The sequence below is a fragment of the Streptosporangium sp. NPDC000396 genome, assembly GCF_042898655.1.
In the GTDB taxonomy this organism is placed as follows: domain Bacteria; phylum Actinomycetota; class Actinomycetes; order Streptosporangiales; family Streptosporangiaceae; genus Streptosporangium.
Genome location: NZ_JBIAZA010000002.1, coordinates 57,672 through 112,029, shown reverse-complemented (window position 1 = coordinate 112,029; position 54,358 = coordinate 57,672). Strand labels below are relative to the sequence as shown.

Below are 54,358 nucleotides of genomic sequence, written 5' to 3'. Positions count from 1 at the left end.
TGTGCCACCAGGTGGCGATCGGCTCCCATCCGGACCTGGAGATCGTCCGCCCGCAGGGCCTTTCCTACGGAATCAAGGACACCCGCCAGCTCATCCTCCGCGCGGCCGGTGCCCCCACCCTGGGCCGCTGGCGCGTGGTGCTGTTCGAAGACGCCGACCGTGCCACGGAGGGCGCCTCCAACGCGCTGCTCAAGGCGATCGAGGAGCCGCCGCCAAGGACGGTCTGGCTGCTCTGCGCGCCCTCCCCGGACGACATGATGATCACCATCAGGTCCCGCTGCCGGCTGGTCACGCTCGTCACACCGCCTACCGCCGCGGTCGCCCACGTGCTGGCGACGCGTGAGAGCGTGCCGCCGGCGATGGCGGAGTTCGCCGCCCGGGCCGCCCAGGGGCACATCGAGCGGGCCCGCAGGCTGGCGCTGGACGAGGAGGCGCGCAGGCGTCGCGACGCGGTGCTGTCCATCCCCCGGTCGCTCACCGGCGTGGGAGAGTGCGTGGTGGCCGCCGAGCGGCTGGTGAAGACCGCCGAGGAGGAGGCCGCCGCGGTCACCTCGGTGCTGAACGAGTCCGAGATCACCGAGCTGCGGAAGATCTACGGCGAGGGGTCCTCGGGCAAGGGGCTGAACAGGGGCCTGATCCGGGGTGGAGCCGGCGCGCTCAAGGAGCTGGAAGACCGGCAGAAGTCCCGGCTGACCCGGACCAAGCGCGACGTCATCGACGGGGCGCTGCTCGACCTGGTGGCGTTCTATCGCGATGTGCTGGCCGTGCAGTTCGGTGCGTCCGTGGAGCTGGCCAATGAGGACCGCCGCGCCGACCTCGACGACGTGGCCCGCTCCTCCACCCCGGAAGACACCCTCCTCAGGATTGACGCGATCATGCTCTGCCGTGAACGGCTGGCCGCCAACGTCAATCCGCAGATGGCCGTCGAGGCGATGGCCATCTCGTTGCAGCAGCCGCGACTCTGATCCGGTTGTGTGATCTGGTTTGTGATCTGAAGCAACCCGGAGGCGGTTTCCGCGTCTCTGGGTCATGCAGGCCGAGATATTGGATCTAGGCAGACCGGGGTCCGCTGAGACGATCAGCGGGCTTTACGCCGAGCACGCGCTCGGACTGACCCGGCTGGCCCTGGTCATGATCGGGGATCGAGAGTCCGCCGAAGACGTGGTGCAGGAGGCCTTCCTCGGCCTCCACCGCCGCTTCGGCAGGCTGAGGGACCCGGACAAGGCGCTCGTCTATCTGCGCAGTGCGGTGCTGAACAACGCGCGCAGCGTGCTGAGGCGCAGACGGCTGCCTTCCTGGTTCGCCGGGACTTACGAGCCGCCCGTCTGGTCCGCCGAATCCGCGGCGATGCTCGGCGACGAACGCCGGGCCGTGATGGAGGCCCTTCAGCGGCTGCCGCGACGTCAGCGCGAGGTGCTGCTGCTGCGCTTCTACGCCGACCTGTCCGAGGAGGAGAGCGCCCAGGCGATGGGAGTCAGCCGCGGCACCGTCAAATCCACCACCCACCGGGCGCTGAACGCGCTCGGCCGTCTGCTGGGGGAGCACCAGTGAGCGAGATCGTCGACAGATTGCGGGACGCGGCCAGAGCCGTGGGGGAGACCATCCATGAGGTGCCCCCGTTCGAGGCGTCGGCCGGCCGTACGAGAAGTGCGAGAAGCGCGAGGAGATCGTGGGGGGCGCCGCTGGTGGCCGCGGTGGCGGTGACCGGGGTGATCGCCGGAGGGGTCGTGGTGACCCAGGCGGGACGTGGCGATGACGTCGCCGGGCCGTCGGCCGCGGGGGCCGGACCGGAGTACTTCGCCATGACCGGTGACGACGGGATCACCTTCTACCGGGCGGACACGGGCGCCAAGCTTCCCTCGCGGGCCTCGGGGCGGCGCTTCGCGCTGGTGGACGCCGCGCGTGGTGCCTTCTACACCACGGTGGAAGCGGGCGACTGCAAGACGCTGTTCATGCGAGTGACACCCGGCCGGGGAGAGGAGGCCGCGCGAGTCGACACGCTGCCGATCACCCTGCCCGACGGAACCGCGCCCGCCTCGCTCGCGGTCAGCGCGGACGGCACCAAGCTGGCGTACGGCCTGCGATCGTGCGAACCGGGGGTCATTCTCCCCGGGCAGCTCGGAGTGGCCGATCTGAACACCGGGAAGAGCCGGATGTTCGTCTCGTCGTCCGGCAGCCGTGTCACGAACGTGTCGATCACCGCGGACGGCCGGTCGGTCGCCTTCCAGTTCGGACCCGTGTTCTATACGGGTGCGACGCCTCCGCCCGTGGCCGATCCCACGACCCTTCCGACGATGTCGGTTCCCTCGGTGATACCTACGGGGTCGGCGAGCGAGGGAGCTGAATCGGCGGTGGCGACGGCGACCTCGTCCGTTTCGCCGACCGTTCCGGCGGTGCCCCCGTCCGGCTCGCCGGCGGTTCCGGCGGACGCCGCGCCGGACCCGACGGTGACGGTATCGATCATGCCGACGCCGATCCTGGCGGCGACCTTGGAGGCCAAGCAGGCACCGACCGCGATGGCGACTTTGGAAGCCACGCCGGTGCCGACCCTGGAGGCCAAGCCGATCCCGACCGTGACGGCGACCTTGACGGCCACGCCGGTGCCGGCGCGGCCGACGAGCGCGCCGGAGCCGCCGGCGCGTGCGGAGGCCACCACGTCTCTGCCGCCGGGGAAGTACGTCGAGCCGACTCCGGCGGAGACCGTGACGGCCATGCCGGTTTCTCCGCCGACCGAGTTCGCGGTCAATCCGGCCACGGGGTTCTTCGAGCTCGGCTCGGAGTCGCCGGAGGTGCGGCTGCTCGACACCGAGGCGGAGGGTGAGGATCTGGACCGGGCGAGGAAAGTCGAGCTCAAGGCCGACCCCGCCATGTCCATCGGGCTGCGCGGTGTGCGGATCAGCCCCGACGGCCGGTCATTCGTCGCGATGTTCGGCAAAGCCATCGAGGACGAGGACGTCAAGGAGCTCCGGGTCGTGCCCGGGCCCGTCGAGATCGCGCTGTTCGACACCGAGAACGGCAAGCAGACCGATGTGCTCTACCGCGATGACCAGGGCGGTTCCCGGCTGATCGACGCGGACGCCTCGGGCGAGCACTTCCTGGTCCGGCGAGACCAGGAGCTCGGGGTGGTCAGCTCGGGCCAGTATCGGACGCTGCCCGGTTTCCACGCGTTCAGCGACCCGCTGAACTCGAATATCGGCTGGTGAAAGGGGTGGGGTCGCGGTAAGTAAGCGGCCCCACCCTCCTGATTTCAAATTTAAGGGAACCATTCCCGGTCAAAGCCCCTCAAAGGATGAGTGTGGATCGTTAGGATTCACAGCGAATTCAGACTCATTCGTTATAAATCGGCAACAATGTCCTGTTCTACGGGGATGAACAGGGTGAGACCGGGGGACTCTTGGTGAGTACGGGAGTGCGTCGCGGGGTGATGGCGCCGGGGGTCAGGCGGGCCGTCACCAGCAGGGTGGACGACGACGACACGCTGCGGATCGAGTGGCCGGAGCCGGACGACGGCGGGCAGGTGGCCTGGCGGCACGTGGAGACCGGGCAGGAGCACACCGGCGCCGGCCTGGCCGGGCTGCGGCCGGGGATCTGGATGGCGTCGTGCCGGGGAGAGCCGGTGGCCACCGACGATCCGGGGTTCTCGCTGGACGGGCTGGTGGCCTATGCCGGGCGGCCGCGGACGCGGGAGGTGCGGGCGTTTCGGACCACGGTCGGAACTCTCGGCCTGACGGTCCGGGAGGTCGCGCCGTACGTCGAGGTGACCGCCGTCGTCTCCGACGACGGCATGATCGAGGTCGAGGGGGTGCTGGCCTACGGGGCGCCGGTGGAGGGACCGGCCAGGCTCGTGACCGTGGCCAGAAAAGGACCGAAGCCGGTGAGCGGTCCGGCGGCCTTTCAGGGCAGGAGCTTCAAAGGGACCGTCCAGATCGGGCCGATGGCCGAGGTGCAGATGCGGCGGCGGGTCTTCTGGGATCTGTTCGCGGAGGTCGCCGGAGAAAGGCTGCCGCTGGCCGCCCGGCTCGACGACATCACCGACAAGAAGACAAAGGTGCGTTTCCCTGCCCAATATGTGGGACAGGTAAGGGTGCGGCCGTATTACACCGACACCGACAGCCTGGCCGTCGCGCTCACGGCCGAGGAGGAGAGCGCGTGAAGATCTCCTTCCTGATCCTCAACGCCTACGGCATGGGCGGCACCATCCGGGCCACCTTCGACCTCGCCTCCGAGATGGCCGAGCGGCACGACGTCGAGGTGATCAGTGTCTTCCAGCACGAAGACCGGCCCTTTCTGCCGGTGAGCCCCAAGGTCCGGCTGCGCTCGCTGGTCGACCTCCGGGAGGGGGCCAGGGTCCGCTGGCCGTACACGAAGAAGGCGGAGCGGCTGAGCAAGCAGGAGAGCGCGCTCATCCATCCCGAGGAACGCGCCTATGCCTCCTTCACCGCCTGGAGTGACGAGGTGCTCCGGCGCGAGCTGCAGCGGCTCCGCACCGACGTGCTGATCACCACGCGGGCCGGGCTGAACATCATGGCCGCCAGGTTCGCCCGCAAACGGGTCGTCCGGATCGCCCAGGAACACCTGCACTTCGAGGCCCACCAACCCGGCATCTTCGAGGAGATCCGGCAGTGGTACCCGAAGCTGGACGCGGTCGTCACCCTCACCGAGGCCGACCAGCACGACTACCGGACCATGCTCGACCGGGCGCCGACCCGGGTGTTCACCATCGGCAACGGGCTGGCCGGAGGGCCGCGCCCCCGCTCCCGGCAGGACAACCGGATCGTGCTGGCCGCCGGACGGCTGGTGCCGGTCAAGGGATACGACCGGCTGCTGAAGGCATTCGCCGAGGTGATCAAGAAGCGGCCGGACTGGAAGCTGCGAATCTACGGCGAGGGCCGGATCGGCGAAAAACTGATCAAGCTTGCCGTCAAGCTGCGCCTGCACAACAACGTCACGTTCATGGGCCCGACCGGTGACATCGAGGGTGAGCTGGCCAAGGCCTCGATCCACGCGGTCAGCTCCCGGTTCGAGGGCTTCGGGATGACCATCATCGAGGCGTTCGCGTGCGGGGTGCCGGTGGTCAGCTTCGACTGTCCCCGGGGCCCTCGCGAGATCATCACCTCCGGTCATGACGGATTGCTGGTTCCGCCCGACGACGTGGACGCCCTGGCGGCGGGGCTGCTCAAGATGATCGACGACGAGGAGGGCCGCCTCCGGATGGCCGAGAACGCGCTGGAGACGGCCCGGCGCTACGACATCTCCATGATCGTGGACCGCTGGGAGAAGGCCTTCGCCGAACTCGGCCGCTGAGGCGAGTCGTCCTGAGGCGAGTCGTCCTGAGGCGAGTCGTCCTGAGGCAAGTCGTCCTGAGGTGAACCGTCCTGAGCCGAAGCGGCGCGCCGGGCCGAGCAGCAAACCGCTCGGCCCGGCGTCTCTGTGATGTGACCGTGTCATTTCCGGGGACGACCCCGAACCCGAAAGCCGAGCTGCTCTCCCACGGGGAGCCTTTGGCGAGGGACCGCATCGACGTCGCGGCGCTGTTCGCCGAACATCACCTCGGGCTGGTACGGCTGGCGCTGCTCATGGTGGGCGACCAGGCCACGGCCGAGGACATCGTGCAGGAGGCGTTCGCCCGCACCCATGCGGGGCGGCGCCGGATGCGCGATCCCGAGCGCGCACTGGCCTACATCCGCTCGGCGGTCCTCAACGGCTCCCGTTCCGTGCTGCGTCGCCGGGCGGTGGCGTTCCGGCGGGCCGTGCCGTACGAACCGCCCGTCTGGTCCGCCGAGCACGCGGCGCTGCTCGGCGAGGAGCGCCGCGAGGTGCTGGTGGCCCTGCGCGCGCTGCCGAGACGGCAGCGGGAGGCGCTGACGCTGCGCTACTACCTGGATCTACCCGACCTTGAGATCGCCGAGACCATGGGAATCGGTGCCAGCACCGCCAGGTCCACCATCGCGCGCGGGCTGGCCGCCCTCGCCCGAGTGCTTGGGGAGCAGTCATGACCGCCGTTGAGAACCGCCTGCGCGACGCCCTGTCCGCCGCCGCCACCACCGCCGTGGATGTCCGCCCGCTGGCCGTTCCGGCCCGCCGCCGCTTCCGAATCCCGATGATGCTGGCCGCCGTCGCCACGGTGATCGCCGTCGGGACGGGGTTCCTGTGGGTACGGCAGGCGGATCCCGAGACGTCCACCACGGCCCAGGCGACCTCGGTGCCCGGGCGGGAGGAGATCTCGGTCTTCCTGTGCGCGAGGAACAGTCCCTTCCCACAATGCAAAGGCCAGAAAGCCGACAAGGCCAAGATCGCCGAGGCGTTGCGGAGCCGGCCGGATGTGGAGCGGATCCGTTTCGAGAGCAAGGCGGAGGCTTACAAGAACTTCCGGGCGAACTTCAAGAACGACAGCGTGTTGCTCGCCGCAGTCCGGCTGGAGGACATGCCCGAGTCGTTCCGGGTGGTGCCCCGTTCCGGCGCCGACCGGGCGGCGATCATCGCGGCTGCCGAGAAAGTGCCCGGCGTCATCACCGTGATCGACGACATGAGATGCCGTACGCGCGAGGAGAAATGCTGAAGCAGCGGATCGGCGGGGGCGCGCGTTCATAGGGTATGGACGGTGAGATCTTGCGGCTGGCGGAGCGGCCAACACGGGCATCCGCTCCGCCGGCCTTTTCCCCCGATGCCGAGCTTGTCGCGTTCTACCGCGACCACCGGCTGGACCTGGTCCGGCTCGCGGTGCTGCTCGTCGGCGACCGGGAGACTGCCGAGGACGTCGTGCAGGACGTGTTCGCGCGGCTGCACAGGAGCTGGCGGCCGGGCGTCACAACGCTCGCCTACGTCAGGACGTGCGTGCTCAACGGGTCCCGATCCGTGCTGCGCCGCCGGGCGGTGGCACTGCGGCGGGCCGAGCGGGTCACGGACCTGGTCGACTCGGCGGAGACCGCCGCGCTGATCGGAGAGTCGCGGCGCGAGGTGCTGGTCGCGCTGGGGCGGCTGCCACGGCGTCAGCGGGAGGCGCTCGTGCTCCGCTACTACCTGGATCTACCCGACGCGGAGATCGCCGAGGCGATGGGCGTCAGGGAGAGCACTGTCAGGTCCACGACCGCCCGAGCCCTGGCCAAGCTTCTTCGCGAACTGGGAGACAGCATATGAGCACCATCGAGGACCGGCTCCGCGACGCCATGACGGCCCGCGCGCAGGCCGTACAGGACGACCATCGGCCCCTGCCCGCGCCACGGACCCGCCGTGCCGTGAAGATGGCCCCGATCATGGTCGCCGCCGCGGTCGTGATCGTCGCCGTCGTGGGGTTCGGGCTGGTCAGGTCCTCACCCTCGCAGCCCGGATCGGGAGAGGGAACCGTCGCCATGGCCATGGGCGGCGTGAATCCGTCAGGGAGACCCGGGGTCTCGGTCTTCCTTTGCCAGAAGGACAGTTCCTTTCCAGCCTGTAAGGGCGGGGAGGCGACCGAAAGGGAGAAGGATGATCTTCTGCGGACGCTGCGAGCCCGGCCCGAGGTCGAGGACGTCACTTTCCAGAGTCAGCGGCAAGCCTGGGAGAACTTCCGGGCGCAGAACAAGGACGACGCCGTGCTCCTGCGGGCGGTAGCCGTCGAGGACATGCCGGAGTCCTTCCAGGTCCGGATCAGGCCGGGCGCGGACTACGCCGCCGTGGCTCGGGCCGCGAGCGAGCTGCCCGACGTGGCCACCGCCGTCGATCAAGCCTGCTTCCTCGAGAGGAGCACCCTGTGGTCGATCATCAAGAACGTGCTCCCGTGGTCAGGTGACGATGACAGGAGGGAGTGCTCATTCATGGGCCGTGGCAGGTGATCCGCTCCGGCTGAGGTGATGAGGGGGCGGCTCGCGCAGGCCGGTTGAACCAAGATCCCACAGGGGCGGTTCCGGCGCGTAGGGTGGCCTGGTGGGCGCTAGCCGTACCCCCAGCAGCTTTGGAGCCACATGAGCATGATCATGGCCGTGAGCTTCACCCGCTACGGCAGGCTGTACTACCTGGATCCGGGAGAGCACAGTCCTAAGGTCGGAGACAAGGTGCTCGTGCCCACCGACGCCGGGCCGGAGGTGGCCGAGTGCGTGTGGGCGCCGCAGTGGACGAGCGAGGAGATCGGCGGGCTGCCGGTGTGCGCGGGCATCGCCGGTGAGGAGCACCTGGCGCGTGACGAGGGCAACAGGCGGCGGCGCGCGGAGGCCCGGAGCGTCTCCAAGCGCCTGATCAAGCGGCACACGCTGCCCATGAAGGTCGTGGGCGTCGACTATCTCGACTCCGACAACACCTACACCGTCTACTTCTCGGCCCCCCACCGCGTCGACTTCCGCGCCCTGGTCCGCGACCTGGCCCGCAACCTGCGCGCCCGGGTGGAACTGCGCCAGATAGGCCCCCGTGACGAGGCCCGCCTCCAGGGCGGGATCGGCCCGTGCGGCCGCGACCTGTGCTGCGCGACCTTCCTGAAGGACTTCGAGCCGGTCTCGGTGCGCATGGCCAAGGACCAGGACCTGCCGGTCAACCCGCTGCGCATCGCGGGCGCGTGCGGGCGGCTGATGTGCTGCCTCAAATACGAGCACCCCCTCTACGTCAACGCGCACAGCAAGATGCCCCGCGTCGGGTCGAAGGTGGACATCCCCGAGGGCTCGGGCACCGTGGTCGGGCGCAACGTTCCCTCCGACTCGGTCGTGGTCCGCCTGGACGACGGCGGGCGGCGCTGCGCGTGCCCTTCGGCCTCGGTCTGCTCGCCCCGCAAGCAGCACGACACGATGTACGGCGAGGCCGAGACGGTCGCCGAAAGCGGCCCCGGCGACTAGGGCGGCGGTCCCTCTGCCGCACATGTCCTGAGAGGTTTGCCGCAGAGGCCAGGCCCTTTTGGGCAGGCTCATGCCGTGAGCCCGCCCAAAAGGGTCAGTTCAGGGGTCCCGCCAGGTCGGCGTGTGGGTGCGCGCCGTTGCGCCGCTCTTCCCTGGGGACGGCCCTGGTGTTCTGGCGGTGCATCTCCTCTGCTCGCTGACGGATCATCTCTTCCACGGCGGCCCGCGCCTCGGCGTCGGCGGCCTTGCTCGCGATGTCTATCAGCTGGCGCTGCTTGCGGCGTTCCTCCGCATCGCGGTAGGCGTGGAGTTCGAGTTCGCCTATCTGCGCCTCCGTGCTGAGCTGGAGACGCTTCTCATGGATCTTCTCCTGCGTACGGTTCGCGTGATCCACCATGCGGTCGTACGTGGTCGTGCCCCCCATGAGCTTGACGAGGATGGGAAGGCAGTCGATGAGGATCAGGAAAAGCCGGAACAGCCAGCTGGCCCCGAACAGGTAGACGTTCTCTGCTGTGATCTCGTGCAGGGCCCGCATGCGCTCCAGGAGACCGACGGGATCGTCCCTGCCGGGCAGCGCGGCCAGCCGGTCCTCGACGCTTCTCTCGATCTGCCGTCCGAAATCAGTCTGTTTGTCGGCGAGAGGTCCACGCAGCCCGGATATCTGCCTTCCCCATTCCTGGAGCTGCCTGTGGTTCGCGTCCAGATTGTGGCTGGCCCTGAATTCCCTCAGCTCGGCGTCGAGGCGCCTGCAGAGCGGGCCGATGCCCCTCTTGCCGCTCACCCCTTCGCCCTTGTTGCCCGCGCACTCGTCGTTCGCCTGCTTGCGCAGCCTGCCGTACTCCTTCTCGTCGGCGTTGACCTGCGCCCGCAACTTCTCGGCGTCGCGCTCCAGCCTGTCCAGCGCGTCCGCGTCCGCCTCGGAGTTCGAGGCCAGGAGTTTGGCGTTCCGGCAGTCCTGGCGAGCCGGCGTCCCGGTGGGCACGCCTAGGTTGCACTCCAGCAGCCGGTCCCGTTCCGCGTTCCGGACGGCTTCGCGCTCGTCGACGACATGCTGTACCACGGCGGTCTCGAACACCCGCAGAACCAGGGGCTCGGCGATGATGAATCCCAGCACCACGGCGACAAGCAGACGCGGGATCAGCATCAGCAGCCTGCGTTGCCAGATACCGGTCACCGTCGAGACGAGCCACCGGTCGAGGTTGAGCACGATGAGCATCCAGATCACCGTGGGGATGAGCATCGCGATGTGGGCGCCGCCCAGAACCTGGCTCAACGCGAACCACATCGAGACCCCGGCGACGACCGCCGTGCCCAGCACCACGCCGCCGAGGCCGACATAGCGGGTTCGCTCCAGCGGCACCTGGTCCAGGACACCCTCGTCGACCCCCGACAGGACCCGCAGCCGTCTTCCCAGGTCGAATCGCCTGGCGGAGCCGGAAGGTGCGGTCCCGGGGTGCCCTCCCTCAGTCATCGAGATCTTCCAGCCTGATCCTGCGCGGACCGTCGTCTTCGTCCTTGGACGGCCTTCCCCCGCCGAGTTCGGGCCGCGCCGCGTTCTTCGGTGCCTCGATGAAGGGGTCGTCTCCGATGACCGAGGTCATGACCCTGTTGATGAGTATCTGCGTGTCGATGGGGAGGAAGTCCAGCGCTCCGTCGGGCATGCGGTTGATCAGTTCGGACAGGGACTTCATCCGAAGCTCCTGCGCCTCCCGCGTGATGCCCACGGCGTCCGTCATCAGCAACTGCTCGCGGCTGACGCCGAACGCCGTGCTGGCCTCGGCCCCGCGCTTGAAGATCTCCTCGATCCGGGCCACGTCCCGGTTCTCGATCGCCCACTGGAGTTCCTTGCTTTCCCGGTCCCACTTGAGCTGCTTGAGCCGTTGGCCGTGGACGAGGATGTCGTTGGGCGGGAGGAGCCCGACATTGACCAGGGCCACGTCGATCCCGTCGATCCGCGGCGGATAGAACTCCAGGTAGGCCCGGATCCGATTGGTGACCTCCACGGACAGGAGGTGCACCTCCTCGATCGGCCGTGTCGTGCCGAGCTGCATCAGCTGTGCGTCGTTGCGGAGGTGGTCGGCCAGGATTTCCGCGGCGTCCTCGACTCCGGCGGCCACGACGGCCTCCGGGTCGGTCACCTTGCACCTGAAGGTCACCTTCACGAGGAAGTGGTAGCCCATGTCCTGTGAGGGGATCTCGATGGTGAGGGTGAACTGACGGCCGCGCATGTAGACGACGCTGACGGATCTCGCCGCCACGACGGCGTCCTCAGACCCCCTGAGATGGTGGCCTTCCGTGTAGGCCTTGTAGCCGCCGTTCACCGCGAACACGAGGACGGTGCCCACGGGAGTCTCAGGCAACTCGTCGGGATTCCGGCGGGCGAAGAGTCCCAGCCGCCGCTGGGGAGGCCGGAGAGCACGTTCCTCGACGATTGGATAACCGCTGGACGCGGGCATCGCTGTCTCCTTGATGTCATGAACGGTTTCGCCTGGCGCCCGCATTGAGCAGGGCGAGGACGATCTCTTTGGCGGGCGGGGAATGCCGCCGCGCGTGGCTGTCGGTGCAGGCGTGGTCGATCGCACGCCTGACCAGCACCGCCGCGGCGTCGGGCAGGGCGGACCACACCGCCTGGCCCAGCGCGTCCGCGGCGGTTACGGCGTCGTCTCGCTCTCCGAGAGCGCGGAGCGTACGGCAGAGCGCGCGGACCGCGTCAGCACGGTGGTAGGCGTTGTGCAGCGTCCAGGCCCACAGCACGCCGATCGGCCTGGCGCTGGACGGCTGGGAGAGGAGCAGCCAGGCCATGAGGGGCGTGTCGTTCTCCAGCCGATCGGACTCGAGCACGCTCAACACTGCACTGAGAGCTCGCCGGGCCAGGTGGGGCTCCATGCCCTCACCGAGGTCGCGGTCGAGGTGCTTGGCGAGTAACCGCAGGCCGGTCAGTGCTTCGCCGGTTCTCTCGGCGGCGGCCTGGAACAGGAGTGTCAAGGCTCTCTGCGCGACGTTGCTCACCCGAATGCCGCGCAGGGACAGATACCAGAGCCAGTCCACCGCGTCGGCCGGATAGCGGATCGAGAGGCCGCCGCCCAGGGCGAGCGCCGCGGTCATGGCCTGCGGCTGGCCGGCGTTCTCCACCCAGCTCAGGGCGGTGACGAAGGCGATGGCCGCGGTGGTGTCGTCGGTGCACATCATGGACAGCGTGTTGGCCGCCGCGAGCCGCTCCTGAGCCAGGCCTCCGGCCCAGGGCTTGAGGAACGACTCCTTGACCTCCTCCGGTCGTTCCCGGGCGAGGAGGGCGAGCCCGGCCGCCACCTGGACCTGGACCTCGGGCAGATCGTTCGCCGACTCGCGAATCCACTCGCGCAGGGGTTCCCACACCCTGTACCCGTAGTGAAGGTAGAGCTGCCTGATCACGTGCTCGCGATGGTGCGGGTCGCAGAAGACGACCTTCGGCTCGCCCGCGTCGGCCGATATTCCGACCAGAGGGTGCCCGCTGTTCCACAGCTTCCGGCTCTGCGGGAGGTCCTCCTCGATCGGGCGCCGTTCGCGCTCGGCTCCCTGGCGCTCGATCTCGTCGGCGATGCTCGTGAGGCGCACCACGAGGCGCTCGAAGACGCGCTCGGGCATGCCGTACGCGAAGGCCAGAGCCGCGACGGACAGCACTTCGGAGCGTTTCGGCGTGCTGTCGAACCATCTGGTCACCGTGCTGCCGCTCAGGTCGGCCAGAACCTCCCGCGGTGACCGCGCGCCGCTGAGCATATGCTCGGCCAGCTCGACGACCTGACGCGGCGAACGCAGTTCGGCGATGTTCCCCCGAAGCTGGTCTTCTCCGGGAACGGGATGAGCCGCGCCGAGGTAGGAGTCGAGCAGCTCCAGCGGGTCCGGTGGCTCCAACCGGACCTCGAACGCCTCCAGTCCGGAGCCCGCCTCCGCGCGGTTGAGCGTGATCACCAAATAGGTCTGCGCCTGCATGAGCTTGGCGCTCAGCGTTTCGAAGGTGAAGCGCCGCATGCTCGTTTCGAACAGGCCCTCGATCCAGTCGTGGATGAAGTAGACACGGTTCTTCTTGAACGAGGTGGAGAGCAGATCGTCCAGGTCCCGATTGGGGGAGAGGACCGTGACCTCGTCGGTGGAACGTTTGGCCTCGGCGAGGAGGGCGAGCCCGCTCGTCCACTTGCCGATGCCCTCGGATCCGACGAGGACGACCACGTGCCGGTCGCGCAGGGTCGCCGTGGCTCTGTCGAAATCTCGGGGCTCGACGAAGTGCTCAAGGGCACGCTCGATGTCCTTCTGAGCGAGGCGCCCCGAGATCGATCGCGTTGTCCGGCCACCGGCCATGCCGAACGTCGCCTTCTGCGCCTGGACCTCGGCGAAGAAGTTGTTGATCACAGTGGCCGTCTGGCCGAGAGCGTTCTCGTCGAAATCGTCTTCCGTCGTCTCGACGGCCGGCTCGTCCGGGGTGGCCTGCTGCTCGCCCTGCTGGGGGTCGTCCGGGACCTTGGGGGGCGGGTCGTCGTGCTGGGGGTTTTCCGCCGCTGTCATTTCCGGCTGATCCCGAAAACAGCTCGACGTGCGTCGACGGGCCCGCTCATATTGTTGATCACTTCCGCCTGCTGGGAAGTGATGGTGCTGCCGCTGCCCGTCCGCTCCTTGGCTTCCGCCGGTTCGGACAGGAAGCTCAGACTTTTGAGGTCGATCTCCGGAGCCCAGATCCACGCGGAACCGGAGAACTCCTTCTCCTGGACGGAGACCTTGCGGAAGTCGCTTTCCCGATGGGAAGTGTGGCCCTGGCGCACCACGTCTTCGAAAACCCTTTGGGAGAGGATGAGAACGATGTTCGCTCCCTCTCTCTCGTCGAAGATCCGCTTGAGCGGCTGCCAGCTGACCAGTCGGCTTGCTTCGACGACTGCCTGGCCGGCATACCCGTTCACCGACGGATAGGCGGTGCCGAAGGCCAGGGCCACCCTGAGCCGGAGCCGGTCTTCCGCCGGCAGGGTGTCGTTGTGGTGAACGAGTCCCTGGTGGAGTGCTCTCAGGTACTGGTCGACGACAAGAGGGTCCGGCTCGCTCGCGGGTAGAACCGCGAGCTCGCCGTCGCCTCCCGGCTGGATCGCCCAGTCGCTCCGGTTGAGCCCCGCGTGGGCGGCGGCAGCCGTGTGGAGGTCGACGAAGCCGCGCTGCATGACCTCGTGTCGTTTGTCGTCGCCCCGTCCATAGCCCTTGAGGTCGCTCGCCATGACGAGGGCGCGTCCGAAATCGCCGCTTTTCATGAGTTCTTTCTGCTTTCTCGCTCTGCTGGAAGTCGCCAGTATGGAGCAACCGGAAGGGCCACATCCCCTACTGGTAGGGGATGTGGCCCTATCAAATATGGATATTAGTGCCAATGTGTACTAATACATACTCGTATCACGTGCCGCTCTCTTCTATGGGCTTAATTCCAAAGGAGAGGGTGAAGATGTCGCGCTGGTTCGGGCAAAAGTCTCATAAGTTGACGAATCAGGACCTGAATGACGCACTGATGATGGTGGTTTCGTTCCAGAACTACGTTCAGCACGCCGACGGAAAGGTGAGCGTCCTGGTCGTTCTTCACGCGGGAGGCGCCGCGATCGTCGCGGCCCAGGCCGGGGCGGGTGCCAGGCTCGGCCAGGTAGGCGCCGTCATCGGGTTCGGCCTGCTGGGCCTGTTCTTTCTGGGGTCCCTCGTGTCCGGATACCACGTGCTCCAGGCCATCCGGCCTGTTCTGCGAACGCCGGATGCCCACAGTCGGTACAGCATCACCGGGATCGGGCGTCACGCGACGCCGACCGCGGCCGAGGACGTCCAGGTCAGGGTCGCTGAGGCGTGGGCGATGCTTCGGCTTCTCGCCCAGATCGCCCAGCGTAAGTATCAGCATGTGTCCAGGGCTCTGCCATGGACCGGGTTGATGCTCGCCTCCGCGGTCTCATGGACGGTGCTCGTCGCGGCATGGCGATGAGTTCGGCTCCGTGCCCGGTGCGGCGATGTGTTCGGCTTCGGGCCCGGTGCGGCGATGTGTTCGGCTTCGGGCTCAGCTCCCGAAGCCGAACAGGCGCAGCCTTTCCGGGTCTTTGATGATCACCTGCCTGTAGTTGACGAGCAGCAGCCCGGCCTCCCTGAGGAGCCGGACCGCCTTGCCCACCGCGGCCTCCTTCGCCCCGATCAGCCGTCCCAGCTCGAGCTGTGACAGCCTGACGCCGAGATCCGTCCCGTCCTTGACCTCGAACCCGTGGCGTGACGCCAGATCGCTGAGCACCCGTGCCAGCCGTACTGGAACGTCGAAGGCGGCGAAGTCGAGCCTCCGCTGATTGGCCCATTCCAGCCGCTCCGCGATCATGGAGGCCAGTGCCGACCACAGCTGTGGATGTTTGTCGAGATAGGTGAAGAACGCCGTCGTCGAGATTCGAAAGGCCAGCGTGGGCGTGCAGGTCGTTACCGTTGCCGAACGCCCCACACCTCTGAGCGCCGCCATCTCGCCCACGAGGTCGCCGCTGACCCTCACGCCCAGCAATGCTTCGACTCCGTTGTCGAGGATCGCCGTGACCTTGGCACAGGCGGGCAGGCTCGACCGGGTCGAACGCAGCAGCAGGACATGATCGCGACGAAGGTCGCCTTGCTGGATCAGGATCGCCCCGGGGGGATAGGACTGGGGCTCACCCAGGGAGAGGAACTCCCCGCGCATGCTCTCGTCAAGGGTGGACATGAGGGTTCCCGTCGGCCAGGAAGGGCTGGAACTGCGGTGGGATGCTCTACCAGACATGAGATCTCTCCCATTGCTTGACGGCGCATGGTCCATCCGGCACTGATCGTCATACTCGTGTGGGAGGCCGGTGAAGGACAACCTCCCGGAAGATCGGCTATTCCGGACGGAGCGCCGTCAGACGCTGGAGCGTAGCTCGTCGACGACCTTCGTGGCCTGGGACAGCAATTCCGCCGGGCAACTCCAGTAGTCGAAGACGCCGCCGCGGGCGGTGTCGCTCCTTGCCCGGCCTGATCTCACCTTGTCTGGCCTGATCTCACCGAACCGCCGCAGCCTGGTTACGGCAGCATCTGGCAGGCTCATTCCCGAACGGCGCAGGCCGTCCTTCGCTGGGGCGGCTGCCCTTCGCCGGGAGAAGCCGATGGCGCGGGCGTAGGATGCCACCGTTATGCGACCTGCCAATTCCCCCTCCGCAGGAAATCTCGCTTTTTTGCTCAGGAGGCCGGGTCTGGTGTGGTTCGCCGGCGGACCAGGCATTCCAAGCTCCGGAGGATGAAGCGAGTGCGTGCACCTCAGGGACCCCAGAGACACGGCGAGCGCCCGTCACATGAGGTGACCCGCGTCCCGGTTCCCGTTTCCGCGCCGGCGTGTGTCCCGGCTTCCTGGACGGACGAGGCGTGAGGTTCCGCCGTACGGCTGCCGCCCTCGCGGCGATGACCCTGCTGGCGACGGCCTGCACCGAAGCCGGGAAACCGAGGACCGGGCTCGACTGGACGAACTGCGGCGACGGTTTCGAGTGCGCGAAGCTCGCGGTACCCCTCGACCATGACAAGCCGAGCGGCGAGCGGATCGAGATCGGCGTGATCCGGCTTCCGGCCAAGGGCGACCGGATCGGCTCGGTCCTCATCAATCCCGGCGGGCCCGGTGCCTCCGGGATCGAATACGCGCGCAGCGCGCGTTCGGTGGTGAGCGAGGCCGTGCGCGCCCGTTTCGACGTGGTCGGGTTCGACCCGCGTGGTGTCGGTGAGTCCTCGCCCGTCCGATGCCTGCCGTCGAGCGCCCTGGACGCCTACGTCGGCCTTGACAGCTCGCCCGACTCACCGGGCGAGGTCGCCGCGCTGGAGGAGAGCTCACGGCGGTTCGCGGCCGGGTGCCAGGCCCGCTCGGGCAAGCTTCTCCCGCACGTCGGCACGGCCGACGCGGCACGGGACATGGACCTGCTACGTGCAGCCCTCGGGGACGAGAAGCTCACCTATCTCGGCAAGTCGTACGGCACGCAGCTCGGCGCGGTCTACGCCGACCTGTTCCCCGGCCGTGTCCGCGCCCTCGTCCTGGACGGCGCCGTGGACCCCTCACTGCCTCCTCTGGAACTGAACGCCACCCAGGCTCACGGTTTCGAGATCGCCCTTGACGCATTTCTCGAAGACTGCTTCACGGCCGGTGACTGTCCCTTCGCCGGGACGGTGAAGTCCGCCCGCGAGAAGATCACCGCCCTGCTCCGCAAGGCGGATCAGGAGCCCCTCGCCAACCAGACCGGAGACGGCCGTCAGGTCGGCGAGGCCTGGACCTCCCTCGGCCTGCTCACCCCGCTCTACGACCGGAAGGCGTGGCCGGTCCTCCGCCAGGCGCTCGGCGAGGCGCTGAAGGGAGACGGAACCACGCTCCTGCGCATGGCCGACCTGCTGATCGGCCGCAACGAGGGCGGCACGTATTCCAACCAGACCGAGGCCAACATGGCCGTCAACTGCATCGACGGCCGCTTTCCACGCACCTCCTCGGCCTTCGCCACGGCGGCCCGCGAATCCGCCGCCGACGCGCCACTGTTCGGCTCGTACGTGATGTGGGGATCGCTGCCTTGCGCGTACTGGCCGGTCAAGGGAGAGTCCCAGGGGAAGATCGACGCGCCTGGCGCCGCTCCCATCATGGTGGTCGGCACCGAGCGCGACCCCGCCACGCCGTACGAATGGGCCAAGGCGCTGGCCGACCAGCTCTCCTCAGGCGTGCTGGTGGGATTCGACGGCGACGGCCACACCGCCTACCTGACCGGCTCCGCATGCGTGGACCGTCTGGTCGACGACTATCTGATCAACCTGGCCGTCCCCAAGGACGGAGTCCACTGCCCCAAGATCGGTTGATTCGAAGGCGCGAGAAGTGCCCAGGAGCCTGTAGACTGCCGTAGGTCATGTGAAACCCACGTGACACGCCGCCTTAGCTCAGTCGGCCAGAGCACTTCACTCGTAATGAAGGGGTCTGGGGTTCGATTCCCCAAGGCGGCTCCAACTCAGAGGCCCCCACCGGGATCCGGTGGGGGCCTTTTGCTAACAGCTCTCATAATCACCTCCCTGTGAGTCCTGTAGGTGAGGGCGAGACGTCACTGTTCCTTCTCAAGGCGCGTGCCGCCTACGGCGTCCCGCGCGCGTCGGGCGGTCGCTGGCCGCGCTGCGGCTCTTCGGCCAGTCGCGGCCCGCGCCGCCCACGCGCCGAGAATCACCAGGCGGTACCGCCAGAGTGAGAGCTTCCGGCAATCTTGGATGATCTGTCCGTAATGCTGCCGCGTGACTTCCGTTCCTCGGGCCTGGCGGCCCTGCGCTACGGGTCCACTTGCCATCGAATGACGAGGTGAGCCTCCGCCGAGGAATCCCACGTCGGCTCGTGGAACCGACGCCCACTCGGCGCGACAGCCGGGCGGACACGCTGCCCCACAGCTTGACAATATGAGCGAAATCCAAGCCGAGGATCGGCTTCATCCCCGAGACGCGCCCTCATGCCTCACCCGTTACTGATCGAGGACGGAGTCGCCATGCAATGAGAATGGCGATGCCGGTCGCGATCAGCGAGACCCTCATAGCCGACTGCAACCCTTCGGGCTCGGCGTTTAGGAGAATTACCATGACACCGTCAAGGGCCAAATAGGTGGCGGCGCCGCCGAAGAGGAATCCGACGACACTGACGAGGACGGCGACGGTCTGGCCAGCGGCCCGCAGTACGAATCGAGCGATTCTAGCGCACAGCAAGCCGGCGAAATAAACGTCAACTATGAGGGCGAGTAACAAGGCGATGCGGGCCAGGCCACTGTCCTCATAATAGGTGACCCTGAGAGGATCCATGGAGATGGGACCGCGCCAGATGCAACCGCCAGGGAAGCCGTAGGCCATGCAACCCTCGTGGAGGCCGAGGACGAGGCGACCGCCCGCGTATTCGACCGCGAAGCGGGCGACGCCAAGTGCGACGATGAGCGCCATAATCACCGCAGCACCCTTTCCCTGCCACCCTTTCTGGGTTTCCCACGTTGTGAGGATCTTGGCCTTATGCCGCAGGTGGACCTGACTGGGAGGCCTCTCACCGGTCATGGTCAGCGCCTCTGCGGCCGTCGGTCTCTTGTCCGGGTCTTTATCCAGCAGCCGGGTGATGAGCTGTGTGAGCCGTCCGGCTCGTTGCGGCGCAGGGGCCTCCTCCAGCAGAACCGCGGTCAACGTCGCGTGCGGGGTATCGCGCCGAAACGGCGAGACACCCTCGACGGCCTGGTAGAGGGTCACGCCGAGGGAGAACAGGTCACTGGCCGGGAGTCCTTCGGTGCCACCCAACCGTTCGGGGGCCGTGTACTCCAGAGAGCCGATGAACATCCCGGTGGCGGTCAGAGCGGTGTCGGTGCTGTGGACCGCGATCCCGAAGTCGGTGAGCAGGACCTTCCCGTTCCTGGCGAGCATGACGTTGGCCGGCTTGATGTCGCGGTGCACGACACCTTCCTGGTGCGCCGCGCCGATCGCCGCCAGCAGCGCCACGGCGACGCTCGCGGCCCGCTCCACCGGCAGCGGTCCGTGCGCCTTGATGTGCTCGTTCAGCGAGCAGCCGTCGATCAGCTCCATGACGATCCAGGGGAGACCGTCCTCGACGACGACGTCGTGGATCGCGACGATGTTCTCGTGATTACGCAACCGGGCGGCGTTGCGGGCCTCACGCGTGGCGCGCTTCAGCCGGTCGGCCTGCTCGGCCTGTGACATCCCCGGCAGCAACTGCAGTTCTTTGACGGCCACGTCGACGTCCAGGGTCTCGTCACGGGCCTGCCAGACCCGCCCGAAACCGCCGGACCCCAATTCGGCGACCAGCCGGTAGCGTCCGCCGACCACGTAACCGGCCCGCGTCGATGTCATGGCAACCCCGCCCGCCTTGCTAGCACGACAGTTGATCAAAGTAAACCACTGGCATGATTGCCCGTGTACAAACTGATCGTCAGGTTGGCTTGGGAGGCGTGGATCGAGCGAGTCGTCGCCCCATTCGGAAGGCGTCCACGCGGGTATTGCTGTGCAACGGTTGGAGCTCTTCGACCTGGACAACAACGCTCCTGAACCTGGACGAGACCTTCCAGGCGTGGGCGGTCGAGCTCGTTGACGAACATCATCTTGGACACGAGGTCGTTGACTGGTTGCTGGCTCTCGGTCGGGTCGGTTACCCGCATCGTGAGGTCTTCTTCGGCAAGGTCCGTGAGCACTTCCCCCTGTCCGAGCCGGTCCAGGAGCTGTGGAGCCGCTACCGTCAGCGCATGCCGCACCTCGTCCACTGTTCGTCCGAGGTAATGGATGGACTGACGTGACTCCGTGCGGCCGGGTGGAGGGTGGCGGCCGTCACCAATGGGACGGTGGACAATCAGCTCGGGAAGATCCAGCGGGCGGGACTAGTTGAGGCCGTCGATGCTTACGTGCTCTCCGGGATCGAAGGCACCCGCAAGCTGGATGTCGGTCTATACAGCAACACCGTCTTAAGCGATCACATCCCGCCGAACCGCATCTGCCGTCTGACCAGCGCGTGAGCCTTCCGACCTGGTACCCGCCGTTGGTTCGTAATGAAGGGGTTAGTGATCGACGATTCGGGTCGGTCGACGAAGGCGTTACCTTGGACGAGTGGTGTTCGTGAACGTCCACCAACCAAAGGGCGACCAGCCTTATCCGTGTCCGTGTTGTGGGTTCCTCACGCTTGAAGAGCGGGGCATGTATGAAATCTGCCCGGTGTGCTTCTGGGAGGATGACGGCCAGGACGAGCATGATGCCGACGAGGTCCGTGGCGGTCCCAACCGCGGGTTGAGCCTTACTCAAGGGCGACGTAACTTCTCCGAGTTCGGTGCGAGCAGTGAGCGGCGCATCGAAAAGGTTCGTGATCCCCTCCCGCGTGAGCATCCGATCAGGTGATCTTGCTAACGCGGATGCTGACCACAGGGCTGGACAGCCCTGGACGACCATGGACTGAAGATCGCCGTAGAGCTCGCCTAACCAGGCCCGGAAGACAGCCGTGGACGGTTCTGGACGGTCGTGTTCTAACTCGTAATGAAAGGGGTCTGGGGTTCGATTCCCCCAAGGCGGCTCCAGCTCAGAGGCCCTCCCGGATCATCTGGGAGGGCCTCTGCCGTATCCGTACAGCAAAGGGATCAGCGGAGTGGCCAGGTTGATGGGCACCCGCCGGATGGAATCGCCGAGCGTCACCCTGAAGGAGATGTGCGAGCTGCTGGTGACCACTGATCTGCTCGATGGCCGTACCAGTTATGGAAACGGTGTGTTGAGCGTTCGCTCGTGATGAGCACGTTGCGGAATGCGGGGGTGAGTGTCCAAGAGGACACCGGTCCTGCGGCCATTCTGCCGGCGGTAGGTGGATGTGAGCTTCTTGGTCTGGCTGTCGCGGGAGTCCGAGTGCGGCCTCAGGCCGGTCGCCGGTAGATGTTGATCAGGGTGTCGAGGGTCTGGGTGATCTGTTCGCGGAGTTCGGCGGGAGCGAGGATCTCGGCGTCGGCGCCGAGCTTGAGGAGTCCGGGGAGAGCCTGTTCAACGGACTCGATCGGGATGGTCACCCGCGTCCAGCCATCGGGATCCGGGGGTGTGGAGGTCCGCCGTGCGGCGTGAACCACGGCCGGTTCCATGAGGTGGGGCAGCCGGTCGAGGGCATTGGGGGAAAGGCGGAGTGTCGCCTCCCCCTGGTGCCGGCGCGCGTCGAAATACTCCAGATAGGTCCGCCAGTAGTCGGCCAGGTCGAACTTGTCGGGCCGGTCGAACCGCTCGTCGAGGACGTCGAGGTCAAGGATTCGCGAGACTCGGTAGGTGCGGATCTGTTCGGTATTGCCGGCCACGAGATACCAGCAGCCCGCCTTGAGGACCAGCCCGTACGGCTTCACCGTCCGGGTGGTCTCGTGTGGTTCCTCCCAGCGCAGGTAGCGCATTCGTACAGCGAGGCCGTTCCACACCGCGTCCGCGATCGCGGTCAGGTAGGGCGTGCGCTCAGCGTCGTGATACCACGATGGGGCGTCGAGGTGGAATCGTTCGGTGACCCGCCCTGCGCGCTCGCGTAGTTCGGCGGGCAGCGCGGCCATGAGTTTGAGCTCTGCGGCGGTCACGACGGCGCCCAGGCCCAGGTCGGCGGCGGCCGTGGGCAGTCCGGTCAGGAAAAGCGACTCGGCCTCGTCGGCGGTCAGCCCGGTCAGGTGGGTGCGGAAACCGCCGAGCAGCCGGTAACCGCCGTCGTGTCCTGGATCGCCGTACAGCGGCACACCCGCCGCGCTCAGGGATTCCATGTCACGGTAGATGGTGCGCACGGACACCTCCAGCGTGTCAGCCAGTTGCTGCGCTGTCATCCGCTCCCGGGTTTGCAGCAGCAACAGGATCGACACCAACCGGCTCGCGCGCATGATGTGAAGTCTGCCGCACTCCCCTGACAGAAGGTGTCAGGGGAGCGGCGCTAGCGTCCGCGGTCATGAACATCGATCTCAACCAGTTCATTGATCGCTATATCGCCGTATGGAACGAGCCTGATCAGGTGGCCCGCCGCAATGCCATCGCCACGCTATGGGCCGCGGACGGCGTCGAGATCACTGAATCGGCGCAGTACCGCGGCCATGAAGCCATTGAGGCCCGGATCACCCAGGCCCACAACGAGCTGGTGCGGGACGGGGGGTTCGTCTTCCGGCCCGCGAAGGACACGGCCGGCCATCATGACGCGGTCAGGTTCACCACGCACATGATCCCCGCCGGTGGCGGCGACATCGCGTGGACCGGCTTCACCTTCGTCATCCTTGGCGAGGACGGGCTCATTCGGTACGACTACCAGTTCACTGTGGATACTCCCGCGGACCAGAAGAACGCGAGCACCCTTGCCACTGCGGAGGATTTCCTCCGCCGATTGGGCAAGGGCGACCCGGACCGGATCGCCGAGTTGTTCGCCGATCATGTCGACTGGCAGTTGAACTGGCCGGTCGGCGGCCACCCGGCGGTGCCGTGGATCCGGCCTCGCTTGACCCGCGGGGACATCGCCGACCACTTCCGCGAGATAGCCGCCTTCCACGTCCCCGAGAAAGCAGGCGGATCGGCTTCCCGCATCGTTGTGGACGGCGCCGACGCGGTCGTGCTCGGCGACATCCGGCAGACGGTGAGGGCCACCGGCAATCCCTACACGGCGCTGTGCGCGCTGCATCTCACCGTCGAGAACGGCCTGATCACCCGCTACGCCGTCTACGAAGACAGCCTCACCGTGGCCGAAGCCCTCGCCGACCAGCCCATGTGCCGCTAGCGCATCAGAGAGCTGTGGAGAGTCTGGATCGTATTTCGTGATCGAAGGTTGTCGCTGACGACGATGTCAGTTACCGCGGGCATAGCCGGAGCCGGACACCAGCCCCTGGTCTCGTAGCGGCTGAGGGAAGCAGGACAGCTACTCGGCTGGGGAAGTGGACGAAGCGGACGGTCGTGCGGCTTGCCGTACAGCAGCGCCGTACAGCGACACCGCCTTACACGATCACACTCCACCGACCCGCATCTACCGTCTGACCAGGGAGCGAACCCTCCGACCTGGGCTGTGCCGTTCACTCGTAATGAAGGGTCTGGGGTTCGATTCCCCAAGGCGGCTCCAAGTCAAAGGCTCTCACTGGACACCGGTGGGGGCCTTGTGCCATCTCTTCTGCTAACGGTGATCGTACGGCGATGCCGGATCATCCAAGCCGGTTCCCTTTACGCCCCCGCACGGTCGGCGAGTTCCCTCAGCTCAGGTGAGGGCGGATCTTGCATAGTCAGCAAATCGGACACCAACTGGTGAACGGTTCGATGGTTGCGTACCTGCTCTGGTGTGACGGTTTCGGCCTCCGGTAACGCCGACACGGCATTGTCGACCTGACGGCGTTGGGCGTGCGCGCGGGCCAGGTTGATATGGAGCCGGGCGCGGCGTTCACTGGAGAGCGTGGAGACATTCACCGCTGTCCCGGCCTTCGGAGCGTGACCGGCGTCGCCCAACTCGACCGCCACGGCCACCTCGTGCAGGGCGACGTTGGCCGGGCCGAATTCGGTGTTGCAGTCGTTGCGGCCGTCCCCGAGCCGTTCGGCGATCTCGCGAGCCTTGGCCAGGTGCCGGGGTGGGTCAGACGGCGGTGCTGAGGTAGGTGCTGACCCGGCGGAGCCATGTGATGTAGCCAGCGGTGACCAGCGCGTCGGGGACCAGGCGCATCAGGGCCTGCGGCCGGTACTTGTTGGTGTTCTCGGTGGCCGCTAGGTCCGCTGCCCGGGCGGCCTGCCGGGAGCGGATCCGCTCGTAGCGGCGCAGCCTCTCCGCCACCGGCCCTGGACCGTCGAGCTCACGGGCCAGAGCCCAGCCGTCCTCCAAGCCCTGGTTCGCCCCCTGGGCCATCGTAGGCGGCATGGAGTGCGCGGCGTCTCCGGCGAGCGTCGCACAACCTCGGCCCCAGATCTTCGGCACGCGGTGGCGATGGTGGGTGAAACGGTCGATCTCGCCGATCGAGGCGAGAACTTCGGGTACGGGCGCGGCCCAGTCTCCGAAGCGCTCGGTCAGCGCCTCGATGGGCGAGGTGGGCAGCGGCTCATGACGGTCGGTCCGATGGTCGAACCACCACAGCAGCAGCCCTTCCCCTGCGGGGATCAGGCCGCAGAGCCCTTCCCGCCCAATGATCATGAGGGCCCGGTGGGACGAGATGAGGTCGGGCGGGCCCTTGACGAACCCCTGCCAGGTGATCCACTCGGTGATCTGGCCGGGGTCGGTGCCCCAGAGGTGGTCACGTACTACTGAGGAGCGTCCGTCGGCCCCGACGACGACGTCGCCGCGCGCCGTACTCCCGTCGGCGAAGGTGATCTCGCCCCGCTCGTGATCCACGTGCGTGCAGGCGACGCCGAAGCGCAGCACGCCGTCGGGCAAGCCGTCGGCGAGGCGCTCGACCAGCCGCTGCCGGGGCAGGTGCACATTCGGCGTGCCGTAGCGACGGGCCACGGCGGCGACGTCGACGGTGAGCGTCGGTCGCCCGTCGGGTGACCGCGACTCCATCGCGTCAATGCGCTGTCCGACACCGCTCAGATCGACCTCGAGGTCGCGCAGGATGCCGGTGCTACCGCTCCAGAGCGTCACGGATCCGCCCGCCGTACGGAGCACGGGCGCCCGCTCGTACACCTCGACCTCGTGTCCCGCTCTGACCAGACCACGTGCGGCGGCGAGTCCGGCGACACCCGCGCCGACGACCAGTACTCTCATTCACGTCACCCTATTCCGATACCCCAAGTATCTGATACTGAAAGTATCATAATGTCGAGCAACCCGCCCCCCAGAGGCCGCCGGCCCGATCCGGCCGTCGATGCCAAAATCCGCTCCGCCGTCCTTGAGCTGCTGCTCCAACGCGGCCTGGAGGTGACGATGGACGAGGTGGCCGCACATGCCGGAGTGGGCCGCGCCAGCGTGTTCCGCCGCTACGCGACGAAGCGCGACATGCTGCTGGACGCGCTGGCCCAGATGCTCGACATCCAGGTCGCCATCCCCGACACCGGCTCACTCGCCGGCGACCTGCGGCAGGTGGTCGTCGACACCCTGGCCATCTGGCAGGACGACCGGCTCGCCGCGCTGAGCCGCCAGATCCTGGGCGAGAGCGGCCGCGACCCAGCCGTGGCCGACCTCGTCCGCACGAGCATGCGCAACCGGATGGCACGAACCTGGGCGGTCTACGACCGGGCGATCGAGCGCGGCGAACTCCGCCCGGACGGCGACCTGTGGCTGCTGACCGACCTGTTCGCCGGACTCGTGGCCTACCGAGGCCTGCTCAGGCTCGACCTTCCCGACCCCGACGAGATCGTCCGGTCCTTGCTGTACGGCTTCGCGACGACGGGCTGAGTTTTGTTCCGTGGATCACCGAGCGTTGATCGCGGCCCGCGCGCATGGCCTCTTCCGCCCCCTCCCTGACGACACCGGCTCAGGCCGGGGCGGGCAGATGGATCGAGGCAAGTTTGGCCGGGTCGACGACGGTGTGGATGCCGGTGATCCGGCCTTCGGTGACTGTGAAGGCGATGACGGAGAGAGGGGTTCCGTCGGGGCGCCAGGACATGTGGCCGGGGATGCCGTTGACCAGCACGGGTCGGTGGCGGGCGACCTCGCCGGAGAACATGCGGGCGCCGGCGGCGACCTCGGTGGCGCCGAGGGTGACGACCACGCCGTCGGGGGTGTCGACGGTCAGCTTCACGTTCGGGTCGAGGACACGCAGGAGCGCTTCGAAGTCGCCGCTGAGGGCGGCGGCGCGGAATGCCTGGACGACCTCTCGGTGCTCGCGGCCGGGGCCCGCCGGCCGGTCCGTGGCTTGGACCTTGCGGCGGGCGCGGCTGGCGATCATCTTGGTGGCGTCGGCGGATTTGCCCAGGATCTGGCCGATTTCGTGGAACGGGACCGCGAACATGTCGTGCAGGACGAACGCCAGGCGCTCGCTCGGGGTGAGCGAGTCGAGCACGACGAGCAGGGCGAGGCCGACCGAATCGGCCAGCGCCACCTGTTCGTCCGGCGCGGGGTCGTCGGCGGGCGTCACCACGAGGTCCGCATACTCGTGCCCGTAGGCGGTTTCGGGGTGGGCTTGGCGGGATCTCAGGAAGTCCAGGCTGATTCGGCCGACCACGGTGGTCAGCCAGCCCGCCAGGTTGCCGATGGTCGCCTCGTCCTGGCGGACGAGGCGCATCCAGGCTTCCTGGACCACGTCCTCGGCGTCGGCGTGCGAGCCCAGCACGCGGTACGCGAGGGCGCGTAGCCGATCGCGCTGGGCTTCGAACGCCTCGGTCACGAGGCCGGACGGGTGGGCGGTCACGGCTTTCGCTGCTGACGGAGCGAGACCCGGTTGCCGTCCGGGTCCACCGCCTCGATGCGGACCCCGAACGGATAGTCCTCGGGTTCGGACTGTTCGAAGATGACGCCGCGCTGGCGCAGGATTTCGAAATCCTTTCGCAAATCGTCGGATTCGAGGATCAGCGGACCGGGCGCGGCATGCCGGCTCACGTCGCCCGGCTGTCCCGCGGCCGCCGCATGCGACCACAGGAGGATCTGCACCGGGCTATCGGGAACGCCGACGGTGAGGAAACGTCCGTCGGGCCCCCGGAAGTCGATCCGCTTTTCCAGGCCGAGTCCCTCGGTGTAGAACTCCAGCGCGCGGTCCTGATCGGTGACGTAGATCGTCACGTACATGATGTTGATCAGCATCCTGTTCTCGATTCACTCGTTGGTGCGACGACCGTTCGTATTCGGTCGTCGCACCTATGACGAGTGCCGACGGGAGAAGGTAACAGGACCGGTCCGCCGGAGCGTATGTGGGCTGGACCCCTAGGAAGGGCACCGGTCAGAACCCGGCGGATTAGACTCCGCGCATGATTTCTGCGACGGAAATGATGGCATTCGGGGGCGTGGTGATGCTCGGCGCGATGTCGCCGGGTCCCGACTTCGCGGTGGTGGTCCGCCGCTCGGCGATCTCTGGCCGCGGGTACGGCATGGCGGCGGCGGCCGGCATCGCCGCCGGCGTGTTCGTCTGGGTGGTGGCCGCCGCCACCGGCATCGCGGCCCTGCTGGCCGCCTCGGCCATGGCATTCACCGTGGTCAAGGTCGTCGGCGCCGCCTACCTGCTGTATCTGGGCGGCAAGGCGCTGCGCGCCGCACTGGCCAAGGGCGGCGACCTCAAGGTCGACCTGCCGGACCCGGGCAGGAAGAGCCCCTCGGCCGCCTTCCTCGAGGGACTGCTCACCAACGTGCTCAACCCCAAAGCGGCGCTGTTCTTCGTCGCCCTGGTCCCGCAGTTCGTCTCCTCCGGCGCCTCGCTCACCGACACCCTCCTGCTGTCGGGCATCGCCTTGGTCGGCACCGGGGTGTGGTTCCTCGTGGTGGCCAACCTGGTGAGCGCGCTGCGCCGGGTTTTCGCCCGCCCCGCTGTACGCAGGGCCGTCGACGCGCTGACCGGCGCGGCGCTCATCGGGCTCGGCGTCAACCTGGCCGCGGCCAGCAGACCTTGAGCTCCCACAAGTCGAGATCGTCCGCCGCGGCCCCGCCACCAGGGCATCCTCGCCCCGCTTCGGCGTCATAGCTGAGCCGGCCCACCGGAGGGCGCGCTCGCCCCGGCCGATTCCCGGCCGCGATGCTACGAACCGGGCCGGAAACCGAGTTCTATCTGCTCAGAGCAGATCTGCCCCAGGCAGATCGAGTCGACGCCGGTCCGGGCCGCCTCACATGATGGACGCATGGGTGAAGAATCGAAACTTCCACTGTTCAACGCGCAGGTAAGACGTCAGCTTTACGAGCAGCGTGTTCTCGTTCTCGACGGTCCTCTCGATGACGACAATGGGACATTGCTCGCCACGCAATTGATAGCACTCGCCACGCAGGATGCGTCGGCCGATATCGCATTGTGGATTCACTCCCCGGGCGGCTCGGTTCCATCGATGCTTGCGATCCGTGACATCATTCGACTCATTCCCTGTGACGTGTCGACCCTCGTGCTGGGCATCGCCTACAGCGCCGGGCAATTCTTGCTGTCATCGGGTACCCGAGGGAAGCGCCGCGCCCTGCCGCACGCACGTGTCCTGATGCACCAAGGCTCGGCCGGAATCGGCGGCACCGCAGTCGACATCGAACTGCAGGCCGGTGACCTTCGGCATACTCGCGACACGGTGCTCGGTCTCATCGCCGAGGACACGGGCCAGCCCGTGGAGCGCATATTCGAGGATTCTCTGCATGATCGCTGGTACACGGCGCAAGAGGCACTGGACTACGGCTTCATAGACGCAATCGTCCAGAGCTTCGACGAAATCGCGCCACACAATCGCCCACGGCCCGGATTCGGCGTCACCGAAGGAGTCGGCCAGTGACCACGTACACGATCCCTAACGTCATCGCCCGGAATCCTCGTGGCGAGCGGATCATGGATGTCTACTCGCACCTGCTCACCGAGCGAATCGTCTATCTGGGAACCGCAATTGATGCGGGCGTCGCGAACGCACTCATCGCACAGCTTATTTTTCTGGAGTCAGACAACCCCGATGCCGACATACAGTTCTATATCAACTGCGAAGGCGGGGACCCGAGCGCAATGCTCGCGATATACGACACCATGCGCTACATTCGCCCGCGGGTTACGACAACCTGCGTTGGACAGGCCATCGCGGTGGGTGCCGTCCTTCTCGCCGCGGGTGCCGAAGGAAAACGTGCCGCTCTCCCGCACGCACGAGTGATCCTGCACCAACCGGCTGCTCAGGGGCGCGGAGCGATCCCCGATCTCATCTTGCAAGCCGACGAGGTCGTACGTGTCCGAGCAGACATCGAGCGCATACTGTCACGGCACACGGGCCAGACTGTCGAGACCCTACGCGCCGACACCGATCACGATCGCGTGTTCACCGCGACCGCGGCCTTGGAGTACGGGCTCCTCGATCAGATCATCGAGGAGCACTCATAGGCTCGTGGATGATCCCGACAGGCCACGCTACGCGGCCAGGGCATACGCCGCCGAGCAGGTGGCACCTCTCGACATGCTGTTCTGAGCAGACCGCAAGCTCTCGGCAACGGCAAGGGTCAGGTCGACCAGGGTGACATCCAGCGCGCCGGCGACCGCGGCGATCATTTCGCTCGATGGCTCTTTGACGCCTCGTTCCATCTCGGAGAGATACTGCGGCGAGACGCCGGCGCGACGCGCCGTCTCGCTCAACTTCTCGCCCCGCTCGTGACGAAGACCTCTGAGACACTCACCGAGCGCGTGCCGCCACAGCGGCTCGCGAGCCGAAGGCGGCTTAGGACCGGTCCGATCGATCGCCGGACGTAGCGGCGGGGCAGAGGAGGCCATGCCTCACCATAAATAGACGGCGCGTTCGAGTTCTGCCGGCTTCGCGCAGGGCAGAACCGTCCCCGCCTTCTCTGTCACGCCTCAGCGCGAATCGCTCGCTTGACCCGCTTGTTCACGGGCAGAGGAGTTCTTGACGCCGGCCGGTGATCGCCCTGTTCGTGCTTGTCCCTGAGACGGGCCGGCAGGGGTCAGGCGACCTTCGAGGAGGGAGCCTTCCAGGTGTTGCACGCGCCCGGGCCTTGCGACGTGTAGCCCTGCTCGAACCAGTGAAGGCGGTTGGCGGGCTTGCCGTACCAGTTGAATCTGCCGTATTCCTTCGGCGTCTCGGCGGTGAGGAGGGGTTTCCAGCGCCAACTCCACCATCTCCGCCTCACCCAGCGCCTTGCGCAGTCGGGCACCGGGGACGTCGATCGGCGCCCCATCATCCGAAAGAGCCTGAACCGGGCCAAGCACGACAATTTGCGCCGGGCAAGCCTCCCAGACAGCACGCTGACGAGAAAACCTCGGCCGTCTCAGTGCCGTGAGAGCGCCATATCAGCGGATACCGCGATCGTTCGAGCCATGAACAACACCGAAACTCGTATTCGCCCCGCCACCGCCACCGTCACTTTCGCCGGTGTCCGTATTCGCCCCGCCACCGTCACCTTCGCCGGTGTCCTGCAGCTGCTCTTCGCTCTCGCCTTCCTGATCGTCCCGATCGCCGGTCTCGTGTACGGCGCCGACGTCCAGGCCGCGGCCGAGGCCGAGCTCGCCCGGCAGGGTCTGTCGCCGTCCATCCTGGTCGAGAAGGGCATCCGCTTCGACGAGAGCGGTGTCGCACTGGTCGTGCCCGTCTCCACCGCTGCGATCGCGGCGATCCTGGCGTGGCTCAACCTGGCCGGAAGGCGCGCCGGGCGGATCCTCACTCTGGTCGTCCAGCCGCTCTTCCTCATCCTCGATGTCTTCGTCCTCATCAGTCAGTTGTCCAGGGTGCAGTTCCTTCAGTCCATCCTCGGCGGTGGCGCCGACGCGCAGGCCGTCCTCGAGGCGAGCGAGCGCGTCTATCCCGCCTTGCTGCTGCTCGTGGCTGACGGCCGCCTCCTCTTCACCCCGCTGGCCTCGCTCGCCGTAGTCGTCCTGCTCCTGCTCCCGTCCGCCCGCGCCTACTTCAGGAAGTGATCACGTCTCGAAGGTTCATCCGGGCGGCGCCGCCGCCTCCGCAGTGCGACCACTGACCCCCTTCCCCGTGTCTCTTCCGCAGGCGGTACCACGTACGGTGCCGCCTGTGGCGCGTATTCCGTCTCCGACCGCCGCGCCGGACAGGCGTCGGGCACGTTGGCATGGCTTCGCCGACTTTGCCCGGCTGGTGGCGGAACGAATCCACGGAGCTCCCGGCAACCGGTGAAACCCTGTCGAGGGTGCCGTGAAACCGGCGTCGCCGAGAGTGAAGCCATGAGCATCACAGAACTCGGACGTACCAAGGGCGGCCCGGCCCCCGAGGGGGGCGCTGATCTGGCCGTACGTGCGGAGGGGCTGGTGAAGACGTTCGGCGGGCACCGTGCCGTCGACGGGATCGACCTGGACGTACGCCCCGGTGAGATCTTCGGCGTCCTCGGCCCGAACGGCGCCGGCAAGACCACCACGCTACGGATGCTGGCCACCCTGTTGAAGATCGACGCGGGCCGTGCCGAGATCTTCGGGGTCGACGTGGCCGGTAACCCGCACGTGATCCGCCAGCTGGTCGGCGTCACCGGACAGTACGCGTCGGTCGACGAGAACCTGACTGCCCGCGAGAACCTCTGGCTCTTCAGCCGCCTACAGGGCATCGCCGGGCCGCGTGCCCGGCGCATCGCCGGCGAGCTGCTGGACCAATTCGGCCTGGAGGAGGCCGCCGACAAACCGATCGCGCAGTTCTCCGGCGGCATGCGCCGGCGCCTCGACCTGGCGGCCAGCCTGATCACCAGGCCACCGCTGATCTTCCTGGACGAGCCGACCACCGGTCTCGATCCGCGCACGCGCGGCCAGATGTGGGACACCATCCGCGGTCTGGTCGCCGACGGCTGCACGGTGCTGCTGACCACGCAATATCTGGACGAGGCCGACCAACTCGCCGATCGCGTCGCCGTCATCGACCACGGCCGCAAAGTCGCCGAGGGCACCCCCGACGAGTTGAAGACCGCGGTCGGCGACTCCACCCTCCAGTTGCTGCTCGCCGAGCCGGGCGAGGTGCCCGCCGCCATGGAGGTCGTGCGGCGACTCCTCGGCTCCGACCCGGTCCTCAGCCCAGAGCAGGGCCGCCTTAACGTCGCCCTCGACCAGGCCGACCTGGCCGCGGACGTACTGATCGCGCTGCGCAACGCCGGGGTGTCGATCTCCTCGGTGAGTGTGGCCAAGCCCAGCCTGGACGAGGTGTTCCTCGCCCTCACCGGCCATGAGACGGACGGGGACGACGGGACCGGCACGGAGGAGAACCGATGAGCACCATGATCGCACCCGCCCGCGAGGCGGTCCGGGCCGCCGACCGCGTGGCCGCCGCCCGGCGGCGCATCTCCATCAGGGAGACGATCGGGCAGACCCTGACGATGGCGTGGCGGGCGCTCAAGAAGATGCGCCGCAACCCGGAGCAGTTCTTCGACGTGGCGCTGCAGCCCATCCTGTTCACCGCGATGTTCGCCTTCGTCTTCGGCGGCGCCATCGCCGGCGACGTGGAGAGCTACCTCCCCCTGATGATCCCCGGCATCATCGCCCAGACCGTGCTGACGACGTGCATGGCGACGGGCACGCAGCTCCGCGAGGACATGGAGAAGGGTGTCTTCGACCGGTTCAAGTCGTTGCCGATCGCCCGGATCGCGCCGCTCGCCGGCCCGATGGTGGCCGACCTGCTGCGCTACACGATCGCGGCCACTCTGACCTTCGGTATGGGCCTGGTGATGGGCTACCGCCCAGGCGGCGGAGCGGGCGGCGTGCTCGCCGCGATCCTGCTGGCGATCTTCACGGGCTGGTCGCTGGCGTGGGTCTTCACCTGGGTCGGCACCATCGCCCGGAGCGCCCAGGCCGTGCAGGGCATCTCCATGATGATCCTGTTCCCGCTGACGTTCCTGTCGAACGCGTTCGTCCCCGTCGAGACCCTACCCGGCTGGCTGGCCGCGTTCGTCCGGATCAACCCGGTCTCACACCTGGTCACAGCCGCCCGCGACCTCGCCAACAGCGCCCTCGTGAGCGTGGAGGTGGCCTGGACGCTCCTGGCGTGCCTGATCGTCATCGCGATCTTCGCGCCGCTGTCGGTACGCAGCTACAAACGGCACATGTGACCTCCGGCCGTCACCGCCGGAGACCTGCTCGATGAGACTCCGCGTCTCGTCGAGCAGGTCGGGGCCGCGTCGATCGCCGTACTCGGCCCGCACGGCGGCGATCATCCCGGGCGCGGCCCGCTCCGCGTACGGTTCGATCAGCTCGAAGGCCATGCTGGGCATGGTGCTGTGGTACGCGAACCGTTCGGCCAGCACCAGCAACCCGATCGCGTCGCGGGCGGCCATGGCTCCCCGAAGCAGGCCCCAGGCGCCGAGCGCGAAGAGCATCGAGCCGCACAGCGGGTAGTCGAGGACGGGGTTCTTCACGGCCAGCAGGTCGTAGCCCCGGACGGTGGAGAACAGCTCCTCGCCGTACCGGCCGTCCTCCGGAGGGGCATGGTACGCGTACGCCGTCAGGGCAACCGACTCCGCGACGATCGTCCACGGCGTGAGCTCCGCGCTCGGCGCTCCAGGCAGGCGCAGGTCATGCGCCCGCTGGACGGCCAGGCGGTATTCCGCGAGCGCGGCGGCCGTCTCGCCGCGGGCGAGGGCGAGCTCGGCCGCGCACAACGAGGCGAATGCCACCCCGCCGAGCACCGCCTCGTTGTCGTTGATCCGGTTGATCTCGGCCAGCTCGGCCTCCGCGGTGTCGAGGTCGCCATCGGCGAGCGCGGAGGTCAGCAGCACCATGCGGAGCTGGGTCTCGTCGTCGGTGGCGCCGAGCCGGCTCAGCACCGGGATGGCGGTCCGCGCGTGTCCGACCGCCCGCCGGCGGTCGCCGAGCTTCATGACCAGGTGGGCCAGCACGGCGTGCGTGATCGCGGCGCGCCACGGCCCTTCGCCCTCGTGGAGCATCGTCAGGGTCCGCTCGGCGGCCTCGATCGCCCCGGTCACGTCTCCCGCGTTCTCCAAGGTGTGGACGCTCGTGTGCGCCGCCGCCAAGGCCACGTCACGGTCGTCGCTCCAGCTCAACTCCGCCAGCCGGCGGCGCACGTCGGCGTGGTCGGCCGAATCGCACGCGAGCACCACCGTGGCCATCGCCGCTATGCGGCGATCCGTCGTGTCGCTGGTGGGCAGCGTACGGAGGAGGTCGCGCAACGGCTCGTCACCTTCGGTGACGATCATGACGTTCATGATCGTGATCAGCGTGGCGGTCCTGGTCACCTCGACGAGGTGCGGCGGCGGCGTCCAGCCGGTGATCACCTGGGTGATCGCGTCCCGGTGGACGAAGATCCGGGGGTGGTCGCCGCGGATCGACCACAGTGCGCCGACGCCGGCCAGTAACTGAACCGTCGTGATGGGATCGGGCTCGCCGAGAGCCTGCCGGAGCAGTTCGGCGAGGTTGCTCTCCTCGGCGCGCAACGCGTCGGCCGCCGCGAACTGCGCCGGGCCGAACAGCTCGGAGGCGTGTTCGAGGGCGTACGCCGTCGCCCAGGCCCGCTGCGCCGCCCGAGCGGGCGCCTCCTCGCCGGCCTCTTTCAGCCGCATCCGCCCGAACTCCCTGACGGTCTCCAGCATCCGGTAGCGCAGGCCGTACGTCGTCTCGCGGATGCTCAGCAACGACTGCTCGGTCAGCGCGTCCACGACGTGCAGGGCGTCCGGGCCGAGTATGTGCTCGGCCGCGGCCAGCGTGAAACCGTCGCCGAACAGTGACAACCACCGCAACGCCCGCCGTTCCGGCTCGTCCAGCAGATTCCACGACCAGTCGATGACCGCGAGCAGCGTCTGGTGCCGGTCGGGGGCCGTACGGTTCCCACCGCGCAGCAGGGCGAACCGGTCCGCCAGGCGCCGCGCGACCTCCTCCACCGACATCACCCGCACCTTGGCCGCGGCCAGCTCGATCGCGAGCGGCAGCCCGTCGAGGCGGGCGACGACCTCCTCGACCGCTCCCTCGTCGATCCGCACATCCGGGCGGGCGGCCGTGGCGCGCTGGCGGAACAACTCCACCGCGTCGCCCGTGGGCAGCTCGCCGAGCGGGTAGACGCGTTCGGCGGGAATCGACAAGGGGGCGCGCGAGGTGATGAGCACCCGCAGGTCGCGGGTCGTCACGGTCAGGAACGCCACCAGGTCGGCGGCGGCCTCGATCACGTGCTCGCAGTTGTCCAGGATCAGCAGCGCCGGAGCCTGGTCGAGATGCTGGGCGATCCGGGAGCGAACGTCGGAGCGCTGCTCGGTGGTCAGGGCACGACGCCCGCTGACCGAGTCCCGAACTCCGAGCGCCGAGCCCACCTCGCTCACCACGCCCTCCGGCGAGGAGACACCGACGAGCTCGACGAAGTGAGCGACGGGCTGCGCGGCGTTCCTGCCGATGACATGAGCCAGCCGCGTCTTGCCCAGCCCGCCAGGGCCGATGATGGAGACCACCCGGTTGGTCTGCAACAGGGCGTGCACCGCACGGATGTCGCCGTCGCGGCCGAGCAGCGAGGAACCGTCGAACAGGATGCCCTCACGCACCGGCCGATCCGCGACGAGGAGTTCGGCGTACACGCGGGCGAGCTCAGGCCCTGGTTCGGTGCCGAGCCGCGCGACCAGGCCCGCGCGATACCGCTCGTAGCGCTCCAGAGCGGCGGCGGCACCTCGTACGGCGGCCTCGCTGCGCAGCAGGCAGACGAGCAGTTCCTCGTCGTGCGGCCGATCGGCCGCGGCCTCCTCCAGCAGCGGCAGCGCGCCCTCGTGAGCGCCGCTCCGGCCCCGCGCGATCGCCGCCACACGTCGCGCCTCGGCCACCCACTTTGCCGCGACGCCCCTCAGCTCAGCGAGTGGGCCCGTGGCGCCGTCCAAGCCGCCGGCCACGAGACTCATGGCCTCTTCGGCGCGGCGACGCGCGAGCACCATGTCATCCTCGCCCAGTGCGGTCCGTGCCTGCTTCACCAGCGCGCCGAGCAGCAGCGCGTCCACCTGACCGGCGGGCAGCCCGAGCCGGTAACCACGCGGGACCCGCACCACGACGTCGGCGCAGGTCGCCGCCCTGGTCCGCGAGACGACCACCTGCAGCGCCTTCGTCGGGTTGGCCGGCGTCTCGTCGGGCCACAACTCCTCGACCAGGCGCTCGTCACTGACCCCTGCACGCCCTTGCATGGCGAGCACGGCCAGCAGGGTATGCGCGCGATCGCCGACCACGCGTACACCCCGCCAGCTGACGCCGTCGAGCAGAATCAGTGCGGGGGACACACCCTCAGCTTACGGACGAGTGAATCGCCCCGCCTTCGGTGGAGCTTGATGTGTTCCGCGGAGAGTGGTTCGGCTGCCTGAGCTGACGTGACGCCTGTAGCCATGGTGTGAGCGCCATGTCGGTCGCCCGGCGGACGGCTGCCTGCACGGCGGCCGGGTCACCGAGCTGCTCGGGGTCGTCGAGCAGCACCTGCAACGCGCCTGTGACCGCGCCGATGAACGCTCCGGTCAGTGCTGCCGCGCTTACCTCGTCGAGTTCCTCGGGGAACGCGGTGGCCAGGTGTCTGCTGATCTCGTGCTGTGCGTCGGATTGGATCTGCAGCGCACGCCCGCGTACCGCCGGCACGGTCCGCACGAAACGCAGCCGCAGTGCTGCGAGCCGGCTCGCCATCTCGTCGCTGTCTTCACCGACTTTGCGCAGTGCGCGCAGTAGCACTTCAGCCGGTCTTTCGTCCGGGCCCCGTGACGCGACGGCCTCGAGTACAGCCCGCACGCGCGCATCGCTTTCCGGGAACAGCAACTCCTCTTTGCTGGCGAAGTAACTGAAGAACGTGCGCGTGCCGATGTCGGCCGCGGCGGCGATGTCGGCGACGGTCGTCTCGTCGTAGCCGTTGCGCTCGAACAGCTCTGTCGCGGCATCGACGAGGGCTTGGCGGGTGCGGGCCCGCTTGCGGTCGCGAAGAGACATGCGACCCAGCGTACCGGCACTCGGCGCAAACAGGCATCAGGCGCATACAAGCACTTGCCGCAAATTCGCACTCATTGCGAAGCTGCATCGAGTGCGGTTATGGTTGCGGCATGCCCTCCAAGAGCGTTCTGATCTCCGGTGCCGGCGTCGCCGGCACCACACTCGCCTACTGGCTGGCTCGCCACGGGTTCCAGCCCACCGTCGTGGAGCGGTCCCAGGGACTGCGCTCCAGCGGCAACCCCGTCGACGTACGGGGCCCAGCGCTGCCCGTGGCCGAGCAGATGGGCATCGTGCCCCGACTGCGCGACGCCGCCACTCAGGCGACCGCGATGAGCATCGTCGATACCTCTGGACGGCAGGTCGCCCGCGTGAGCATGCCGGCCACCCGCAGCGCCGCCGGCACCCGCGAGGTCGAGCTCCCGCGCGGCGACCTGGCCGCCGCGCTCTACGAGGCCGCCCGCGACGACGCCGAGTTCCTGTTCGACGACACGATCGTCACGCTGCGGCAGGATGAGTACGGCGTCGACGTCACGTTCGACCACGCCGCCCCCCGCCGCTTCGACCTGATCGTCGGCGCCGACGGGCTCCACTCCACCGTGCGGCGACTGGCGTTCGGTCGGGAGCTCGACTTCGTGAGGCACGTGGGCCTCTACGTTGCTACCATGCCCCTCGACGGCTCGGTCGATCACCCGCACGACGTGCTCATGTACAACACCCCTGGCAGGCTGGTCTCCATCCACCCGTCGCGGGGCCATGCCCTGGCCGCCTTCATCTTCCGCAGCCCGACGATCACTGACTTCGACTACCGCGACACCGAGCAGCACAAACGGATCGTCACCAACGCCTACGCGAGTGCGGGCTGGCGAGTGCCAGAGCTACTCGAGCGGCTCCAGAAGACCGAGGACCTGTATTTCGACTCGGTCAGCCGTGTCGGTCTGCCCGCCTGGGCGCGGGGCCGTATCGTGCTGCTCGGCGACGCGGCGTCGTGCGTTTCCCTGTTCGGCGACGGTTCCAGCCTCGCCATGGCCGGCGCCTACACTCTCGCCAAGGCGCTCGCCGTGGAAGCGGCCGACCACGCGAAGGCGTTTCGCAGCTACGAGACCGAGCACCGCACCCTGGTCGACCCGAAACAGCGCAATGTCGGCTGGGCCGCGGCACTGCTCGTCCCGAAGACGCGGCCCGGGATAGCCGCCCGCAACCTCGCGGCGCGGGTCTGGCTCAGCCGACGATGACACTCCGCCGAGGGCACCCGTATGCAGTCATAGGGTCATAATCTCCGGCACAAGGGAGCATCAGCGCGTGGCGCCGGGCCGGACGATGGCGAGTGCGCGCCAGGCGAGCGAACAGGCACATCTTCCCGATCGGCAGGTCTCCGGATACGACGAATTCCGAGTGACCGACTGGCCCGGTGAGAAGGTCGAACTCGGGTTCACTCGGCACCTCGCGGACGGCTCCTTGGTGGATTACGTCGTACCGAACGCCGAGCACTCGGACTTGCGTCGGTAGCCGCTGTATCGTTCGCGCCTGCGGCCCTGATCCTCTTCGGAGGGCCAGGGCCGTGTTTTGCGGGCTACGTCGGCGTCAGGCCGATCGCTGCACTTGCCTTAGGTCAGGGAGCCGGAACAGTTTCGCAGTGTGCTCGGTCAACAGCCGTGCGATTGGCGGGGGCTTGAGGTCGATCCGAGCGAGGCTGGCAGGAGTCAGCGGTATTTCTTCCACTAGGTACTGGCCCCGGGTTGGATCGGTGAATTCCGGGCCGTTGCGGCGACTTGCGTCCCAGACGTGGATACGGGCGAGGAAGAAGTATTCGCGATCTTCACCTTGGGCGATGTGGATCAAAGAGCAGATGGTGGCGTTGCCGGAAAGCTCTTCGCTGATTTCTCGGTGCAATGCCGCTTCCAGATCGGTGTCCCCAGGTTCGACGCCTCCACCCGGCAGCACCCAGTACGGCGCCATCCCCGGCCGGATCCGCTTGATGGTCAGCAGTTGCCCGTTTGGGGTGATGAGGATGGCGCGAACGCGGTCCGTCATGGGATGTCCCTTTCGGTCAGTGCAGGAGCCAGCCGCCGTCGACATGCAGGATTGGCCAGTGATGAATGACGCCTCAGACCCTGCCGGGAACGCTACCGCAGAGGCCACATCGTCCGGCTGACCACGTCGATTCAGGCATTGGCGCGCCACCTGTAGATCGAGGGTAGCGGGGGCGGGGAACTTCTCCACCGTGGCCGGCACGTCCAGCACCCAGGTGGTCTCGTTGGGGGCGAAGTCTCCGACCGTGCTGAACGACAGCGTCCCGACGGGACGGGATTCCTGAAGGTCTCGGCTGACGGGTCGCTGAAGTTGGCGTTCCAGGCCAGAGTCGTCTGCGTGGTGAAGCCAACGCCAGGTCACCGTAGCGCTGGGTCTTGATCGCCGTTGTTTCGCCGGGCAGCCTGTCGGTCTGCTCTGCGGTCGCGCCGGGTGCGCTGCGCAGCGTGGCCGCGGCCACGGTGACTTCTGCGGGTGTGGGCTTGGCGGTCGTCTTGGTCTTGTCGGCCTGAGTGCCGTCGGTGGTCCCATTCGCACCGGGACGGGCCAGACGATTTCCTCGCACAAGACTTCAGGGCTCATCAGCCCGGCCGGGACCGGCCTACTTGTGCTTGTCCTTATCGACCGGGGTCTGCCCATCGGCCGCGCAGCAGGGCGCGGAGCTCTGCCTCGTGGTATCGGCCGGTGGCCACCTGGAGTACGAGTGGATGGGGATCGGGACGGCGCGGCAGCGCGGGACGGGGCCACCGTGCCGCCGCGCCAGCTCATAAGACCGGTACGGCGGCCGGTCGTAGATCGGCCAACTGGACGATGAGCTGGGTGGCCAGCGCTCGGCCAAGCAGGTGAGGCTCGTCCAGACCCACGCCGATCTGATGCTGGATCTCCACCGCCCGGCCGTCGTCCTCGCCGTACAGGTTGGCCAGCACTCCGATCGGGTGGCAATCGCCCACGGTGCAGACGACCGGTGATCCCTTGCGCAGGTGCGGGCATCTGGACAGTGCCTCAGGGATGTGCGCCCTGCATGTGGGCGGGCTGGTCACGGGCCAGGTGGCCGGCAGACCATCGGGAGGTGCGGAGGGGATGATCCACCAGGTACGGCCAGGCTCGTCGGGATCCGCCGCGTTGTCACCGCATACCCGGCACAGCCGCCGGAGCATGCATCGGCGTTACCGCAGCGTATGAATCATGTGCCACAAGATCTGCCGACCCGGGGCGAGACCGCACCGAGCCCACAGCACCCCGAACATCCGGTCCTGTGGCGTGGCGTCGGTGTAGGTCAGCCGGGGCCCATCGAAGACCAGCGGGAGTGGCACCTTCGCTTCCTCCGAGTACGGAGTGACGTACGGCTTGCGGAGCGGGGCGGCTATGACGGCCTCCGGGGTGCTTTCGCCGTGCGTCGTCATGATGGCACGCTCCGGTAAGGGTGACGCGGGGCCTGTGCGGGAACTGCGGCGCGGCGGCGGGTGCCTGGGAAGCGGGGCTGCCGCCGTGCCTGCTCGGGGAAGACCAGGACGCTCACGCCGGGGCGGACGCCTGATGCGAGTTGGTCAAGGTCATGGCCGTCTCGTGCATCTGGGCTTCGAGGTCCTCGGGGGCGGCCGCCTGGACGATTACCGGTTCGGGTGTCGGCCAGGCCGCGATGGCATAGAAGAGGCGGGAGTGCGCGCCGTACAGGATGGTCCATCCCGGCCATGCCTGGGTCAGGCGCTCGGCTTCGGCGCGGGCCGGGCCGTCCCACAGGCGAGGGGTGACGGTGGCGGGAACTAGGCCGTTGCGGTGCCGTCCGGAAGCGCGGCCAGAACGTCGCCTGATCACGATGCCACCCGTTTGGCTGCCTCCCAGGCGGCGCTTTCTTGTCGCTCGACCTCGGCCAGCAGGTCGTCGAAGGTATCGGCGTCCACCGTACGGAAAGGGGGCTGCCTCAGGCCTGTGCCTTTCACCGAGCTGTCAGGGAAGGGCTCTTCGCGGCTGGCCCAGAACCGTCCGCCATCGCTGAGAATCACCCGCCAGCCCGGGATAGTCGGTTTGGGTACGGTGGCCCTAACATCACTCACGGATCGCACTCCTTTGCGATCAAGGACCCGCCCAGACGTCGCGAGCGTCGGGCGGGTCCGTCTTATGCGGTGGGGAAGAGGCGTCTGGAACCCGCAGTGCGAGAAGGACGGCCGCCGTGGGGGCGTAACGACGCCGCACGTGGCGCAGGGCATGGGCATCGGCGGTGCGTCGGTGAAGCAGTCGCAGCCGCTTATCTCCGTTGTCGGCCGGTCGAGGACCGGAGCACTAGGGTTGGTCATGGGTCAGGACTCACTTCCTGATCAAGGGCCTGTCCCGACGGTCGCAACGTCGGGCAGGTCCGTCTTGTGCTCGGAGCGGCACCGAAGTCCCAACCCCGACTACACAGAGACCGCATGATTCATAACGCTCGGTAACCATACTGCGATTCGCGAAATGCGGCAAGACTGTTATCGTCAGCGGCACGAACCTCTTGATCGGCAGGCCATGCCGCTTAACGGGTACGGTGGGCTGCCAGAGGCCTTCGCGACGAGGGAGGAGCGCATGGCGGACACCACTTGGAGCAGCGTTTCCACGCCCTACATACGGCCACGAAAATCAGGAGAACCAGACGCTTGGGCCGAAGAGGCCGCTCAGCACGGTCATACCGGTACGCACCAACTTCGCGAGGTTGCCGAGGTTCAGCCACCGCACGAGGTTGCCCAGGCACTCAATCTCAGCCGGGGAGACGCCGCGATCGTCAGGCGGCGTCTGGTGTTGCTGGATGGGCGGCCGGTAGAGCTCGCCGACTCCTACTACCCGGTGGCGATCGCCGGCGGCACGCCACTCGCCGAGATGCGCAAGATCCCTGGCGGAGCCGTCACCATGCTCGCCAAACTCGGTTATGAACCGCGTGCGGCAGAGGAGGGCGTCAAGGCACGTCCCGCGACAGATCAAGAGCGACAGTTGCTCGAGATCCAACCGGACGAGTGGGTCTTGGTTCTTACTCGGATCCTGCGGACCAACGATGGCACACCGATTGAAGCCACCGTGATGACGATGATCGCCGACGGTCGCGAACTGCGCTACAAAATGATCATGTAATGGGAGGCTCGACAATCTTGGCAAGGCGGCCGGACCCTCGTCCCAGGCATCAGCAGATCGCGGCGGAGCTGCGTGCCCAGATCATGTCCGGCGCGCTGAAGACCGGCGAGCAGTTGCCTTCCACTCCACGCCTGGTCGCGCGTTTCAACGCAGCCAATGCGACGATCCAACGCGCCCTGCAAGCGCTGAAGGACGAAGGATTCGTACGCAGCCATGCAGGCAAGGGGGTCTATGTACGCGCCAAGCAACCCTTTGTCGTCGAGGCCACGGCCTACAGGTCCCCTGCGCCGCGCGGCTACACCTACGAACTGCTCCAGGTCAGCGAGCTGGAGCCGCCAGCTGACGTCGCCGCAGCGCTCGCGCTCGATGACGGTGAGCTGGTCGTCATGCGTCACGGGCTACTGCTGCACGACGGCGACCCGGTTGAACTGTCGTGGTCCTACTACCCGCTCAGCATCGCCGCCGGAAGTCCTTTGGCGGGTCGAGGAAAGATCCGCGGAGGTGCACCTCAGGCTTTGACCGATCTCGGATTCCCGCAGCGGCACTTCCAGGATCGCCTATCCGTTCGGCAGCCCACGACGGAAGAAGTCGAAGGGCTGGACTTGCCGACCGACGTCCCGGTGTTCCGGCAGTTCCGGGTGATCTACAGTAACAACAACCGACCGGTGGAGGTCTCGATCCTGATCAAGGGTGGCCACCTCTACGAGCTGTCGTACCATCAGTCCACCGGCTGACGAGAGCATCCGCGCCGGGTTGCCCAGAAGGGACGCTGATGCTGGTGATCTGGCCGCGATCGAAGCGGCCGAGGGAAACCCGGAAGCCGCGTGCGCTCGCGCCGGCGAGGCCCTCGACCAGCTCGCGGTCACCTGGTATGCGACGGGCATGGAACGGATCCGCGAAGTACGGCGATCCCTTGAGCGGTGGGCCGACCTCGACTGCGTCCTTCAGCTGGACGATCACCTGTACGAATGGCGCACGACTCTCACCGCGCCGAAGACGGCGCTGAAGGTGTGCCGGGGAACGCCGAGCCAGTCCGCCCAGGTGCCGTATTCGCGGGTCTCGTCCACAAGACACTCGCCAACATCGAAGACGACAGCTCGAATCATGTCCGCGGCCTACGATGAACCCGATCGAGCCAGTGGTTGCCCTTCTTCGGTCGAGGCGGACGACGAGTCCGCGGCCGAGCGCCTGGGAATTGGCCGACCGCGTGACTCGTGCGTCCCTCGCCATGGGGATACCGCACCGCACACGGTAATTCGCCCATACGGTTTTGGCGTCGGTGGATTTACCTATATCGCCCTATAAAGGAGGGCCGAATTCCAGGTGCTCCTTGGTGGTAGCCCCGCGCTCCAGGCAGGGAACGCGGGGTTTCGGCTCCCAGGAACAGCTCGCGCGTGGTCGCTGTGCCCAGACCTCGACTCGCTCGCCTTGCCACCAGCGTGGATGTGCTGGAGGCAAGCTCTGAGCTACCCCACCGGACTTGTCGTCCTCCACTGGCGCGGACGCGTTGTCACCGGGGATGTGCTTACTCCTGCAGGATGGAGAGGGCTCGGGATGGGCACAGGGTGACGGCGTGGCGCGCCTGTGAGGCGCCCCGGCCGTCGGGGTGATCGGTCAGCAGGGCCACGATGCCGTCGTCGTCTTGGTCGAAGACGGCCGGCTCGGTCAGGACGCATTGGCCGGAGCCGACGCAGAGGTCGGTGTCGGCTTTGATCCGCATCATGTCCTGCTCACCAGGTGACCGGGAGTTCGTGAACGCCGTAGATGACGGCGTCGGTCTTGAACGGCAGGTCCTCGGTCGGTGCGGCGAGCCGCAGGGTGGGGATGCGGCGGAACAGCGTGTCGAAGACGATCTGCAGCTCCATCCGGGCCAGGTTCTGGCCCAGGCACTGGTGCGGGCCGAATCCGAAGGCGAGGTGGTGGCGGGCCCCGCGCTCGACATCCAGTTCGGCCGGATCCTTGAACGCCGCCGGGTCCCAGTTGGCCGACAGGGTCGAGACGATGACGCCTTCGCCGGCCTTGATGCTCGTCCCGCCGATCTCCACATCTTCGGTGGCCACCCGGGAGGTGACCCCGTCGGCGATGGTGAAGTAGCGCAGCAGTTCCTCCACGGCCATGGGCGTCTTGTCCGGATCGGCGGTGATCAGGGCCAGTTGCTGCGGGTGGGTGAGCAGCGCGACCACGCCGAGCGAGATCATGTTCGCCGTGGTCTCGTGTCCGGCGGTCAGCAGCAGGAAGGCCAGGCTCACCAGGCCCGCGTGGTCGAGGGTGCCCTCCTGGCGTTGCCGGGCGATCTGCCGGCTGAACAGGTCGTCGCCGGGTTCGGACTCTTTGCGGGTGACCAGGTCGTCGATGTAGGCGCGCAGTTCGGCGAAGGCTCGCCGGCGGTCTTCCAGCGAGGTCCGGCGCACCATCATGGTGGTGCGGCTTTGGAAGAAGTCGTGGTCGGTGTAGGGGACGCCGAGCAGTTCGCAGATCACCAGTGAGGGCACTGGCAGGGACAGCGCCTGCACCAGGTCGACCGGCTGCTGGTCGGTGGCGAGCATGTCGTCGATGAAGTGGTCGACGATGTCCTGGATCCGCGGGCGCAGCGCGGCCAGCCGCCTGACGGTGAACTCGCCGATCACCGGACGGCGGGCCGCGGCGTGTTCCGCGCCGTCCATTCCGAGCATCAACGGCGGCTGGCTGCGCAGCTGTTGCAGGGTCGCCGCATCGAGGGTGAAGAGCGGGAAGCCCTCCTTGCGCTTGTCGGAGGAGAAGCGGCCGTCGGCGAGGACGGCACGGCCTTCCTCATGCCCGGACACCCACCACGCCTCGCCGCCGCTGGTCAGACGGACCTTGTTGATCGGTGCCTGCTCGCGCAGCCGTTCGTAGGCGGTGGGCGGGGCGAACGGGCAGCCACGCTCGATTGGCAGCTTTAGGCCGGTGAGTTCGCCGGCAACGCTCTTCGTCATGAAGGACCTCCCAGTAATAGATCTGGCGGAGTTCGTTGTGCTTGTGGCGGCCTCGGGTGGTGTGATCGACACTGCTGGCACTGGTTTCACAGCCTGACGGGCCGTCATGCGCAGGCTGGGTCGCCGTCAGATCCAGGCCGCTTCGAGGTTGCGGGCCGGCTCGTCGCTGGTGTTCATCGCAGGGTGAGCGGGGTCTCGGAGGCGACGCGGGTCAACTTCTGCGGGTTGCGGACGTAGTAGAGGCCGGTGATGCGGGCGTCCTCGACACGGATCGTCAGGACGCCGTCGAGCTCGCCGTCCAGGCGTACGACCAGTGCCGGGTTGCCGTTGACCACGGTGGCCTGGCAGGTGATCGCCGCTTCCACCTTGGCGGAGCCGCCGAGGTAGAAGCGGGCCACCTTCTCGGCGCCGATGACCGGCCGTGGCGCGGCCCGCTTCACGCCGCCGCCGTCGCTCACCAGGACGACCTCGGGAGCAAGCACATCGAGCAGGCCCTGCAGGTCCCTGGTTTCGAGCGCGTGCTGGAACGTCTCCAGAGCCGCCTGGGCCTGGCTTGGGGAGACCGCCTCACGAGGGCGACGGGCGTCGACGTGCCGGCGGGCGCGGTGCGCGATCTGGCGGACGGCCACGGGGCTCTTGCCGACGGCGGCGGCGATCTCCTCATAGCTGACGTCGAAGACCTCGCGCAGCACGAACACGGCACGTTCGGTCGGTGAGAGGCTCTCCAGGACGAGCATGAGCGCCATCGACACGCTCTCGGCGAGCTCGGCGTCCTCCGCCACGTCCGGCGTGGTGAGCAGCGGCTCGGGAAGCCAGGGGCCGACGTAGGTCTCCTTGCGGCGTTTCATGCTACGCAGCCGGTTGAGCGACTGCCGGGTGGTGATCCGGACCAGGTAAGCACGCCGGTCGGACACCTGACTGACGTCGACCTTGACCCAGCGCAGCCAGGTTTCCTGCAAGACGTCCTCGGCGTCGGCTGCCGAGCCGAGCATCTCGTAGGCGACGGTGAACAGCAGGTTGCGGTGGGCAACGAAGGCCTCAGTGGCGGAGTCCATCCGGCCGCCACCTAGGGGCGGCCCGACGAGGCCCGATGTTGCCTCGCTGCGCTTGTTCATTGCCGGCTCCTGCTCGTTCGCTTCTCACCTTGCTCTGCGCACAAGACACCGGCCCTCATCGCCGTGTGACACCCGTGACGGGTGGCGTACGTCACATGACCGCGCTGTCACAAAGTCCGGGTCACCGGTGCCTCATGGTCGTCAGGACGCCGCGCGAACGATCCACGCGGTACCACGACTTCACGAGTGATCGCCTTGGCCCCGTTGCGTGGTAACCGCCTCGCAACCGCCACCGCAGAAAGAACGGTAAGACATCATGAGCAAGGTCTGGTTCGTCACTGGTTCGTCCCGCGGCCTCGGCCGCGAATTCGTCGAGGCCGCCCTGTCGCGTGGCGACAAGGTGGCCGCGACCGCCCGCAGCACCACAAGCCTTGACGAGCTGGTCGCTGCCTACGGCGACGCGGTGCTCCCAATCACGCTGGACGTGACCGACAAGGCCGCCGTCTTCGAGAGTGTGAAGCAGGCCGCAGAGCACTTCGGCCACCTGGACGTCATCGTGAACAACGCCGGCTACGCCCAGATGGGCGCGATCGAGGAGCTGACCGAGCAGCACCTGCGCGACCAGCTGGAGACCAACCTGTTCGGCGCGGTCTGGGTGATCCAGGCCGCCCTGCCGTACCTGCGCGAACAAGGCGCGGGACACATCATCCAGCTGTCCTCGGCCGCCGGGCTCATCGCGATGCCCCTCGGGGGCGCCTACCACGCCTCCAAGTGGGCCCTGGAGGGCCTGAACGAAGCGCTCGCCGCCGAGGTCGCCGACTTCGGCATCAAGGTGACCGTCATCGAGCCCGGCGGCTTCGCAACCCGCTCAGGCAAGAACCCCGACCCCCTCAACAACGGCCACATGGCCCAGCCCAACCCGATCTACGACGGCTTCCGCCGGCGCATCGCGGGGTTCGCGGGCAAGCAGCCCGCCGGCGACCCGGCCGCCGCCGCCCAAGCACTCCTCAAGCTTGTCGACGCCGACAACCCGCCCCTGCGGATCCTCTTCGGGCAGGGCTTCTACCCGATGATCCAGCAGGCCTACGCCGACCGGATCAAGACCTGGGCCGACTGGCAGGACCTGTCGGCGCAGGCTCACGGCAACCTCGACCAAGAAGATCAATGACCCTCCGCCGACCCCCACACGCTCCGACGTCACCAGAGTTTCCTGCCCACGTGGACGCGCCTCGGCCGATGACGCCGGCCACGCGAACAGGTGTATTTCACCAGCTAGAGATAAGGAACTCGGATGAAAAGACAGCAACGTCGATCAGTCGCGGCGCTCGCCGACACCACCTCCGGCTTCTGGACCAGCCCCACCAGCGGGCAACGGACGGCGACTGGTGCCAGCGCTGATACCGCTGCCCGAGTACTCACAGACGTCCCGTAGAAGGAGCGACATATGAAGCACCGCATCGCCGTCCTCGGCGCCGGCTATGCCGGGGCCTATGTGGCTGGGAACCTGGCCCGCCGGCTGTCCCCGGCGGACACCGAGATCACCGTGGTCAACGCCGAGCCGGACTTCGTCGAGCGGCTGCGGCTGCACCAGCTCGCGGCCGGTCAGGAGGTCGAGGCTCAGAAGCTCGCCGACGTCTTCGCGGGTACGGGCATACGGCTGCGCCTGGCCCGTGTCACCGCCGTCGACCCCGAGCGCCAGGTCGTCGCCGTAGCCGACGCCGACGGCGGTGGCGAGCTCGGCTACGACACGCTTGTCTACGCGCTCGGCAGCCACGTCGCTGACCGCGGCGTCCCCGGCGTGGCCGAGCACGCCTTCAACGTCACCAGCCGGCCCTCGGCGCTGCGCCTGCGCGAGCGCCTGGACAGCCTGGAAAGGCGGGGCGAAGGCGGGAGCGTGCTGGTCGTCGGCGACGGGTTGACCGGCATCGAGACCGCCACCGAGATCGCCGAATCCCGGCCCGGCCTGTCGGTGGCGCTGGTCGCTTGCGGCGAGCTGGGCGCCCGGCTCTCCGCCGGAGCCCGCAGCCACCTGCGCCAAGCCTGCGACCGGCTGGGCATCACCGTCCTGGAGCACACCAGCGTCGAAATCGTCGAAGCGACGCGGGTGCTGTGCGCCGACGGCACCGCCCTGGCGTCCGACGCAACCGTGTGGACGGCCGGGTTCGCGGTCAACCCCATCGCCGCCGCCGGCGGGCTGGAGGTCACCGAGAACGGCCAGATCGTCGTCGATCGCACCATGCGGTCGGTCTCGCACCCGAACGTCTACGCCGCCGGCGACAGCGCCTACGTCATCGGTGACAACGGCCGGCCGCTGCCGATGTCCTGCGCTTCGGCCGGCTACACCGGCCGGCAGGCCACGGGCGCGATCGTGGGACGCCTGACCGGCCGCAAGATTGCGAACATCAAGCTGGTCTACCCGGGCAACCACATCAGCCTCGGGCGGCGGGACGGGATCCTGCAGATGGTCGACGACGAAGCGCAAGCAAAGCCGACGTATGTGGGCGGCCGGAAGGCCGCACGGATCAAGACGGGCATCCTCAAGATCTCGCTGTGGGGCATCTCGCACCCGACCTTCGGCCTGCCCAAGCGCAAGCGCCGCCTGGCCGCCGCGCCTGATGCGTCCGCTGAGAAGGCGGTCGTGTAGCCGCCATCGGTCAGCTCGGCGAGCCGGTGGAACCGGCAAGGAAACTCACCCGGGCGGGGGAGCCCGATCACTCCGAAGGGCGAGGGAATCAACGCACCACCGTGGAATGGTCAAGCCATAACACTTATGAGCAACAAGGAAACGCATCATGACCGTCGAAGCCATGGCCAGTCGGCACACAGGTGCCGAGGAGCAACCGCGAGGCCGCTGGGCCGCATACATGGCGAGCGTCGGTGCGGTCGTGTACGGCCTGCCCCATCTGTGGTGGGGCATGGGGATCTCAGCGACGTTCCCCGGCGACTTTCAGGCCGCCACCGCGGCCGGTGACGCCGGCATCGGCTACTGGGGATTCGGCGTGTTCTCCATAATCGCCGCGGTGGGCCCGCTCGCCCTGGTCCAGAGGTGGGGGCGGATCTTCCCCCGATGGCCGGTGCTGATCCCGTCATGGACGGTGTCGGTGGCGTTGACGTTCTGGGGCTTGGGCTACTTCTACATGAGGTACTTCCTGGCAGTCGGACGCCTGCAGCCGACCCCGCGCTTCGCCGTTCAGGACGCCGATCCCCAGGCAGTCTGGGGGCTGCTCTGGTACGCCGACTTTCTCATGCTCGGCATCGCCCTGGGAGTGGCGACCTGGCACTACCAGCGTCGGACACGGACGACACGGACTCCCTGAAAGAACTGCCCGTGGCGTTCTGGGCCTCCGCTGACCGGATAGCTGTGGGCGAACCACTGCATCACGTCGGGATCGTGGTTCCAGCGATAGTGGGCCGCCGCGTCGGAGGGTTCCATAGGGCGCAGCCGTACGAGATCTCCGGTCAGCAAATTGTGTGCTCCGTTCGTCATTCAGGCGTGCGGAACCACGACAGCGGCGCGGCTGCCCGGCTGACAACAGATTTTCGCGATCAACGCGATGGACCCCGGGTCGGCAGTCCGCGCCGGATCCTGGCGAACCGTGTCACCAACCTGCCAAGACAGCACCCCAGACGCATCCGGACGGCGAGAGCCGACCTCCCGAGACCTCTTCGGCACCTGACACGACGACAGGAAGCGTTCGTATCACCTGTTCGCAAGCCGAATATCGTCGCCGCTGACGGGGATGCCGGTGTTCATGGGAGAAACCATGATCGTCTTGAGACGGGCGATCCAAGTCGCCGTACTTACTCTTCTGGTCATCCCGATCACCGCCGTCATCGCCACCCCGCAGGCGGCGGCCGACCCCCGCAAGCGATCACAGGGCTATGCCTCTGTCATGGCCCGTCGCATGCTGACCCACCTGGAAGTCGCCAAGCCCTTGTCGATCCGCGGCTACAGCCACAAGCGATTCCAGCCCCGGTGGGCGCACCACAGAGGAAAGTGCAGCACACGAGAGACGGTTCTGGCCCGCGACGGGCGACGCGTGCGGAAGAACGCGGCCTGTCACCCCGTCAAGGGCGTCTGGTACAGCCCGTACGACGGCAAGTGGCTGAAGAGTGAAAAGCACGTCGACGTCGACCACGTCGTGCCGCTGGCATACGCCTGGCGCTCGGGTGCCAGCAGGTGGAGTCAGGCGCGGCGGCGGGCCTTCGCCAACGACCTCACCCGCCCAGAACTGGTCACCGTCAGCCACTCCGCCAACATCGCCAAGGGAGGCCAGGGCCCGCAGAGCTGGCGTCCGCAGCGCCGCGGCTACTGGTGTCATTACGCAACCTCGTGGATCACTGTGAAACACCACTACCGGCTCTTCGTGACCCGTAAGGAGAAGACAGCTTTGCTCAGCATGCTCGGTACCTGCCGGAACTGACGATCACGCCGGCCATGACCGCCATGAAGGGAACGGCAACGGGATGCTCACGAGGCCGTGAGCATCCCGCCTGGCGGCTCGGCTGCGTTATCGCGACGGCAGGCCGCGTTCCGCGCGCGACACAGCGCACAAGTGACGGGGCCGGTGTCCGCCGTGCCCTCTCGCAGTTCTTCGGACAGGTGCGCCTGTGCCCGACCGGCCGTGGTCACGATGTCAGCTCGCCGCCAGGGCCACGGTAGGGGGCAGGCGGGAGGCCCTGATCGCCGGGTAGATCCCGGCGATCGCGCCGACGGCCAGCGTGGCGGCGAAGGCGCCGGCCAGCACCCAGGCGGGCACCGTGGGCGGCCAGCCCTGCGACATCGCGTACCCGGTGGTCACCAGGCCGCCGAGCGCGAGCCCTGCCACCCCTCCGAGCACCGACAACAGCAGCGACTCCATCAGGAACTGGATCCTGATCTGCCCCCGCGTGGCCCCGAGCGCCCGGCGCAACCCGATCTCCTTGCGGCGCTCCAGCACCGAGATCACCATCGTGTTGGCCACGCCCACGCCGCCGACGAGCAGTGCGACTGCGCCGAGTCCGAGCAGCAGGTCGGTGAAGGTGCCCGCGGCGGCCGCACGGGCGGCCAGCGCGTCCGACGGGCGGGAGACCGCGATCTCGTGCGGCCGCTCCGGGCTGACCGTCCGTGCGAGCATGCCCCTGACCTGCTCCACCGATTCCTCGCTCGACCGTTCATAGACGGTGGTGGGATGGCCGTCGAAGCCGAGCCGTTCCTGTGCCGCCGGGAACCCGATCAGCGCGGTCCGGTCGATCTCCGGCGCGAGCGGCAGCGAGGCGAGGATCCCGGTCACGGTGAACCACCGGTCGCCCACCCACACCTGCACTCCGGTACGGCTGACGCCGAGCCGCTGGGCGGCGACCGCGCCGAGGACGACGGCGGGCTGGCGGGCGATCGCCTCGTCGAGCCATCGTCCGGTGCCCACCCGTCCGTCGAGCGTGTTCAGCAGATCCAGGGAGGTGGCCTGGACGGTCAGTCCGCCGGTTTCCTCCTTGGGGATGCGGTCGGTCCTGCGGACGCTCACGTTCACGGTGCCGGTGGCGCTGGCGTCGGTGACGCCGGAGATCCTGCGGACCATGAGCGCGGCGTCCGGGTGCAGCTTGACCGGGTCGCCCGTGAGCGACTTGCCGGGTTCCACCCGTAGCAGGTTGGTGCCGAGCTGGTCGAGCCGGCGCAGCAGCTGTTCCTGGCTGGACGCGGAGATGCCGATCACCGCGATCATCGTCGCGATGCCGATGGCGATGCCGAGCGCGGACATCACCACGCGCGAGGTTCTGGCCCGCAGGCCTGCGGCGGCGACTCTGGCCACGTCGTGCGGCCGCAGGCGGGCGGGTGTGAGCGAGGTCATGACTCCTCCCTGATGGTGCCGTCCTGGATGCGGACCCGTCTCGGGCACCACTGGGCGATGTCCATGTCGTGGGTGATCATGACGATGGTGGTGCCCGAGACGTGGAGCTCGCGCAGGATGGCGAGCACCTGCCGGCCCGAGGCGGAGTCGAGGTTGCCGGTGGGTTCGTCGGCCAGCAACAGCGGTGGGTCGCCGACGACGGCTCGGGCGATGGCCACGCGCTGCTGTTCGCCGCCGGAAAGCTGGTGTGGACGGTGGTGCAGCCGGTGGGCGAGGCCGACGCGTTCCAGCGCCGCCCGGGCGCGTTCGCGGCGTTCGGCCGGCGGGCATCCTGCGTAGAGGAGTCCGTCGGCCACGTTGTCGACGATCGGGATCCCGGCGGCCAGGTGAAACTGCTGGAAGACGAAGCCGAGGTGGAGCGCGCGCAGGGCGGACAGCTGGCGGTCGGTCAGCGTGCCGATGTCGTGCCCGGCGACGCGGACGGTGCCGGATGTGGGGCGGTCCAGGGTGCCGAGGAGGTTGAGCAGCGTGGACTTGCCCGACCCGGATGGACCGATGATGGCCAGCAGCTCGCCCTTGGCGACCTTCAGGTTCACGCCGCGTAACGCTTCGACGGTGTCGTTGTGGCGTTTCCTGACGTTCTCGACCTCAATGATCATTTGGCGGGCACCCCGACCTTCATTCCCGCTTCCAACCCGGGGCCGGAGATTTCGACGCGGCCTCCGCCGTACATGCCGGTCTTGATCGGGACGACGCGTCCGCCGATCTCCACGCCATAACCACCGCCGGCGGTGGCCAGCAGCGCTTCCACGGGGACGCTGAGGATGTTGCGTCTGCTGACGCTCTCCAGCAGCACGGTGACGGGTGTCTGGTCGGCGAGCCCGCTCTTGACCTTGGCGAGCCGGACGCCGACGTCAACGGTGGCGGTGCCCTCGTGCGGCTTGGCCACGGCGCCGACCGTGACCACTTTCCCGGCGACCGTGCCGCCGCCGGGCAGTTCCACCTTCACCTTGGCGCCTTTCCTGGCCTGCGCCTGGTCGGCGACGTCCAGGTCGAGGTGGACGAGGCGGTCGGTGCCGGTCACGGTGAACACCTGGCGGCCGGGTGAGACGCTGTCGCCGACGGCCACGTCCGCCTTCGCGACCCTGACCTTCGACGGCAGGAACACGACCTGTCCGGCGTCTACGACTCCGGTCTGCGGGAGGCCGACGCGTTTCTGCCACGCCCGTACGGCACGCACGGTGGCCCACGAGAACCGGTCGTCGACGGTGACGTTCTCGCCGTGGCCAAGCGCTTTCAGGGCCCTCTCCAGTTGGCGGACGTCGGGCCCGTCCTTGACGCCCTGGCTGAGCGGCCGGTAGATCGGCAGCTTGCCGTACATCAGCACGACGGGCTTGCGGTCCACGCGATAGAGCACCTGCCCCTGGCGCAGGATCCGGCCAGGGGCGGCCACCGACGTGACGGTTCCGGTGGTCTGGCCGCGCACGACCTGCTCTCCCGCGAAAGTGATCTTGCCGGAGAGCGAGACCGTGTCGGTCAGGTCGCCGCGGATGATCTCCGTCGTGGCCTGCGGCGATGGTGGGGCGGCGGCAGCCGTGTCACTCTTGCCGCCCATGGACAGAGCCGCGGCGGTTCCCGCCGCTGCTGTGGCGGCCGCGACCAGGCCGACGAGCACGCGCTTCATCGTTCTTCCTTTCATCGAGGCAGCAGGTGAACGCACTCGCTTTGCGCCTTCTCGAAGGCCGCGCGGTCCTTGTCGCCGACGGAGACCTGGTACTGGCCGGTCTTGGGGTCGGGGTCGTAAACCTTCATGCCACGCTCGCGCATGCACTTGGCGAACTTGGTCACCGCGTCGACATAGGCGGTGTCGACCTTCTTGGCCAGCCCTCCGGCCTCCCTCCACTTGGCGCAGGTCTGCTGTGCCTTGTTGAAGGCGTCAACGTCCTTGATCGCGTAGCCCGCGCTGCCGATGGTGTCCGGGTAGTCGCCGATGCCGTTGTCACGCATGCACTGGGCGAACTTCACCTCGGCGTCGGAGGCGGAGATCGGCTGCTGGGCCGGGGGCGAGGCCTGCCGGCCACCGCCGGAACACGCGGTGGCCAAGGCGAGCAGGAGCAAGGCGGTGAACTTCTTCATGGTCCCTCGATTCGGTCGGCATTGAATGCGAGATCGAGTAGACCCGGATCGCCTTAACATGACGGTTACGCAATCCTGTTATGTCGGCGTTATACCGCGTACGGGAGATTTGGCGCGCTCAGATGAAGGAGGAACTCCCTTGCGCGTGCTGATCGTCGAGGACGAGGAGATGCTCGCGGACTCGATCGCCGAAGGACTGCGTGCCGAAGCACTCGCCGTGGACGTCGCCTACGACGGGGAGACCGCGCTTGAACGCCTCGGCGTCAACGACTACGACGTGCTCGTCCTGGACCGTGACCTGCCCGGCGTGCACGGCGACCACGTCGCCCGGACCGTGGTCGAATCCGGGTCCGCCGTGCGGGTGCTCATGCTCACCGCCGCCGCGGACGTGTCGTCCAGGGTCGTGGGGCTGTCGTTGGGCGCCGACGACTACCTCACCAAGCCGTTCGCCTTCGAAGAGCTGCTGGCCCGCATCCACGCGCTGGGCCGGCGCGCGCACCGTGCCGACCGGCCGCAGCTGGAACG

At 67.8% G+C, this 54,358-nt stretch carries 60 protein-coding genes, 1 tRNA gene and 1 pseudogene (2 of these 62 only partly in view); 33 read left to right on the top strand and 29 right to left on the bottom strand.

The features are described from left to right. The 10 genes from ACFY2X_RS02955 to ACFY2X_RS02910 form a co-directional block, all read left to right on the top strand. Positions 1-965, top strand: the 3' portion of a protein-coding gene (locus ACFY2X_RS02955; RefSeq protein WP_389931505.1) for a DNA polymerase III subunit delta'. Its footprint begins 217 nt before the window's first position; only the last 965 of its 1,182 coding nucleotides appear in the window; its start codon lies beyond the left edge, outside the window; the stop codon is at positions 963-965. Positions 966-1,044: 79 nt separating this feature from the next. Continuing rightward, a complete protein-coding gene (locus ACFY2X_RS02950) occupies positions 1,045-1,551 on the top strand; it encodes a SigE family RNA polymerase sigma factor (protein ID WP_389931503.1) in 507 nt (168 codons plus the stop codon). Continuing rightward, entirely contained in the window at positions 1,548-3,203 is a 1,656-nt protein-coding gene (locus ACFY2X_RS02945) for a hypothetical protein (protein ID WP_389931501.1), read from the top strand. Before ACFY2X_RS02950 ends, ACFY2X_RS02945 begins: the two co-directional genes overlap by 4 nt. 194 nt (positions 3,204-3,397) lie before the next feature. Continuing rightward, the gene (locus tag ACFY2X_RS02940) at positions 3,398-4,153 is read left to right on the top strand and encodes a hypothetical protein (protein ID WP_389931499.1); all 756 of its coding nucleotides are present in this window, start codon (positions 3,398-3,400) and stop codon (positions 4,151-4,153) included. Beyond that, a complete protein-coding gene (locus ACFY2X_RS02935) occupies positions 4,150-5,304 on the top strand; it encodes a glycosyltransferase family 4 protein (protein ID WP_389931497.1) in 1,155 nt (384 codons plus the stop codon). Before ACFY2X_RS02940 ends, ACFY2X_RS02935 begins: the two co-directional genes overlap by 4 nt. A gap of 137 nt (positions 5,305-5,441) precedes the next feature. Continuing rightward, complete coding sequence (locus tag ACFY2X_RS02930) at positions 5,442-5,996, top strand: SigE family RNA polymerase sigma factor (protein ID WP_389931495.1); 555 nt, start codon at positions 5,442-5,444, stop codon at positions 5,994-5,996. Beyond that, positions 5,993-6,559, top strand: coding sequence for a permease-like cell division protein FtsX (locus ACFY2X_RS02925; RefSeq protein ID WP_389931494.1), 567 nt, complete (start codon positions 5,993-5,995; stop codon positions 6,557-6,559). Before ACFY2X_RS02930 ends, ACFY2X_RS02925 begins: the two co-directional genes overlap by 4 nt. A gap of 35 nt (positions 6,560-6,594) precedes the next feature. Next, positions 6,595-7,137, top strand: a complete 543-nt coding sequence (locus ACFY2X_RS02920; RefSeq protein WP_389931492.1) for an RNA polymerase sigma factor — start codon at positions 6,595-6,597, stop codon at positions 7,135-7,137. After that, positions 7,134-7,811 (top strand): permease-like cell division protein FtsX, encoded by a 678-nt coding sequence (locus ACFY2X_RS02915; protein ID WP_389931490.1) that lies wholly within the window; start codon positions 7,134-7,136, stop codon positions 7,809-7,811. Before ACFY2X_RS02920 ends, ACFY2X_RS02915 begins: the two co-directional genes overlap by 4 nt. A 135-nt stretch (positions 7,812-7,946) precedes the next feature. After that, complete coding sequence (locus ACFY2X_RS02910; protein ID WP_389932319.1) at positions 7,947-8,798, top strand: stage 0 sporulation family protein; 852 nt, start codon at positions 7,947-7,949, stop codon at positions 8,796-8,798. A 94-nt stretch (positions 8,799-8,892) separates the two neighbouring features. Here the strand turns inward: ACFY2X_RS02910 and ACFY2X_RS02905 are convergent, their stop codons facing one another. Genes ACFY2X_RS02905 through ACFY2X_RS02890 form a run of 4 tightly spaced genes read right to left on the bottom strand, consistent with a single transcriptional unit; the run spans position 8,893 to position 14,065 of the window. Next, positions 8,893-10,269: a DUF4407 domain-containing protein gene (locus ACFY2X_RS02905; protein WP_389931489.1), complete on the bottom strand. Its 1,377-nt coding sequence runs from the start codon at positions 10,267-10,269 to the stop codon at positions 8,893-8,895. After that, positions 10,262-11,254 (bottom strand): hypothetical protein, encoded by a 993-nt coding sequence (locus ACFY2X_RS02900; RefSeq protein WP_389931487.1) that lies wholly within the window; start codon positions 11,252-11,254, stop codon positions 10,262-10,264. The genes ACFY2X_RS02905 and ACFY2X_RS02900 overlap by 8 nt, the downstream gene beginning before the upstream one ends. Positions 11,255-11,270: 16 nt before the next feature. Further along, positions 11,271-13,337 (bottom strand): hypothetical protein, encoded by a 2,067-nt coding sequence (locus tag ACFY2X_RS02895; RefSeq protein WP_389931485.1) that lies wholly within the window; start codon positions 13,335-13,337, stop codon positions 11,271-11,273. Then, the gene (locus ACFY2X_RS02890) at positions 13,334-14,065 is read right to left on the bottom strand and encodes a hypothetical protein (protein WP_389931483.1); all 732 of its coding nucleotides are present in this window, start codon (positions 14,063-14,065) and stop codon (positions 13,334-13,336) included. The genes ACFY2X_RS02895 and ACFY2X_RS02890 overlap by 4 nt, the downstream gene beginning before the upstream one ends. 248 nt (positions 14,066-14,313) lie before the next feature. On the opposite strand from ACFY2X_RS02890, the gene ACFY2X_RS02885 reads away from it, so the two are divergent. Continuing rightward, the gene (locus ACFY2X_RS02885) at positions 14,314-14,769 is read left to right on the top strand and encodes a hypothetical protein (protein ID WP_389931481.1); all 456 of its coding nucleotides are present in this window, start codon (positions 14,314-14,316) and stop codon (positions 14,767-14,769) included. A gap of 72 nt (positions 14,770-14,841) precedes the next feature. Here ACFY2X_RS02885 and ACFY2X_RS02880 read toward each other — a convergent pair whose 3' ends face one another. Next, positions 14,842-15,513, bottom strand: a complete 672-nt coding sequence (locus tag ACFY2X_RS02880; protein WP_389931479.1) for a Crp/Fnr family transcriptional regulator — start codon at positions 15,511-15,513, stop codon at positions 14,842-14,844. Between the two features lie 174 nt (positions 15,514-15,687). Beyond that, a complete protein-coding gene (locus ACFY2X_RS02875) occupies positions 15,688-15,873 on the bottom strand; it encodes a DUF6196 family protein (RefSeq protein ID WP_389931477.1) in 186 nt (61 codons plus the stop codon). A 350-nt stretch (positions 15,874-16,223) separates the two neighbouring features. Between ACFY2X_RS02875 and ACFY2X_RS02870 the strand changes: the two genes are divergently transcribed. Together ACFY2X_RS02870 and ACFY2X_RS02865 are read left to right on the top strand one after the other, a co-directional pair. Next, positions 16,224-17,645, top strand: a complete 1,422-nt coding sequence (locus ACFY2X_RS02870) for an alpha/beta hydrolase (protein ID WP_389932316.1) — start codon at positions 16,224-16,226, stop codon at positions 17,643-17,645. Positions 17,646-17,712: 67 nt separating this feature from the next. After that, positions 17,713-17,789 (top strand) — tRNA-Thr (locus ACFY2X_RS02865). A gap of 483 nt (positions 17,790-18,272) precedes the next feature. Here ACFY2X_RS02865 and ACFY2X_RS02860 read toward each other — a convergent pair. Next, on the bottom strand, positions 18,273-19,844 hold the full coding sequence (locus ACFY2X_RS02860; RefSeq protein WP_389931475.1) for a serine/threonine-protein kinase: 1,572 nt from the start codon (positions 19,842-19,844) through the stop codon (positions 18,273-18,275). Between the two features lie 89 nt (positions 19,845-19,933). Here ACFY2X_RS02860 and ACFY2X_RS02855 point away from each other — a divergent pair, with 89 nt between their 5' ends. From ACFY2X_RS02855 to ACFY2X_RS02840, 4 genes are all read left to right on the top strand, one after another. Continuing rightward, positions 19,934-20,101 carry a hypothetical protein gene (locus ACFY2X_RS02855; RefSeq protein ID WP_389931473.1) on the top strand — a complete coding sequence of 56 codons (168 nt, stop codon included), beginning with the start codon at positions 19,934-19,936 and terminating at the stop codon, positions 20,099-20,101. A gap of 45 nt (positions 20,102-20,146) precedes the next feature. Next, positions 20,147-20,317, top strand: a complete 171-nt coding sequence (locus ACFY2X_RS02850) for a hypothetical protein (RefSeq protein WP_389931471.1) — start codon at positions 20,147-20,149, stop codon at positions 20,315-20,317. 91 nt (positions 20,318-20,408) lie between these two features. After that, positions 20,409-20,693, top strand: a complete 285-nt coding sequence (locus ACFY2X_RS02845) for a CPCC family cysteine-rich protein (RefSeq protein ID WP_389931468.1) — start codon at positions 20,409-20,411, stop codon at positions 20,691-20,693. Positions 20,694-20,937: 244 nt separating this feature from the next. Beyond that, entirely contained in the window at positions 20,938-21,075 is a 138-nt protein-coding gene (locus tag ACFY2X_RS02840) for a hypothetical protein (protein ID WP_389931466.1), read from the top strand. Between the two features lie 121 nt (positions 21,076-21,196). On the opposite strand, the gene ACFY2X_RS02835 is transcribed toward ACFY2X_RS02840, so the two are convergent. Beyond that, positions 21,197-22,177: a helix-turn-helix transcriptional regulator gene (locus ACFY2X_RS02835; RefSeq protein ID WP_389931465.1), complete on the bottom strand. Its 981-nt coding sequence runs from the start codon at positions 22,175-22,177 to the stop codon at positions 21,197-21,199. 65 nt (positions 22,178-22,242) lie between these two features. Here ACFY2X_RS02835 and ACFY2X_RS02830 point away from each other — a divergent pair, with 65 nt between their 5' ends. Continuing rightward, positions 22,243-23,055, top strand: a complete 813-nt coding sequence (locus tag ACFY2X_RS02830; protein WP_389931462.1) for a nuclear transport factor 2 family protein — start codon at positions 22,243-22,245, stop codon at positions 23,053-23,055. A 434-nt stretch (positions 23,056-23,489) separates the two neighbouring features. On the opposite strand, the gene ACFY2X_RS02825 is transcribed toward ACFY2X_RS02830, so the two are convergent. Together ACFY2X_RS02825 and ACFY2X_RS02820 are read right to left on the bottom strand one after the other, a co-directional pair. Further along, positions 23,490-23,780 carry a hypothetical protein gene (locus ACFY2X_RS02825; protein ID WP_389931461.1) on the bottom strand — a complete coding sequence of 97 codons (291 nt, stop codon included), beginning with the start codon at positions 23,778-23,780 and terminating at the stop codon, positions 23,490-23,492. 112 nt (positions 23,781-23,892) lie between these two features. Beyond that, positions 23,893-25,011, bottom strand: a complete 1,119-nt coding sequence (locus ACFY2X_RS02820; protein WP_389931458.1) for an FAD-dependent oxidoreductase — start codon at positions 25,009-25,011, stop codon at positions 23,893-23,895. A 51-nt stretch (positions 25,012-25,062) separates the two neighbouring features. On the opposite strand from ACFY2X_RS02820, the gene ACFY2X_RS02815 reads away from it, so the two are divergent. After that, entirely contained in the window at positions 25,063-25,641 is a 579-nt protein-coding gene (locus ACFY2X_RS02815; protein WP_389931456.1) for a TetR/AcrR family transcriptional regulator, read from the top strand. 79 nt (positions 25,642-25,720) lie between these two features. On the opposite strand, the gene ACFY2X_RS02810 is transcribed toward ACFY2X_RS02815, so the two are convergent. Together ACFY2X_RS02810 and ACFY2X_RS02805 are read right to left on the bottom strand one after the other, a co-directional pair. Continuing rightward, complete coding sequence (locus ACFY2X_RS02810) at positions 25,721-26,596, bottom strand: sigma-70 family RNA polymerase sigma factor (RefSeq protein WP_389931454.1); 876 nt, start codon at positions 26,594-26,596, stop codon at positions 25,721-25,723. After that, entirely contained in the window at positions 26,593-26,985 is a 393-nt protein-coding gene (locus ACFY2X_RS02805; protein ID WP_389931452.1) for a VOC family protein, read from the bottom strand. Before ACFY2X_RS02805 ends, ACFY2X_RS02810 begins: the two co-directional genes overlap by 4 nt. 164 nt (positions 26,986-27,149) lie before the next feature. Here ACFY2X_RS02805 and ACFY2X_RS02800 point away from each other — a divergent pair, with 164 nt between their 5' ends. The 3 genes from ACFY2X_RS02800 to ACFY2X_RS02790 all read left to right on the top strand — a co-directional run bounded on the left by ACFY2X_RS02800 (position 27,150) and on the right by ACFY2X_RS02790 (position 29,224). Then, the gene (locus ACFY2X_RS02800; RefSeq protein WP_389931450.1) at positions 27,150-27,785 is read left to right on the top strand and encodes a LysE family translocator; all 636 of its coding nucleotides are present in this window, start codon (positions 27,150-27,152) and stop codon (positions 27,783-27,785) included. Positions 27,786-28,010: 225 nt separating this feature from the next. After that, positions 28,011-28,637: a ClpP family protease gene (locus ACFY2X_RS02795; RefSeq protein WP_389931447.1), complete on the top strand. Its 627-nt coding sequence runs from the start codon at positions 28,011-28,013 to the stop codon at positions 28,635-28,637. After that, on the top strand, positions 28,634-29,224 hold the full coding sequence (locus ACFY2X_RS02790) for a ClpP family protease (protein ID WP_389931445.1): 591 nt from the start codon (positions 28,634-28,636) through the stop codon (positions 29,222-29,224). The genes ACFY2X_RS02795 and ACFY2X_RS02790 overlap by 4 nt, the downstream gene beginning before the upstream one ends. A 27-nt stretch (positions 29,225-29,251) precedes the next feature. Here the strand turns inward: ACFY2X_RS02790 and ACFY2X_RS02785 are convergent, their stop codons facing one another. Both ACFY2X_RS02785 and ACFY2X_RS02780 read right to left on the bottom strand, forming a co-directional pair. Further along, the gene (locus tag ACFY2X_RS02785; protein WP_389931443.1) at positions 29,252-29,608 is read right to left on the bottom strand and encodes a helix-turn-helix domain-containing protein; all 357 of its coding nucleotides are present in this window, start codon (positions 29,606-29,608) and stop codon (positions 29,252-29,254) included. 188 nt (positions 29,609-29,796) lie between these two features. Beyond that, positions 29,797-29,982 (bottom strand): hypothetical protein, encoded by a 186-nt coding sequence (locus tag ACFY2X_RS02780; RefSeq protein ID WP_389931441.1) that lies wholly within the window; start codon positions 29,980-29,982, stop codon positions 29,797-29,799. Between the two features lie 187 nt (positions 29,983-30,169). On the opposite strand from ACFY2X_RS02780, the gene ACFY2X_RS02775 reads away from it, so the two are divergent. From ACFY2X_RS02775 to ACFY2X_RS02765, 3 genes are all read left to right on the top strand, one after another. After that, positions 30,170-30,766: a hypothetical protein gene (locus ACFY2X_RS02775; RefSeq protein ID WP_389931439.1), complete on the top strand. Its 597-nt coding sequence runs from the start codon at positions 30,170-30,172 to the stop codon at positions 30,764-30,766. A gap of 273 nt (positions 30,767-31,039) precedes the next feature. Beyond that, complete coding sequence (locus tag ACFY2X_RS02770; protein WP_389931437.1) at positions 31,040-32,065, top strand: ATP-binding cassette domain-containing protein; 1,026 nt, start codon at positions 31,040-31,042, stop codon at positions 32,063-32,065. Continuing rightward, positions 32,062-32,898 (top strand): ABC transporter permease, encoded by an 837-nt coding sequence (locus ACFY2X_RS02765; RefSeq protein ID WP_389931435.1) that lies wholly within the window; start codon positions 32,062-32,064, stop codon positions 32,896-32,898. Before ACFY2X_RS02770 ends, ACFY2X_RS02765 begins: the two co-directional genes overlap by 4 nt. A 1,686-nt stretch (positions 32,899-34,584) precedes the next feature. Here ACFY2X_RS02765 and ACFY2X_RS02760 read toward each other — a convergent pair. Then, positions 34,585-35,955, bottom strand: a pseudogene (locus tag ACFY2X_RS02760) (ATP-binding protein); the annotation flags it as partial. A 97-nt stretch (positions 35,956-36,052) separates the two neighbouring features. After that, on the bottom strand, positions 36,053-36,736 hold the full coding sequence (locus ACFY2X_RS02755; RefSeq protein WP_389931433.1) for a TetR/AcrR family transcriptional regulator: 684 nt from the start codon (positions 36,734-36,736) through the stop codon (positions 36,053-36,055). Between the two features lie 110 nt (positions 36,737-36,846). Here ACFY2X_RS02755 and ACFY2X_RS02750 point away from each other — a divergent pair, with 110 nt between their 5' ends. Further along, complete coding sequence (locus ACFY2X_RS02750; RefSeq protein WP_389931431.1) at positions 36,847-37,968, top strand: FAD-dependent monooxygenase; 1,122 nt, start codon at positions 36,847-36,849, stop codon at positions 37,966-37,968. Positions 37,969-38,317: 349 nt separating this feature from the next. Here ACFY2X_RS02750 and ACFY2X_RS02745 read toward each other — a convergent pair whose 3' ends face one another. From ACFY2X_RS02745 to ACFY2X_RS02725, 5 genes are all read right to left on the bottom strand, one after another. Further along, positions 38,318-38,767, bottom strand: a complete 450-nt coding sequence (locus ACFY2X_RS02745) for an NUDIX domain-containing protein (protein ID WP_389931429.1) — start codon at positions 38,765-38,767, stop codon at positions 38,318-38,320. Positions 38,768-39,528: 761 nt separating this feature from the next. Beyond that, entirely contained in the window at positions 39,529-39,921 is a 393-nt protein-coding gene (locus tag ACFY2X_RS02740; protein ID WP_389931426.1) for a hypothetical protein, read from the bottom strand. A 9-nt stretch (positions 39,922-39,930) separates the two neighbouring features. Beyond that, entirely contained in the window at positions 39,931-40,167 is a 237-nt protein-coding gene (locus ACFY2X_RS02735; RefSeq protein WP_389931423.1) for a hypothetical protein, read from the bottom strand. 112 nt (positions 40,168-40,279) lie between these two features. Beyond that, positions 40,280-40,579, bottom strand: a complete 300-nt coding sequence (locus ACFY2X_RS02730; RefSeq protein ID WP_389931421.1) for a hypothetical protein — start codon at positions 40,577-40,579, stop codon at positions 40,280-40,282. Continuing rightward, complete coding sequence (locus ACFY2X_RS02725) at positions 40,576-40,767, bottom strand: hypothetical protein (protein ID WP_389931417.1); 192 nt, start codon at positions 40,765-40,767, stop codon at positions 40,576-40,578. Before ACFY2X_RS02725 ends, ACFY2X_RS02730 begins: the two co-directional genes overlap by 4 nt. 553 nt (positions 40,768-41,320) lie before the next feature. Here ACFY2X_RS02725 and ACFY2X_RS02720 point away from each other — a divergent pair. Together ACFY2X_RS02720 and ACFY2X_RS02715 are read left to right on the top strand one after the other, a co-directional pair. Further along, a complete protein-coding gene (locus ACFY2X_RS02720; RefSeq protein WP_389931414.1) occupies positions 41,321-41,860 on the top strand; it encodes a GntR family transcriptional regulator in 540 nt (179 codons plus the stop codon). Continuing rightward, on the top strand, positions 41,860-42,594 hold the full coding sequence (locus tag ACFY2X_RS02715) for a GntR family transcriptional regulator (RefSeq protein ID WP_389931410.1): 735 nt from the start codon (positions 41,860-41,862) through the stop codon (positions 42,592-42,594). The genes ACFY2X_RS02720 and ACFY2X_RS02715 overlap by 1 nt, the downstream gene beginning before the upstream one ends. A gap of 222 nt (positions 42,595-42,816) precedes the next feature. Here the strand turns inward: ACFY2X_RS02715 and ACFY2X_RS02710 are convergent, their stop codons facing one another. From ACFY2X_RS02710 to ACFY2X_RS02695, 4 genes are all read right to left on the bottom strand, one after another. Next, a complete protein-coding gene (locus tag ACFY2X_RS02710; RefSeq protein ID WP_389931408.1) occupies positions 42,817-42,966 on the bottom strand; it encodes a hypothetical protein in 150 nt (49 codons plus the stop codon). A gap of 419 nt (positions 42,967-43,385) precedes the next feature. Then, positions 43,386-43,583: a ferredoxin gene (locus tag ACFY2X_RS02705; protein ID WP_389931406.1), complete on the bottom strand. Its 198-nt coding sequence runs from the start codon at positions 43,581-43,583 to the stop codon at positions 43,386-43,388. A 7-nt stretch (positions 43,584-43,590) separates the two neighbouring features. Beyond that, positions 43,591-44,814: a cytochrome P450 gene (locus tag ACFY2X_RS02700; RefSeq protein ID WP_389931403.1), complete on the bottom strand. Its 1,224-nt coding sequence runs from the start codon at positions 44,812-44,814 to the stop codon at positions 43,591-43,593. Between the two features lie 173 nt (positions 44,815-44,987). Then, entirely contained in the window at positions 44,988-45,869 is an 882-nt protein-coding gene (locus tag ACFY2X_RS02695) for an RNA polymerase sigma-70 factor (protein ID WP_389931401.1), read from the bottom strand. A 316-nt stretch (positions 45,870-46,185) separates the two neighbouring features. Between ACFY2X_RS02695 and ACFY2X_RS02690 the strand changes: the two genes are divergently transcribed. From ACFY2X_RS02690 to ACFY2X_RS02675, 4 genes are all read left to right on the top strand, one after another. After that, the gene (locus ACFY2X_RS02690; protein ID WP_389931399.1) at positions 46,186-47,037 is read left to right on the top strand and encodes an SDR family NAD(P)-dependent oxidoreductase; all 852 of its coding nucleotides are present in this window, start codon (positions 46,186-46,188) and stop codon (positions 47,035-47,037) included. Positions 47,038-47,313: 276 nt separating this feature from the next. After that, positions 47,314-48,513: an NAD(P)/FAD-dependent oxidoreductase gene (locus tag ACFY2X_RS02685; protein ID WP_389931396.1), complete on the top strand. Its 1,200-nt coding sequence runs from the start codon at positions 47,314-47,316 to the stop codon at positions 48,511-48,513. A 148-nt stretch (positions 48,514-48,661) separates the two neighbouring features. Next, entirely contained in the window at positions 48,662-49,186 is a 525-nt protein-coding gene (locus ACFY2X_RS02680) for a hypothetical protein (RefSeq protein WP_389931392.1), read from the top strand. Positions 49,187-49,633: 447 nt separating this feature from the next. Beyond that, the gene (locus ACFY2X_RS02675; RefSeq protein WP_389931389.1) at positions 49,634-50,293 is read left to right on the top strand and encodes an HNH endonuclease family protein; all 660 of its coding nucleotides are present in this window, start codon (positions 49,634-49,636) and stop codon (positions 50,291-50,293) included. A 213-nt stretch (positions 50,294-50,506) separates the two neighbouring features. Here ACFY2X_RS02675 and ACFY2X_RS02670 read toward each other — a convergent pair whose 3' ends face one another. Genes ACFY2X_RS02670 through ACFY2X_RS02655 form a run of 4 tightly spaced genes read right to left on the bottom strand, consistent with a single transcriptional unit; the run spans position 50,507 to position 53,833 of the window. Then, the gene (locus tag ACFY2X_RS02670) at positions 50,507-51,697 is read right to left on the bottom strand and encodes an ABC transporter permease (protein ID WP_389931387.1); all 1,191 of its coding nucleotides are present in this window, start codon (positions 51,695-51,697) and stop codon (positions 50,507-50,509) included. Further along, entirely contained in the window at positions 51,694-52,356 is a 663-nt protein-coding gene (locus tag ACFY2X_RS02665; RefSeq protein WP_389931385.1) for an ABC transporter ATP-binding protein, read from the bottom strand. Before ACFY2X_RS02665 ends, ACFY2X_RS02670 begins: the two co-directional genes overlap by 4 nt. Then, on the bottom strand, positions 52,353-53,381 hold the full coding sequence (locus ACFY2X_RS02660; protein ID WP_389931382.1) for an efflux RND transporter periplasmic adaptor subunit: 1,029 nt from the start codon (positions 53,379-53,381) through the stop codon (positions 52,353-52,355). The genes ACFY2X_RS02665 and ACFY2X_RS02660 overlap by 4 nt, the downstream gene beginning before the upstream one ends. Positions 53,382-53,392: 11 nt before the next feature. Continuing rightward, positions 53,393-53,833, bottom strand: coding sequence for a hypothetical protein (locus tag ACFY2X_RS02655; RefSeq protein ID WP_389931379.1), 441 nt, complete (start codon positions 53,831-53,833; stop codon positions 53,393-53,395). A 139-nt stretch (positions 53,834-53,972) separates the two neighbouring features. Between ACFY2X_RS02655 and ACFY2X_RS02650 the strand changes: the two genes are divergently transcribed. Beyond that, positions 53,973-54,358, top strand: the 5' portion of a protein-coding gene (locus ACFY2X_RS02650) for a response regulator transcription factor (RefSeq protein ID WP_389931376.1). Its footprint extends 271 nt past the window's final position; 386 of the gene's 657 nt are visible here — the first part of the coding sequence; its start codon is at positions 53,973-53,975; its stop codon lies beyond the right edge, outside the window.

Excerpts from the sequence above, each read along its gene's own strand:
- ACFY2X_RS02925 (WP_389931494.1), top strand. The coding sequence starts at position 5,993 with ATGACCGCCGTTGAGAACCGCCTGCGCGACGCCCTGTCCGCCGCCGCC.
- ACFY2X_RS02920 (WP_389931492.1), top strand. The coding sequence starts at position 6,595 with ATGGACGGTGAGATCTTGCGGCTGGCGGAGCGGCCAACACGGGCATCC.
- ACFY2X_RS02915 (WP_389931490.1), top strand. The coding sequence starts at position 7,134 with ATGAGCACCATCGAGGACCGGCTCCGCGACGCCATGACGGCCCGCGCG.
- ACFY2X_RS02910 (WP_389932319.1), top strand. The coding sequence starts at position 7,947 with ATGATCATGGCCGTGAGCTTCACCCGCTACGGCAGGCTGTACTACCTG.
- ACFY2X_RS02905 (WP_389931489.1), bottom strand. The coding sequence starts at position 10,269 with ATGACTGAGGGAGGGCACCCCGGGACCGCACCTTCCGGCTCCGCCAGG.
- ACFY2X_RS02900 (WP_389931487.1), bottom strand. The coding sequence starts at position 11,254 with ATGCCCGCGTCCAGCGGTTATCCAATCGTCGAGGAACGTGCTCTCCGG.
- ACFY2X_RS02895 (WP_389931485.1), bottom strand. The coding sequence starts at position 13,337 with ATGACAGCGGCGGAAAACCCCCAGCACGACGACCCGCCCCCCAAGGTC.
- ACFY2X_RS02890 (WP_389931483.1), bottom strand. The coding sequence starts at position 14,065 with ATGAAAAGCGGCGATTTCGGACGCGCCCTCGTCATGGCGAGCGACCTC.
- ACFY2X_RS02885 (WP_389931481.1), top strand. The coding sequence starts at position 14,314 with ATGATGGTGGTTTCGTTCCAGAACTACGTTCAGCACGCCGACGGAAAG.
- ACFY2X_RS02880 (WP_389931479.1), bottom strand. The coding sequence starts at position 15,513 with ATGTCCACCCTTGACGAGAGCATGCGCGGGGAGTTCCTCTCCCTGGGT.
- ACFY2X_RS02875 (WP_389931477.1), bottom strand. The coding sequence starts at position 15,873 with ATGAGCCTGCCAGATGCTGCCGTAACCAGGCTGCGGCGGTTCGGTGAG.
- ACFY2X_RS02870 (WP_389932316.1), top strand. The coding sequence starts at position 16,224 with ATGACCCTGCTGGCGACGGCCTGCACCGAAGCCGGGAAACCGAGGACC.
- ACFY2X_RS02835 (WP_389931465.1), bottom strand. The coding sequence starts at position 22,177 with ATGCGCGCGAGCCGGTTGGTGTCGATCCTGTTGCTGCTGCAAACCCGG.
- ACFY2X_RS02830 (WP_389931462.1), top strand. The coding sequence starts at position 22,243 with ATGAACATCGATCTCAACCAGTTCATTGATCGCTATATCGCCGTATGG.
- ACFY2X_RS02820 (WP_389931458.1), bottom strand. The coding sequence starts at position 25,011 with ATGAGAGTACTGGTCGTCGGCGCGGGTGTCGCCGGACTCGCCGCCGCA.
- ACFY2X_RS02815 (WP_389931456.1), top strand. The coding sequence starts at position 25,063 with ATGTCGAGCAACCCGCCCCCCAGAGGCCGCCGGCCCGATCCGGCCGTC.
- ACFY2X_RS02805 (WP_389931452.1), bottom strand. The coding sequence starts at position 26,985 with ATGCTGATCAACATCATGTACGTGACGATCTACGTCACCGATCAGGAC.
- ACFY2X_RS02800 (WP_389931450.1), top strand. The coding sequence starts at position 27,150 with ATGATTTCTGCGACGGAAATGATGGCATTCGGGGGCGTGGTGATGCTC.
- ACFY2X_RS02795 (WP_389931447.1), top strand. The coding sequence starts at position 28,011 with ATGGGTGAAGAATCGAAACTTCCACTGTTCAACGCGCAGGTAAGACGT.
- ACFY2X_RS02785 (WP_389931443.1), bottom strand. The coding sequence starts at position 29,608 with ATGGCCTCCTCTGCCCCGCCGCTACGTCCGGCGATCGATCGGACCGGT.
- ACFY2X_RS02775 (WP_389931439.1), top strand. The coding sequence starts at position 30,170 with ATGAACAACACCGAAACTCGTATTCGCCCCGCCACCGCCACCGTCACT.
- ACFY2X_RS02770 (WP_389931437.1), top strand. The coding sequence starts at position 31,040 with ATGAGCATCACAGAACTCGGACGTACCAAGGGCGGCCCGGCCCCCGAG.
- ACFY2X_RS02765 (WP_389931435.1), top strand. The coding sequence starts at position 32,062 with ATGAGCACCATGATCGCACCCGCCCGCGAGGCGGTCCGGGCCGCCGAC.
- ACFY2X_RS02755 (WP_389931433.1), bottom strand. The coding sequence starts at position 36,736 with ATGTCTCTTCGCGACCGCAAGCGGGCCCGCACCCGCCAAGCCCTCGTC.
- ACFY2X_RS02750 (WP_389931431.1), top strand. The coding sequence starts at position 36,847 with ATGCCCTCCAAGAGCGTTCTGATCTCCGGTGCCGGCGTCGCCGGCACC.
- ACFY2X_RS02745 (WP_389931429.1), bottom strand. The coding sequence starts at position 38,767 with ATGACGGACCGCGTTCGCGCCATCCTCATCACCCCAAACGGGCAACTG.
- ACFY2X_RS02740 (WP_389931426.1), bottom strand. The coding sequence starts at position 39,921 with ATGCTCCGGCGGCTGTGCCGGGTATGCGGTGACAACGCGGCGGATCCC.
- ACFY2X_RS02735 (WP_389931423.1), bottom strand. The coding sequence starts at position 40,167 with ATGACGACGCACGGCGAAAGCACCCCGGAGGCCGTCATAGCCGCCCCG.
- ACFY2X_RS02720 (WP_389931414.1), top strand. The coding sequence starts at position 41,321 with ATGGCGGACACCACTTGGAGCAGCGTTTCCACGCCCTACATACGGCCA.
- ACFY2X_RS02715 (WP_389931410.1), top strand. The coding sequence starts at position 41,860 with ATGGGAGGCTCGACAATCTTGGCAAGGCGGCCGGACCCTCGTCCCAGG.
- ACFY2X_RS02710 (WP_389931408.1), bottom strand. The coding sequence starts at position 42,966 with ATGATTCGAGCTGTCGTCTTCGATGTTGGCGAGTGTCTTGTGGACGAG.
- ACFY2X_RS02705 (WP_389931406.1), bottom strand. The coding sequence starts at position 43,583 with ATGATGCGGATCAAAGCCGACACCGACCTCTGCGTCGGCTCCGGCCAA.
- ACFY2X_RS02700 (WP_389931403.1), bottom strand. The coding sequence starts at position 44,814 with ATGACGAAGAGCGTTGCCGGCGAACTCACCGGCCTAAAGCTGCCAATC.
- ACFY2X_RS02695 (WP_389931401.1), bottom strand. The coding sequence starts at position 45,869 with ATGGACTCCGCCACTGAGGCCTTCGTTGCCCACCGCAACCTGCTGTTC.
- ACFY2X_RS02690 (WP_389931399.1), top strand. The coding sequence starts at position 46,186 with ATGAGCAAGGTCTGGTTCGTCACTGGTTCGTCCCGCGGCCTCGGCCGC.
- ACFY2X_RS02685 (WP_389931396.1), top strand. The coding sequence starts at position 47,314 with ATGAAGCACCGCATCGCCGTCCTCGGCGCCGGCTATGCCGGGGCCTAT.
- ACFY2X_RS02680 (WP_389931392.1), top strand. The coding sequence starts at position 48,662 with ATGACCGTCGAAGCCATGGCCAGTCGGCACACAGGTGCCGAGGAGCAA.
- ACFY2X_RS02675 (WP_389931389.1), top strand. The coding sequence starts at position 49,634 with ATGATCGTCTTGAGACGGGCGATCCAAGTCGCCGTACTTACTCTTCTG.
- ACFY2X_RS02670 (WP_389931387.1), bottom strand. The coding sequence starts at position 51,697 with ATGACCTCGCTCACACCCGCCCGCCTGCGGCCGCACGACGTGGCCAGA.
- ACFY2X_RS02665 (WP_389931385.1), bottom strand. The coding sequence starts at position 52,356 with ATGATCATTGAGGTCGAGAACGTCAGGAAACGCCACAACGACACCGTC.
- ACFY2X_RS02660 (WP_389931382.1), bottom strand. The coding sequence starts at position 53,381 with ATGAAGCGCGTGCTCGTCGGCCTGGTCGCGGCCGCCACAGCAGCGGCG.
- ACFY2X_RS02655 (WP_389931379.1), bottom strand. The coding sequence starts at position 53,833 with ATGAAGAAGTTCACCGCCTTGCTCCTGCTCGCCTTGGCCACCGCGTGT.